Genomic DNA, 54,816 nt, shown 5'->3' on the forward strand with positions numbered 1-54,816 from the left:
GACAGCATCTCACTCTACATCGCGAACGCCAACTGCCTTTATAGCGCTTGATACATAACGAAGGCGTCAACGTAGCCATGCGTCGGGTGCCTGAACGCGCCGGGCAATGTGCCCACGACTTCAAAACCCATTTTCTGCCATAGCGAAATGGCCCGCAGGTTGGTGCTCACGACGAAGTTGAATTGCATCGCCCGATACCCGTGGCCGCGGGCGGTTGCCATTGAGTGTTCGCACAAACTACGTGCGACGCCTTTACCGGTCGCATTAGGTGCTGTGACGTATCCACAGTTGCAAACATGCTGACCACCGCCCGCCTGATTGGAACGCATGTAATAGGTGCCGAGGATGGCGCCCGCTTGCTCGGCAACGAAGACTTCCTTGTCTGCTCCCATCCAGTACGCGAGAGCCTCTGCCCGGCTCAGGTTGGGATCAAGCGCATAGGTTTCTCCCGCTCGGATTATGGGTTCAATAATTGACCAAACGGCGGGAGCGTCTGCGGATGAGGCGGGGCGAATATACATGGCGGCATCATTAGCCTTGGCGGTAGGCGCTGAGAAGCGGGTCATGGTGTTTTATCCTTTGCGCACTGGCAAATGGCGGCTCCGCCTCGGCGCTTCGAGGTTGCATCACCCTCCCCGCGAAATCGAAAGAGCCAACCTGACCTTTCGTCCCGAGTTTGTGCTGATGGGCCGAGGAATCCGGCCGGTACGCGGCTGAGGCTCTGCGGCTTGAGCGTCATCCGCACCGTCATGGCATCGACCAGCATCTTGTCCTAGCCGGAGAGGAAGCACCCGAGATGGTGCTTGCTCCGCGTCGAACCGGCGGCGCCGGCATCCACAGCGTCGCCTTATGGGCGCGGAGCGCTGGTCAGCGTTGATCAAGCAATTTGATCTGGAGATCTTCCCAGTGCTCCTGGAACGCCTCCCGCGCCGTATCGTAGTGGCGGCTTTTCAAGCTGTTGATGAGCCGCTCGTGTTCTTCCGCCATTTCTTCGGCAGTGGCGTAGAAATCCTGCCGCTGTGCGAGGAGAAGCTCGATCTCGCCCTCGAGGTCTGAATAGGTTCGCTTCAGCCGAGCGCTGCCGCTAGCGGCGATAATCGCGCGGTGGAAGTCACGGTCCGCGCCAACCAACAGGGATCTGTCGGTGGATAGAGTCGACCTGTGCATAACCTCAACCGCCTCCAGCGCCTGAGATGGGATGACGCCGGTCAGCACGATCAGACGAATGGCCTCGCCTTCGATGGCACCGCGCACGCGTGTGATATCGACGATATCGTCGGGCCCGAATTCAGGCACCACAAAGCCTCTGTTCGGTATCTGCCGCAGTAGGCCCTGCGTGACGAGCACCTGGGCTGCTGTACGGAATGTGTGCCGCGAGGTCGAATGCTCCTCGCACATCTTCACGTCGCGAAGGAACTCGCCCGGATGGAAATCTCCCGACAAGATGCGCCGTCGCAAGGCGTGTGTCAGGGTTTCCACCGCGCTAGCCGGCATGGGCTCGACTTTCATCTCAAGATCTTCGGCTTGATTCGTGGCGTGCAGCGTCGGCATGGCTGTGGCTTTGCTCGTTGATTTTGTTTTCATACCTACGCCACATGCGGCGGCATAGGGCAAGGGAGATGATATTGTGCCCTCCGGCTGCATGGGGGTGAGTCCTAGATCTGCACGGACCGAAGCGCCCCGTCGACGCCCTCGAGGAGACGCGCCGCGTTGGCCGATGTGAAGACGAGCGGGGGCCTGATCTTCAGGATATGAGCGTCCGCTCCCGTCGCGGAAATGAGGATGCGCCGGTCGCGCAATGCATTGACGGCAGCAAGCGCACGGTCCATGTCCGGCGTTTTCCGGTCTCTATCCCTGACGAGTTCGACGGCGAAATAGAGGCCGGCCCCGCGAACATCGCCGACGAATTCATATTTCTTCTGCAGGTCCCGCAGGCCGTCGAGGATTTCGCCGCCGACCTTGGCGGCGTTGTCCAACAGGCCCTCTTCGAGGATCGTGTCGAGCACGGCCCTTGCAGCGGCGATAGCGACGGAGTTGCCGCCAAACGTGTTGAAGTAGCGCATGCTGGAACCGAATTCGGCGATGAGTTCGGGGCGCAGGACTACGCCGGCAACGGGATAGCCGTTGCCCATGGGCTTGCCCATTGTCACGATGTCCGGATCGACCTTGTGCCGGGAGTGACCCCAAAAATGGGTGCCGGTCCGCCCGAATCCGGACTGCACCTCGTCGGCGATGAACAGGCCGCCTGCCTTGCGCACCACTTCCGCCACCGGCGCCAATACGTCCGTCGGATCGACATAGAGACCATCGGACGAGAAGACGGAGTCGGCGATGAAGGCCGCCAGGCCGCCGCCATGCCGCTCCATGTCGGCGATCTGCCGTGCGACGTCCTCCGCCATCCGCCGGCCGATTTCCTCGACGGGTAGGCGGTAGGAATCGGGCGCGGCGACCGTGCGGACATAGGGATCCAGAGCCGACTTCTTGCCGAGCGACGGCGAGATTGCCGCCACCGCGCCGCTGTTGCCGTGATAGGCTTCGGCCGTGACGATGACGCCGGTCTTGCGTGTGTGGTAACGCGCGATACGCAAGGCGAGATCGTTAGCTTCCGAGCCGGTGCATGTGAACATCGCGCATCCGGTTCGGCCGAGTTCGCCACCGAACGTATTGATCAGGGCTTCGGCATAGTCCAGCAGGGGCTCCTGCATGTAACGCGTGTGGGTACAGAGTACCTCGAGCTGCTTCTGGATCGCCTCGATGACGCGTGGATGAGAGTGACCCAGCGATACCACGTTGTTATAGGCGTCGAGATATTCGTCGCCGTGCCTGTCATAGAGGAAGACGCCCTTGGCACGGGAGATCTCAACCGGCGACTTGTAGAAGAGCCGATAAGCGGGCCCGAGCAGCCTTTGCCGCCTGGCGATATGCGCCAAATCTTCGCTTGTGAGATGAGACGTGTCCTGGGGGTTGAAGCCATTTGGCATGTCGCCACGGAAGCCCTTGGGCAGGGTAGTCGATTGCTGGGACATCACGGTTCCTATCGTGTCAGAAGATCGGAAATCTGTGCGGTCGAAATCGAGTGGAACCACTCGAGGTGGGCCCAGCCGGCTTCGGTATGGCGCAGAATATAGCGGCTATTCTCCGGGAAGATTTCGGCGCGCCAGCACGTCAACAGCGCACGGACCGCAAGACGGCCCATCGACAGGAAGGGGATGAGCCGGAGTTCCTCGTCCGTCAGTTCGGCGTGGCGGAGATAGCCGCGCAGAACGTCGCGCGGTTCGTCGAACAGGTCACGCCGGTTCCCATGGTCGAACGTTTTTGGCATTTGATTCATCAACGCCGTGGAGACATCAACGGCGACAGCGGTACGGACCGCATCGCCGAAGTCGATGACGCCGGTCAGGAACTGCGGGCTGGCGTGATTGACGACTAGGTTCGACGTATTGAAGTCGTTGTGGAGCACCTGCCGCCGGCACAGGTCGAGGCTCGGCTTGACTTCGGCAAACCGCTCGAGCGCGCGGACGGTCCAGGCCCGCTTGCCGCCCCTGGGGATGAAACTCAACAGATCGGCGAGATCCAGCAGATGGGTGACGTCCCATGCCAGCGCCCGGCCGTCTGCGGGATGCGAGAAATCGGCCATGGAATGACGCAGCTTTGCCAGGATTTCACCGATCCGCTCGCGCTGTGGGGCTGTGGCAGATGTCCGGTCGAGCGGCGTACCGGGGAGGAAGGTGATGAGCCGCACCACCCGCCGCTCGCCGGCCCTGGTGGTGACGCTGGGCAAATCCACACCGTCGGCGTCGCGAAGTGCACGGGGGACGGGTAGATCTGGCGCCCGCTGTTCGAGATGACGCAGCAGGGCGACCTGAAAATCGAGCTCTTCCATCCGCTCGGAAGGATGAGCGATCTTCAGCACAAACTTCCCCCTGGCCGCGCAGTTGAGGAGGAACGTGTCGTCTTTCTCGGTTTCAAAGCGCGTGGCCGAGCCTCGCGCGCCATATAGCCGTTCGGCGATTTCTTCGGCTTCCGCAGCGCCCACGGGGTGGCACACCTCGGAAAGCTCAGGGACGCGGGCTGGCCCGCACTGATGCTTGTGACCCATCTTTAACTCATTCAGATCCTGCCTCGGGAATGGGCAGCTCGAGGCCTTAGTATCTCACTTCCCAATTTTTGTACAACAATTTATTTTTTGATTGAAATTTCTTGCCGTTTGAATGGTCTTTCTCTGCCCAAGGAAGATTAACGAATTCGCGAGATTTTCTGGTGAATGCGTGCACCAAAATGAGCGAATACCAGGGAGTTGCGTCGCATCACCGCGCAATTTGTGTTGTGTGAATAACGACGCACTCAAGCTGCCGGAAAGCAGCAGGACGATCAGTCTCGAAAATTGTTGGACAATTTAATTGCCATTGCCACAAAGTTATGCCAATGTCCTCCCCACTGGCCGGAGTGCAGCAAGCAAGTTGGAGTGCTCCGCTGGGTGAATTGGCCCGATACCAAAAGAGGCGAAGGCAATGAAACTGATCAGATACGCTGCCGCATTGCGGTCTATCGGCACCGCGACTCTTTAGACGAGGCGGCATGCCCAGCAACCTGACCTTGTATAGGCACACTGTGCCGTGAAAATTGGAAGGAATACACGCCATGACTCGATTTCGACCGAAGTACGTCACCTTCGACTGCTACGGCACACTCACCAATTTCGATATGGCCGGCGCTGCGCGACGCGTCTACGCCGAGCGCCTCTCCCCAGAAACGATGGCCCGCTTTGTCGAGGCTTTTAGAGGCTATCGCCTTGACGAGGTGCTAGGGCCATGGAAACCCTTCCTCGAAGTGGTGCACAATTCCATCGAACGCAGTTGCAAACGCATCGGTATCCCGTTCAAACCGGAAGACGCGCAACGCATCTATGACGAAGTGCCAACCTGGGGTCCGCACCCGGACGTCCCGGCTGGCCTGTCCAGGGTGGCCGAGGAAATTCCGCTGGTCATCCTGTCGAACTCCATGAACAGCCTGATCATGTCGAACGTGGAAAAGCTGGGCGCGCCCATCCATATGGTCATCACGGCGGAAGAAGTCGGGGCATACAAACCTCTGATGAAGGGCTTCGAATACATGCTCGACAAGCTCGGCTGCGGGCCCGAAGACATTACTCATGTGTCCTCATCCTTCCGTTACGACCTGATGACCGCCTATGACCTGGGAATCAAGAGCAAGGTCTGGGTCAACCGCGGCCATGAGCCAGCCAATCCCTATTACGAATATACCGAGATCGAGGATATCGGCGGGTTAGCCGCCGCCGTTGGCCTGGAGCCCGCACTCAAGCGCGCCTGAAAAAATAGCGCTCAGGCACTGTTGCTACGATGAGACCGGGGCGGTTCATTCGCCCCTTCTCTTTATCGTTCGAAGGGGAGCAAAGCACGGCCTTTCCGGGGACCCCTTCCGCACGAGTGACCTGCTGGCGTTAGAGGATGGTGTGATCCGAACGTGACGCAACGGCACGTCGCTCTCGGGATGCGTTCGTTGCGCGGCCGCTATCGAGTCCGCTTCGAATGACAGGGGCTGTTCCTCGACGACTGGGGCGTACAGCGGTCGTCCGCGAGGCGTGCGGGAATGACTGGACCGGGTGGCAAGCAGTCGCTCGCAGCGATTAGCATGAAGGGGCGCGATTCGAGACGAGCCGCCGTTCAGCGTGACCTGCTTCATTTCGGATCTGCGAGGATCCTTGGGGCGACGGCAAAGATCAGAGATTTGCCAAGGTGGAATTCTGGGAACCTATGACTGCAGAAGGAAGCGAGCGGGCGCTAAACCAAAGTTTTTCCAGGCCCGGACGCACCTCTTGGAACGCGATGTCGATGCCCGTTTGCTCGAGAAACTGGCACGCAAATTGCCACTGTCATACTCCAGTTAAGGCACCCGGTCAGGTGCAACTATACCGCCTTCATTCTCAAGAATGTCGATGCGTTTAGCTTCTGATCCAGTAAATTTCAGGCGCACACCAATGCCGGCCCCATTGTCAGGAATGAAGACGGCGCCGGCTCTTTCCAGAGCCGATTGCAAGGCAAACATTTCATCATCACCCGGTTTGTCGAGCTTGCGCTCAAAACGAAGCACGGTTTCCACGCCCACGCCGGCAGATATTGCGAGACGCTCGGGCGAGAGGTCGGTAAGTGCACGTGCCGCACGACATTGGGAGCCAGTGATCATGGTTATTCTCCTTTTCTACAAACAAGACCGCCCCAGCATCGGGGCGATCAATCGTAGCCATTCGGCGAGCAAGGTGGCGAATTTGCCACGCTCGAGCTGATCGGGGAAAGGATCCCGACGCCAGCGATAATCGTTCTCTACTTTATGCAAGAAGGCTTGACGTCTCGGAGGAACGGAGGACTTCGCTTTCCGCCCGATGTTGAGTAACCGCAAACACCGTCAGCTTGTGCCCCTATCATCCCGTCCGCTCCAATCCATGGTCTGACCGGCGGACAAGCCGAGAAGGCCAGTTCCGATGGGGGTCAGGATGGATATCCTGCCTTCGGAAATATCTGCGTCTATCGGGAACACGAGTGTCACTGTTCGCCCATCAACGGTGTCAGCTTCATACTCAACCGTCGATCCCATTCGAACGACATTCGGAGGCCCCGAGGTGCCCGCAACCACGAGTGCGCGTTCGAGCTCAATCAAGAGACCATCGGAAACCTCGGGAAGGCGATCAGCCGCAGCAAGAGCAAGTTTATTCAATCGCTGGTGATCCGTCTCGCCAATCACGATCGAAGGCTTTTGTGAGTTCTGGAGGTGCTTCTTCATTTCCGTTCCTCAGTGTTCATCTTAGTGCCACCGAGTGCGCGACATTGGTCCGCCATGGGATACCGTTGACCTGCCTTGCCTCGATCATAAAAATCGCCATCACCTCCTCGGGGGATTGGGCCAGCCGGAGCCCCTCCCTGATCAGCGGCGCGCGCACCATACGGAATAGTCGCGACAGCGCAGGCAAGAAGGTACGAGCCTCAGAGCGGGGCCAAAGCACGGTAAAGACGAGATCGACGGGATCGCTGTCGGGGGTGTTAAAATCTATCGGAGGAGCCAGTCGCGTAAATGACGCTACAGGCGACGAGATTGAGCGCAGCAATGCGTGCGGGACGGCGATGCCACGGCCGATGGCGGTTGAGCCGAGCCGCTCCCGCCTCCAAATGCTCCGAAGAATCGCTTGGTCATCAAGCCCAGTTCCTCGCGCAAGTTTGACAGCGATCCTGGACAGCGCCGAGTGCTTTCCCTTTGTCGCAAGGTCAAGAGTAATATTTTCTTCTGACAGGTTGCCGAACGTCATCATGGTTGCCTCTAAGCCGATACGCGCGAGCGCAAACGAACTGCGTTTGGCACGCCGTCTGCTGCGCTTATTGATTGAATCGAGGATGTGGCTGACCCGGACGCGAAGCCGGTAGAGTTCACGTCCGGGCTAGAGGCCTGCTTTGAGGCGTTGTGGCTCTCTCTGTGGTGCGAAAGTATTCATAGTAACTAAAACATGGGGACGGAATTCTCGAAATCAAGCGCGCGGCTAGGACGTGGATCGCTCTGAATTCGTGGATATCTCGCGTTCAGTAGACTTCCGGCCATCAGAGGGCGGTGAGGCCGAAAATTCGGAGGGATGCAGAAATACTGCACTGAAATGCCAGTTTATTTCATTGGACTAATATTACCGCCTGGTTCTTGAATGGCTGCACGCGACAGGTCGTACGAGCAGCCATTAGCCGCCGGAATTTCCGCGATCTCGGCTTTGAACGGAGAAAAGGATCTCCCCGATGAAAAAACTCTTCCTCGTTCCTGTTCTGACACTGGCCAGCACGCTTGGTGCCATGGCTGCGGATGAAGCCGCAAAGGCGCCGCCGGCCGCCCCTTATCAGCAGGTCAGCAAGCTGGTGAAGTTACCCGATTTCCTCCCCGGCATTGGCCAGCTCTTCGTCGATCCGGCGACACTGCCGGCTGGTCCGTTCCTCGCATATAATCATGACGGAAAGCTTGTCAGCACGATCTACATGCTGCCGACCAAGGATCTCAATCCGGACAGGTCGTTCGATAATCTTGCAGCGCCCGGAGGCAGCGTCGACCATGTCGACGTCTACTACAATGCCGGCCATCCAGGCGTGGAAGAGCCGCATGTCCATGTCGTCCTGTGGCATGTTGCAACTGCCGGCGAAGCGAGCGTCGCCAAATGAGTGTCGCGCGGCGTGAAGTGCTGGGTCTCGGTGGCGGGCTCGTCGCCGTCCTTTCCCTGTCCGGGCGGGACGTATGGGCCGAGGAGGTAGTGGAGATCCGGATGCAAGGGCGCGCCTATGGCTCACATGCCTGGTTTGACCCGATCGGTCTCCTGATCAAGCCGGGTCAGATGGTCCGCTGGACCAACACCAACCCCGGCAATTCGCATACGACGACCGCCTATCATCCAGCAAACTTCGGGAGGCCGCGGCGCATTCCTGAAAGGGCTAAGTCCTGGGATTCGGACTATCTCCTGCCCGACGCGAGCTTCTCGGTAACCTTCACCGAGCAAGGAGTTTATGACTACTATTGCGTTCCACATGAGCTGGCGGGAATGGTCGGACGCATCATAGTCGGCGAACCAGAACCGCATGGCGGCTGGATGGAGGCGATCGCTTCAGGGAGCGGCCTACCGGATCAGACCCTCAAGGCGTTTCCAACGGTCGAAGAAATAATGGCAAAGCGGATAGTCCGGCGGGTTTAGAGCCCCCGCGTTTCGACGCTGGCCAGCCAACGAGCGAACAAATGAGTCCGATGGCGAAGGGACCGTAGTCCGCGCACCGGCAACCACGAGGGGCTACCATGACAGACACTGCGTTTCGGGCAGACCTGCAGCCGCAGGCGGGAAGCAGCGGCGGGACAGTGGCAGCCAAACAGCGCGAAGGCGCAATGCGTCGGCTTCACTCCTTGGGCGAGATGACCGGCGGTATTGCCCATGATCTCAGAAACATCCTGGCGATCGTTGACTCCGGCCTGAGGCTCGCCGCACGAAGAGCCGACCAGCCGGAGAGCGTGCGCGCCTATATTGCCGCGGCGCAGGAAGGCGTCGACCGGGGTGTCGCATTGATTACGCAGTTGCTCGCTTTTGCAGACCATAGGGAACTCGAGCTCAGAGTGCGCGACCTGAACGCGTGCGTCAGCGCTGCCGCGCCATTCCTTAGATATGGTGCGGGACCCGACGTCCGCGTCAGGTTCGAGCTGGGTTGCGACGTACCAAGCTGCCAGATCGAACCAACGCTTTTCGACGCCGCGGTTCTTAATCTTGTCCTCAACGCTCGCGATGCCATGCCAGGCGGCGGCGAGATTTGCATCGGAACGGAGCGGCTGGTTGAGCCCGACAGTGCGCCTGGCCTGCCGGCGCCGGGAACCTATGCCCGGCTTCGCGTCTACGACCACGGCTGCGGCATACTACCGGACGTTCTGCAAAAGGTGCTGGACCCGTTCTTCACGACCAAGGGCGAGAACGGCACCGGAATGGGATTAGCGCAGGTGCGCGCCTTCATGCAGATGGTCGGGGGTCATCTCCGAATTGCCAGCGAGCGAGGCACCGGAACCACAGTCGATCTGCTATTTCCATCGACCGACGCGGCCGCTTAGGCCTCGATGTTGCCTTCGGAGATCGCGCGCAAGCCGGCAAGCGCCGGTCCCACAACACTCTCGTCGGCATTTGCCGACCTCACCGAGTAAATCGGATAGGAGAATTGCGGCATGTCGGGTACGAGATGGAGCTCACCCGCCGCTAAATGGGGCTCCACCGCGCTCATCCTGAAGTAACCTGAGCCGCCGCTCGCAAGGACATAGCTAAGTGCCAGCGGACCGAGATCGAAGGCGAGGTCCGGTGCGACATCCGGGAAATTCATGTCGTGTTGTCGCCCGAAATCCGGCCCCCAATCCATGTAGACGTAACTCGTCTCCTCAAGGCGCTTCGCTTCCGGATCGGTTGTCATAAGCACGAGCTTTTCTTCCATCAGCAAATCGATCTGGAGGCCGGGGCGAATTTGGGGCGCATACATGATCGCCACATCGACCATCCCCGAGGCGACCTGATTATTCAAATCCTGGGGCACGTCGACATGGACGCGAAGCGAGATATCCGGAAGGGATTGACGAATCCATCTGACCCAGTTCAGCAGGAGTGGTTGCGCAAGCGTGACTTCGCTGCCGACCGTCAGCACTGCTCGGCGCCCTGCCGGCACTTTGACCTGTTGACGAGTGCGCTGCCATAACTGGACGAAAGTCGGCGCGTGGCGCAGGAACTGCTCGCCCGCCGGGGTAAGAGACGCGCCACCCTTGTTCCGAACGAACAGCGGCTGGCCAAGCAGTTGTTCGAGGTGGCGAATCCGCGCGCTGACCGTGGTCTGAGCAACATTCAAGCGCTCCGCGGCGCGAATAAAACTTCCCGTTGAAACTATTTCCAGGAAAGTACGGGCGAGCTCAATATCCATTTTGATATAGCATAAACGTTGCTCTTAAATGTCAATCAAATTCGTTTGCTATATATTAGCTCGTCCGTAAGAGTGGGTGGAAGCCGCCAGGCGAGCGCGGAATGCGTAACCAGTCTCATGAGCTCGGCGTGGCTAGGCAGGCAGTGAGCACTGCGCCGAGGTGTTGCCGCACAAGCCGGTTGGCTTGGCAGACAACACGTACTAACCGCACAGCCATGACCGACGGCCAAGTCGATCCTCGGCGACCTCGACACCTCTCGGTAGGCATTTTATCGATGTGCCAGCAAGATCTCCTTGATGACAACAGCATCGTTGTGCTTCTCGTCGCGCGCCGCGTAGACAAGTGTGATCGGACCGTTGAGCGCCAGGTTGCGCAACCGATCAAATTCCTCGCGATGCTCCTTGATCTCCTCGGCATACCGCCGGCGGAATTCCTCCCATCGGGAGGGATCGTGAGCGAACCATTTCCGCAGCTCGGTGCTTGGCGCCAGTTCCTTCGCCCAATAGTCAATTGCCGCATCGGTCTTGCTCACTCCGCGCGGCCACAGCCGGTCAACCAGGACACGCTTGCCGTCACCGTCCGTCGGACTCTCATAGGCACGCTTCAGTTTGACGTTCTTCTCGGAGATTTTGGCGCTCATGCACGTCGCTCCTGCCCTGCCTTCACGGAGATAGGGCGCGCAATCACATCTGCTACGGCCCAATCGACTTGAAGACGGCGTTGCCCACGGATCACGCGACTATGACAGGAGAAAAGTGATGAAGTTCTTTGTCGACACCGCCGATATTGCCGAAATCCGCGGGCTAGCCGCGGTAGGTGTTGTAGACGGAGTGACCACGAACCCCTCGTTGGTTGCAAAGACCGATCGACCGATCCGGGAGGTTGTCAAGGAGATCTGCGAGGCGATCGAGGGCCCCGTCTCAGCGGAGGTCACCGCGACTGATTTCGACGGCATGGTCACCGAGGGGGAGCGCTTGGCCAGCATAGCTGCGAATGTGGCCATCAAGGTGCCCTCCACCTGGGATGGGTTCAGGGCTTGCCGGGCACTCTGCGAACGCGGGCTGAAGGTCAATGTTACCCTCTGCTTTTCAGCCAACCAGGCATTACTCGCGGCAAAAGCCGGTGCGGCCTATATTTCCCCTTTCGTCGGCAGGCTCGAAGATATCGGCCTCGATGGCATAGACGTCGTCCGGGAAATTCGGGCGATCTACGACAACGACAAATCCTTCAATACGCAAGTTCTGGCTTCCTCAATTCGCACGCCGCGGCATGTCACGCAGGCTGCAATGGCGGGCGCCGATATCGCGACGGTGCCACCGGGAGTGCTTAGGAAGCTGGCCAACCACCCACTCACGGAACAGGGGCTGGCTTCCTTCCTTGCCGACTGGGGCAGGACGGGTCAAGCCATTCGTTAGTTATCCTGTTGCCGTTTGTCCTGACCGGTCCAGCAGAAAAACTGCACACAACAGGCGACTAAATTCGTTTGCTTCATAGGCGCAGCGGTAACAAGCTGCCGTGTGAGATCAAAAGACCCGACCTGCAAAGGCGCTATCAGCAGTCACGGCGAAACCCCATCTCGATACCGAAAGGAGATACGAATGGCTCCTGGACACACAAGCATGAGTGGGCCTGATCTGGCGCGCGGTATCAGGCTTGCCGATCTTCCCGACGGCAGCAAGCTCGTCGGCCATTGCGGCGATGCGCAGGTGTTGCTTGTGCGCCGCGGGGCCGAGATCTTCGCCGTCGACGCGCATTGTACTCACTACAATGGCCCGCTCGGCGACGGACTGGTTGATGGCGACAGCGTCCGATGCCCATGGCATCACGCATGTTTCAGCTTGAGGACCGGGGAGGCCCTGCGCGCGCCCGCCTTCAGGCCGCTGGCATGTTGGTGGGTGGAACAGCGCGACGGCCATATCTTCGTCGTTGGCAAGCGCAAGCGTGCAGAGGCGGCAACAAGCGAGCGTCCTGTCGAAGCAATGCCCGAGAAGATCGTCATCGTCGGTGGCGGAGCGGCCAGCTTTTCCGCCGCTGAAATGCTGCGGCGTGAGCAGTATGCCGGCAGCATTCTCATGCTCAGCGACGACGAAGCGCCGCCTGTCGACCGGCCGAACCTTTCCAAGGACTACCTTGCCGGCAAGGCGCCGGAGAGCTGGGTTCCGCTACGGGGGGAGAGCTATTACTCCAAGAACCAGATCGACCTGCGTCTCGCTACGAAAGCGGTTCGCATCGAGCCGCAGAACCGCGAGGTCATCCTCGCTGGCGGAGGCTCGATCCCCTATGACAGGTTGCTGCTTGCGACCGGTGCAGAGCCGGTTCGCCTGACGATTCCGGGTGCCGACCAGCCCCATGTTCATACGTTGCGCTCGCTCGCCGACTGCCGCGCCATAATCGAGCGGGCCGCGACGGCCCGCCGGGTGGTCGTGCTTGGAGCGAGCTTTATCGGTCTCGAAGTCGCCGCGGCCCTGCGCGCTCACGGTATCGAAGTCCATGTCGTCGCCCCCGACAAGCACCCGATGGGGCGGGTCCTGGGTCCGCAGATGGGCGACTTCATCCGGACCCTTCATGAAAAGAATGGCGTCGTTTTCCACCTCGAGGAGACTGCTAGCAGCATTAATGGGAGCGAGGTGAAACTGCGCAGTGGCGAAACGCTGGCCGCGGACCTCGTGGTCGCCGGCATCGGCGTGCGGCCACGCACGGAGCTCGCCGAAACGGCAGGGTTGGCAACGGACCGCGGCGTCGTCGTGAATGGTTTTCTGGAAACCAGCGAACCGGGGATCTTCGCGGCCGGTGACATCGCGCGCTGGCCGGATCCCCATAGCCGAGAGAACATCCGCGTCGAACATTGGGTGGTGGCCGAGAGGCAAGGGCAGACCGCGGCGCTGAATATGCTCGGCCGGAGCGAGAAGTTTGCAGCCGTGCCGTTCTTCTGGAGCCAGCACTACGACGTCAGGATCAATTATGTCGGCCATGCGGAGCGATGGGACGAGATCATGGTCGAAGGCGACATCTCGGGCAGGGACTGTCTGCTGCGGTTCAAGCGCGACGGACGCGTACTGGCTGCCGCCTCGATATCCCGCGACATCGAAAATCTGATGACCGAGGTGGCGATGGAGCACGAAACGGCCTTCTGATGACGAGGCGGGCGCCGAACGCTCGCACGCCACAGCGATGAAGAGGAGTTGAACTATGTCAACGTCGCCCGACCGCAACCCGCCTCCCGGCGTGCACACGCCCACGCCCGCCAGGCATTACTCGAGGTCAATCATTTTCATAGACGAGATCGCCAAGCATGAGCCGCACCCCACCTCGGTCGAAATTTTCTCACACTATGGCAACAAATGGTATTGCCAGGTCCGCTGCGGCGAACAGAAAACTCAGCCAATGGGACCCTTTACCGAGCGACAAGCGGAGCGAGTTCAGGAGGCCCGCAGGTCGAGGATCGCAGAAAAGGGCACCGCGTGGCTCGTCTTCGAGCGAACCGGAGAGGATTGGTGATGAGGCAAGTTACGCGAGTTGCAGTGAAAAAAATCCTGGCCCGAACGGAAACGCCATGTCCAGAAAGCCTTGCGTTGAGTGTGACCAGCGTTCGTCTAGGGAAGCGACGCAGCGCGGATAGCGCATCGGCTGTCTATCGTCTGCTGGCTGCAGAAGACCCGGATTTCGTCCGACATTCGCGACGACTCCATCGTTTTCTGGCTGAAGGCGGTAGCTCCGTTTCAGGAGCGTGAGCCCTGGCGCCATACTGGCGGCCAGGGAAATCGAACGGAGATCCAGTTGATTTTGCCGGGGCGGATCTGCTCCGGGGAGTTATGACATGAGCAATCGGCTTCAATGCTATCTAACGCCAAACGATCATGCAATCCTTAGGGAAATACTTGATCGGGGGCCTCGCGACACTGCTTATAGCCGATTGCTTGAGAGAAAGCTGGTACAGGCTGAAACTTGCGCCTTCAGGAATGTCCCCGATGACGTCGTGACGATAAACAGTCGCGTGACCTTCTGCGTTGATGCAGGTGTCCCGAGAACAGCTAATCTGGTCCGCAATGAGAGCCTGGACTTTCCTAATTACACTGTCTCGGTAGGGTCGCTTTTGGGGTTAGGGCTGCTCGGCTTGAGAGCGGGTCGGGCAATTGCCGTGGACACAGAAAAGGGTAGCTTACAGAAGATCAACGTGATCCGGATTGATTTTCAAGCTCTTGCGTTTCCAGGTACCCCAATGGTGATCACCTCGACGTTATGCCAAGGATCCCGTTGGGATCGCAGTCAGGATGTCCTCCAAGGATGAGGAGGCCCGTGTCCGGAAATGCAGGACCTGCAGTGGGCCGATTGATTCCAAGCCATATCATCCTGGCAACCGACTTCAGCGCAAGATGCGACCGAACGCAGGACCGCGCGTTCAGCTAGCGACGATCGGCATCCGCACCGCAAGCCCGATCTATTTCGAGGCCGCCTTGATCATCGGAGTCCTGGGGTTCGTCTCGAGCGTCGCGCTGGCAAAGTTCCTTATGCGCGCGAGATGATCGAATGACGCATGGCGAGATTTTGCCCGCGTGGGCGCCGTTGCTAACGGCTTTCCTCGTGCTTCTCGGCGCCGGGCTGACGCTGATCGGAGCTATCGGAACCCTGCGGTTCGGCGCCTTTTTCGAGCGCGTGCATGCACCGACCCTCGGCACAAGCTGGGGAACCGGAGCCATCGCGCTCGCGTCGATCGTCTGTTTTTCTGCGTTGGGTTCGAGGTCTGTGGCGCGAGATCCTGATCGGCGTCTTCATCGCCATTACCGCGCCAGTCACCCTCATCCTCCCGCGCGGCCCTCTATCGGGACCGGACCGAAGGGATCAAGGGCATTCCGGCACGATCAGTCATGCGGCCTCCGCAAGGAAACGACCGGCCGGGCGGGGTTGGAACCGGCGGTGACGAGCCGCCGCCGTCTGCGCCAGAGAGTGACGGCTAGCGCCCGTCAAGCAAGTCCGGCCCGCGAGCGCCGTGTCGGCTCGAGCTGCGGATTCGCGCGAATTGCAATTGTCTGACCAGCGTCCAAAGGCCGCATCTCGACGGATGGAATCCTATACCTCAAGTGACCATATCGAAGTCATGACTACTTCACGTCGACACAAGAAATACCTGGTCCTCTCAGCGTCTCTTCTGACGCGACCGTAACCCCGAGCGGCTCGAACGCAAGCGTTCGCCGCCTCGGGGATCCCCTCTCACATAGACAGTCTGGCACGCGGCTACGCGCGTGCGGCGCTCAAGCGGGGCGCCGCCGCGTCTGCAGGCCGCTGATGCTTCCCGAACGCCCGTTCGCCGCGTCGCTTCTGCGGACCACGCGACCGGGCCAATCAATACTGCTCATGGAGGGCAACAATGTCCGCACACGAACACTCACCAACCGAAGTCCGCCAGGATCCGACGCTGCGCAGTCCCAGGATAACTGTCACGGGATTTTTTCTACGTGCGCTGCAACGCCGGCAGCGCAGGCGGGCGGCCGCCGCGCTTCAAAACCTCGACGACAGGCTGCTCGAGGACATTGGTATAACGAGAAATGACATCCCGCGGATTGTCGAAGGACTCTTCCGGCCGTCGGGACAGGTACATGCGGAATCTCCGGCAACTGTCTCGCAGCCCGTCGGCCTAGTATCGAAAAGCGGCCTGAATGGCTGCCGTGCGTCAAGGCCAGCGAGGCATCGCGCCGTCCGGTGGCCTGCTGGAGGCAACGAGGGATAGGACAACGAAAGCGATCATCGCGGTGGGCATCTTTGGCTTGATGATCGTCGCTTTCGCGATGCTCTGAGACTGGGCCCAATTTTCGGGCGAAATTTCGTCGGCTGTAAACGATAGGTCCATAGGCCAGGTGGATGTCATGTGCATGGAGACTTTCGCCAGGATTTCTCGGCTTGCCGGGGAGGGACGAGTCCTTTCCCGGAGCAGGCTCCCTAGCCTCGAATTCCGTTCCCGAGGCGCCTCGCGGCGCCGCACGAAATGGAGCAAAGCATGAGAAGATTCCGTTCAAGGCGCTCCTGCCTTTCCTGCAGCCGTTAGGTAGCAAGAGCGGCCGTCCGGTGCCCTTGGTGGATGGCCTCGGTTGTCGTGCCTGCGGCGTTTACGGACCCACCGGGACCGCGCCCTCGTCCATCGGGCCGTGCGACCTAGTCATTGTTAAAGGGTGGTCCGGTCCGCGTTTCCCGAGCCTTGCATTTCGCCCGGACACGAAATCTGCTGCTGCGGACAGAGTTTCTGAAGAAAACATAGCCAGTCCGGATCAGGCCCGATGGCTAAATGTGCAGAATGATGAAGACCAGTATCGCTATGGGGAGCGCAACGCACAGGGTGAGAAGCGTATCGCGGCCAACGGCTTCGCTGCGGCTGCGCGCATTCGGGTCAGGACGACGCATGCTCGTGTCCTCCGTTTTATTTGTTGTATTTTACCGCCGTTCTCGATGAAAATCACGGAGACATGTATCCCGTCAGCCGCCGCGGTTGACTTTGACGGAAGGACAGAGTGGTGACCGGATCATTCCCGACACATTGCTCGATGCGCTGACAACGCCGAAAGGGATGACGAGAAGGCCGAACAACAGCACCATCCAAGGCATGGTGCGATCGTCCAGGCCGCGGTTACAGTGGTGCTCGTGCCCTATTCGCACAGTGTTAGCGGCCTGCCAGTATCTCTACCGCTCAACAAAAGCAGGTGAGCCGTTGTGGCGAACCTTCTGGACCGGCGGTCCGGCACATCACGGCTTCCTGCCCACGACAAGGCAGGTCGACGTGCCATGCGCGTAGATCCGACCTTGAGCGTCCTCGATGCAGCCTTCCAGCGTGATGACGGTCCGGCCGCCGGACACCACGTGGCCGGTCACACGCATTTCGCCGGAGTCGGCGAAGATCGGGGACAAACTTGGCGGTGGTTTCGTGCGACGGGCAGGTTTCGCCGACCGAGAGCGTCGTCTGGGCGGCAAGCGCCATGACGGTGTCGAGCATCATCATGATCCAGCCGCCGTGAACCGTATTCGTCAGGGTAGAAAAGCGCGGCTCGGGCGGCCAGCAGCCCGACCTTGCCTTCTTCCGGAGGGAGCAAGGTGAACGGAAGTATTTCCGCCATCGGTGGTCGGCGGATGCTCCCGTCCGCCAGTTTCGCAATGAGCTCCAGCCCGGAGCAGGGCTCCTGGTCGGCAGTTGCGCTGTGCGCTTCGGCCGGACGCATCGTCATTGGCGAGCTCCCGGTGCTGTATCCCCCGCAGACGACATCAGCACGCTCTCGGCGGCCGCCTCCAGGAACCGCTTCGACATCTGCTCGTCGTTGACAGCGCGCGAGAGGAGCACCGCACCGACCATCGTCGACAGAATGGCCATCGCTTTGCCGTCCGCCTCCTCGCTGTCGGTCGCGCCAATCCAATTACCGAGCATTTCAAGGTATTCCCTGATCCCGGCTTCGAATGACGCTTTCACGCCGACGCATTGCCTGGCAGCATCCGAGCCGAGCGCAACGACGGGGCAGCCGTCCATCTTCTCTTCTCGATGTGCCATGCTGAGGTAGAATGCGACCACCGCGCCAAAGGGATCCTGCGGATTGGCCGCGGCAGCAGCGGACCATCGACGAAAGGCGCTCTCCAGCGCCCGCCTGGACGCCTGTGCCGCCAGATCATCCTTGGATTCGAACTGCTTGTAGAATCCGCCTTGGGTCAGGCCGGCTCCCTTCATCAGATCCTTGAGCCCGATGCCATCAAAACCGTGCTTTCGAAAAAGCCGGCTCGCCACATCGATGACCGCTTCGCGATTTGCCTCCGCCTGGGCGCGACTAACTCTCATGTTCGACCTCGCAATTAGATTTCACTTGACATCTATACCACCTTTAGATTTAGATCGCAATCCAAATAGAGGCAGCACCCGCCAACAAGGGTCATCGGACATGAACCGCAAACTTCTTCTCACAACGATCGGCCTTGTGGCTGCCGCCGGGGGCGCGGCGTTCGCCTTCGTTTTCGAAACGCCAGCACGGTATGTGGAGGCCGCCGATCCCCGCCTCGCGCCACCGCTTGTAAGAATGGCTGAAGCCACCAGACCGGGAAGCGCCGAGCGGGCCTTCACAGGTACGATCGCCGCCCGAGTGCAGAGCAACCTTGGCTTTCGCGTATCTGGCAAGATCATTGAGCGAATGATCGACGTCGGTCAGCAGGTCAAGGCGGGTCAGGCTCTGATGCGCATCGACGAAACCGATTTGCGTCTTGCGCTGACTGCCAAGCGCAATGCGGTCGCCGCGGCCCGCGCGGTCCTCGTTCAGGCAAGCGCGGACGAGAGGCGCTATGCCGCTCTTGTCAAAGGCGGAGTCGCTGCTACTCCCCAGCGTTACGAGCAGGCCAAGGCGGCGCGCGACACCGCCGCGGCGCAACTCGCCGTCGCGGAAGCGGAAGCCAAAGTTGCAGAGAATGAAGCGACGTACTCGATCCTTGTGGCGGATGCGGACGGAATGGTGGTCGCGACGCTCGGCGAACCCGGACAGGTCATCGCGGCGGGACAGACGGTAGTCCAACTCGCGCATGCAGGCCCGCGCGAGGCCCTGGTCGCGCTACCCGAAACCGTTCGTCCCGCGATCGGATCGGACGCCGAAGCAAGTGTCTATGGAAGTGATGGGCGACGCGGAAGAGCGCGTCTGCGGCAGATCTCCGATGCCGCTGATCCTCAGACCCGCACATACGAAGCGCGTTACGTGCTCGATGGCGACGCCGCCTCGGCGCCGCTTGGTGCGACGGTTACGATCAGCATCCTAAACGGAGAAGGGCATTCGGAGGTCGCGGTGCCGGTCGGCGCCGTGTTGAATGACGGCAGCCGAACCGGGGTTTGGGTTGTCGACCAATCCTCTGCCACCGTGCACTTCGCTCCTGTCGAGGTCAAACGGCTTGGTGAAGAAACAGCATTTGTCACCGGGATCGAGTCTGGGGAGCAGGTCGTCGCCCTCGGGGCGCATCTCCTCAAAGATGGTGCGCCCGTCCGGACCGAGCTCAAGGCGGAGGTGTCCAACCGATGAGCTTCAATCTTTCCGCGCTCGCGGTTCGCGAGCGAGCCGTCACCTTGTTCTTCATTGTTCTGCTGGCCGTTGGCGGCGTCTATGCGTTCATCAGTCTTGGGCGCGCGGAGGATCCCTCTTTCACCATCAAGACCCTGACGGTCACTACCGTATGGCCAGGCGCTACGGCGCGGGAAATGCAGGATCTTGTCGCGGAGCCGCTCGAAAAACGCATCCAGGAACTGACCTGGTACGACCGCGTCGAGACGACGACAAGGCCGGGCTACGCCTTTCTGACCGTCACGCTAAAAGACAGCACGCCGGCCACGGCTGTCGAAGAGGAGTTCTATCAGGCGCGCAAGAAGTTGGGGGACGAAGCCCGCAACCTGCCTTCTGGCGTCTTCGGCCCTTTCGTCAATGATGAATATTCGGACGTGAGCTTCGCGCTTTATGCGCTAAAGGCCAAGGGTATGCCCATGCGCGAGCTTGTGCGGCAGGCAGAGATGATCCGCCAGGATCTTCTGCACGTGCCGGGCGTCAAAAAGATCAACATTTTGGGGGAGCGGCCGGAACAGATCTTTGTCGAGTTCTCGTATGCTAAGCTCGCGACCCTTGGCATTTCAGCACAGGACATCGCTGCGGCTTTGCAAAGGCAAAACACCGTGACGCCGGCAGGCTCGATCGATACACGTGGGCCGCAGGTCTTTATCCGGTTCGATGGCGCCTACAACAGTGTGCAGGCAATTGCCGACACGCCGATCGTCGTTGCCGGACGCACGTTGAAACTCTCTGATTTCGCGGAGGTGCGGCGCGGCTATCAAGACCCCGCGACCTACATCATCCGCCATGAAGGCGAGCCCGCCATCATGTTAGGCGCGGTGATGCAGCAGGGCTGGAACGGTCTGGAACTCGGAAAGGCGCTCGAAGAAAGATCTGCCGCGATTACACAGACGCTGCCGCTCGGTATGACGCTCGCCAAGGTCAGCGACCAGGCCGTCAACATCGACGCCGCGGTCGGCGAGTTCATGCTGAAGTTTGCGATGGCGCTCGGGGTTGTATTGCTCGTGAGCCTGCTCAGCCTCGGTTGGCGTGTCGGGATCGTCGTGGCACTGGCCGTTCCGCTGACGCTTGCCGTCGTCTTCCTCATCATGCTGGAAACCGGCCGGTTCTTCGATCGCATCACACTCGGCGCTCTTATCCTGGCGCTCGGCCTTCTCGTCGACGACGCCATCATCGCCATTGAGGTGATGGTGGTGAAGATGGAAGAGGGCATGGACCGCATCAAGGCGGCCGCCTATGCCTGGAGCCATACGGCAGCGCCGATGCTCTCCGGTACACTCGTGACCATCATCGGACTAATGCCCGTTGGTTTCGCCAGATCAACCGCCGGCGAGTACGCCGGCAACATCTTCTGGGTCGTGGGCTTCGCGCTCATCGTTTCCTGGATCGTCGCGGTGATCTTCACGCCCTACCTCGGCGTCAAGATGATGCCGGCGATCAAACCAGTCGAGGGCGGCCACCACGCTATCTACGACACGCCGAATTACCGGCGCCTGCGGGGGGTCATCAAGTTTGCCGTGCGCCACAAGTTCGTCACGTGCGCGGTCGTCGGCGTCGTCATGGCTCTTTCGGTTGTTGGAATGGGAGGGGTGAAACAGCAGTTCTTCCCGACGTCAGATCGTCCCGAGGTGCTGGTCGAAGTCCGCATGCCCGAAGGTACGAGCATCGAGACGACGACAGCCGCGGTCGAGAAGGTCGAAAGCTGGCTGCAAAACCAGCCCGAGGCAAAGATCGTCACCAGCTATGTCGGGCAGGGCGCTCCCCGCTTCTTCTTTGCGATGGCACCGGAATTGCCGGACCCGGCTTTCGGCAAGATCGTTGTGCTCACCCCTGACTCTCACGCGCGCGAGGCTTTGAAGCTGCGCCTTCGGGCTGCCGTTTCAGACGGGCTGGTTCCCGAAGCCTACGTCCGTGTCACCCAGCTTGTGTTTGGTCCGTATACGCCGTTTCCGGTCGAGTTCCGCATCATGGGGCCGGATCCTGCGCAATTGTACCAGATCTCCGAGAAAGCCCTCGAAATCATGAAAGGTGTACCGGACGTCCGTCAGGCAAACCGCGACTGGGGCAATCGTACGCCCGTGCTTCGCTTTGTCCCCGACCAGGACCGGCTCAATCTGATTGGCCTTTCGCCGGCTGAGGCAGCCCAGCAGATGCAGTTGCTGCTGAGTGGCATTCCGGTGACGCAGGTTCGCGAGAACATCCGCAACGTGCCCGTCGTCGCACGCAGTGCTGGCCAGAGCCGTCTCGATCCGGCGAGGCTCGCCGACTTTTCGCTGATGAGCAGGGACGGCCGTCAGGTTCCGCTCGATCAGATCGGCCATTCCGAAATCCGGTTTGAGGAACCGATCATGAAGCGTCGCGATCGAACGCCGGTCATCACGATCCGAGCGGACATCAACGAGGCGACGCAGCCCCCGGAGGTCTCACAGCAGATCATAAAAGCACTTCAGCCGTTGATCGCCTCGCTCCCCGTCGGATATCGCATTGAGATGGGTGGAAACATCGAGGAATCGCTCAAGGCCAATGTCGCGCTGGTCAAAATCTTCCCGGCCATGATTGCCGCCATGCTGATCGTCATCATCCTCCAGGTTCGCAGCCTCTCAACGATGACTATGGTCATGCTGACGGCGCCGCTCGGTCTTGCCGGGGTGGTTCCGGTTTTGCTCCTCTTCAATCAGCCTTTCGGCTTCAATGCCATTCTCGGATTGATAGGACTGGCGGGAATCCTGATGCGCAACACCTTGATTCTGACCGAACAGATTAAAGAGAACCAAAAGGCGGGCCTCGACGACTATCACGCCGTTATCGAGGCGACGGTACAGCGGACACGCCCGGTTATCCTGACCGCACTTGCCGCCGTCCTTGCCTTCATTCCGCTTACCCATTCGGTGTTTTGGGGATCGATGGCCTATACGCTGATCGGCGGCACGGCGGTCGGCACGGTGATGATCCTGCTCTTCCTTCCGGCACTGTACGCGGCGTGGTTCAGGATCAGGCCGACTGCAGATGACATCCATGAGGAGCCGACTGGGGAGCCGGAATTGCGAATAGCAATGGCTGCCGAGTAGCGTCTGTCGCGGGCTCGATGGGCTTGCCCGAACGCGAGCTGGGCCAGCCTCGCGACTCTACCGCTCGCAGAGGCGTCACGGCCGGACCGTTTCGTTCATCCAATCTGGGGACATCTATGGATTATCCAGTTCGACTGGGGGCAGATACCGAGCGCATGCGGGCGCGCATCCTGGAGGTGGCGGAGGAGCACTTCCGCCGCATAGGCCATCATAAGACTTCGGTAGCCGACATTGCCTCCGAACTCGCCATGAGCCGGGCGAACGTCTACCGTTTCTTTCCCTCGAGGGATGCAATCAAGGAATCCATCTGCAGGCAAGTCTTGAACGGCACCGCCGAGGTCGCCCTTACCATCGCACGCAGGAGCGCGCCGCCCTCGGTGAAACTCGAGGAACTGCTGACCGCCGTTCACCACCACAACAAGACGAAACTGCTCAACGACAAGCGCATGCACGACCTGATTGTAGCGGCCATGCAGGAGAACCGGCCGGTCACCAAGGCGCATGCTGAGCAGATGGTGACGATCTTCGAGACAATCATCCGCGAGGGCATCGAAACGGGCGAGTTCGAGATCGAAGATCCCGCCGAAGCGGCGCGCGCAGTAAAGACCGCATTCATGCCGTTCTTCCATCCGGTTCTGATCGAGCACCGCCTTCGGCACGGAGAAGATACCGAAGCGGGCCCGCGTGAGCAAATTCGGTTCATCCTAAAGGCCCTCGGAAGGTCCGACCATGCCCGCTGACCAGCCCGATGCGGACCTAGCCGCCTCAGGATCCGACAGTCGGCTTAGGGTCGAACTTTCGCCTCAGCAGACCAGCGAGCGGCGATTCGAAGCGAAGCGCCGCCCTTGAGTGCTACAACTCAACCTGCTCAGAAATGGCTAAGGCGTCGTCGACCTCTATCCCGAGGTATTGCACGGTGCTCTCCAGCTTTTTGTGGCCGAGCAAGAGCTGGACGGCGCGCAGGTTCCCTGTCTTCTTGTATATATGAGCCGCTTTCGTCCTCCTCATCGAATGCGTGCCGTAACGCTTCGGATCAAGCCCGATGCTCGACACCCACCGCTCGACGATACGGCCATACTGCCGCGTCGAAAGATGCGGCTTGCGTGCACTGGGAAACAGATAATCCCTTTCACCGAGCCGGCCATGTCCAATCCAGGCACCGACAGCATCCCGCGTTTGGTCGGCAGTTCGAACTGCACTGGTCGGCCTGCTTTTCGTTGCACGATGATTGCCCGCTCGCGAACCCTTCCGGAAATTGCAACATCGGCAACGGAGATCGCGACGAGATCACAAGCTCGCAATTTGCTGTCAATCGCGAGATTGAACAGTGCCAGGTCGCGTACCGCACCCGACATCTGCAGGCGGGTTCGAATGGCCCAGACCTCCTTTGGCTTCAATGGAGGCTTCCTGACCGATAATGCGGCCAGAGTTCCAGCTAGACATAGCCTCTCTCCCAAGAGCCCCCGCAGCGCTCAACCTTCAAGCAGGTTGAGAGTACTTCGAGAAGCGACTATTCGGATGGATAGCGGCCCTTTGCCTTGCTCATTTGAACGAGCAAGTTGCGCCACAGTGGGGTGACCGGGTTGGCTTCCGGTCGCGGCGTGCTCGCGTGATCGATGTCTACTCGTGCTTCTGCTGGCCACTCCGAAGCGGAAATGTGCGGAACCCTGTGCACATTAGCCTCGGAAGAAGGCGTTTTAGGACACGTTTCGTCGCTCGACGGTGAAATGTGCGCGACGTCTGATGGTAGTGTCCATGCCATCGCTCATGGGCGCATGTCACGGCATAAGACGCAGGGAGGCACATGTCGCAGGACGGTGGAGGCCGAGTTTTGGTCGCGGAGCGCAACCCGTTGGTGATTGCCGCTCTTCGTGGACTTTTTTCCGAAAATGCCAGGTTTTCCATGGTTGATACGGCGCGGACATCGGCCGAACTTTGCGAGAAGCTTGCCTGCATCGAGGCGGACTGCGTGCTGCTCAGTTGGCAGCTCGACGATGCAGAGGCGCCCGAGGTGCTCGCCGATCTCGGCCGGCTCGGGCTCGACCCCCGGATCGTTCTCTTCGCCGACACCAGCAATCCTTCGGTCATCAACGAGACGATCCGGCTTGGTGTCAACGGTCTCTGCTACCAGTTCGAAGATCCTGAAATCCTGTTCGCGACGCTCACCGCCGTAATGCAGGGTCGGATCTGCATTCCCTATACGGTGCTCTCGAAAATCTCGAACACGCCGTTCCAACAGCTCACCTCTCGCGAAAGCGAGCTGCTCGGCATGCTGGCCAATGGTTGGACCAATATTCAAATCGCCGCCAGAACAGGCATTTCCGAGAATACCGTGAAATACCACCTCAAAAATCTGTACGACAAGCTCGAGGTGCGCAATCGCGCCATGGCAGTCGCCCTTTACGCCAAGGAGCGCCGGCGCAATCAGGAGTGAGTACCTGCGGGTAGTCTTCTCCTACCCATCTCCTCCAGGCGACCACCCGTCAGGGCCGCGCTCGCGCTGCCCGTCCGGCATTCTTTTCTGCCTGAGCGAGTGTTGTGCGGGCATGCCCCGAAAGGCAGCTTTGGACCCGAGGAAACGCCGTCCGCGGACGCAGCCATTGGAGGAACGATGTCAGGCTACAATCATCTCTTCATTCCGGGCCCCACCAACATTCCCGAGCAGGTGCGCCAGGCGATGAACCTGCCGATGGAGGACATGCGCTCTCCACGCTTTCCGGAGCTCACGCTGCCGCTCTTTGCCGACATCAAGAAGGTCTTCAAGAACCAGACCGGTCGCGTTTTCATCTATCCGTCGTCCGGCACCGGCGCCTGGGAAGCGGCAATGACCAATGTGCTCTCCCCCGGCGACAGGGTACTGATGAGCCGCTTCGGCCAGTTCTCGCATCTCTGGGTCGATATGGCCGAACGCCTCCGTTTCGAGGTCGATTGCCTCGACCGGGAGTGGGGAACAGGCGTGCCGGTGGAGCTCTATGCCGAGCGGCTCGCCGCCGACAAGGCGCACCGGATCAAGGCCGTCTTCGTAACGCATAACGAAACCGCGACCGGCGTCACCTCGGATGTCGCCGCGGTGCGCGCCGCGCTCGACGCCTGCGGCCATCCGGCACTGCTCTTTGTCGATGGCGTCTCCTCGATCGGCTCGATCGATTTCCGCCAGGACGAATGGGGCGTCGACTGTGCTGTCTCCGGTTCGCAGAAGGGCTTCATGATGCCCGCCGGCCTCGGCTTCCTGTCTGTCAGCCAGAAGGCGCTCGAGGCGGCCAAGACCGCGCGCCACATGCGCTGCTACTTCTCCTTCGAGGACATGATCAAGACCAACGACACCGGCTACTTCCCCTACACGCCGCCGACGCAGCTGCTGCGCGGCCTCAGGGCCGCGCTGGACCTGATTTTCGAAGAAGGCCTGGGGGCTATCTTCGTCCGCCATCATCACCTCGCCAACGGTGTCCGCGCCGCAGTCTCCGCCTGGGGCCTCAAGCTTTGCGCGACCGAGCCGAAATGGCATTCGGATACCGTTTCGGCGGTCCGGCTGCCGGAAGGGATCGATGGCGCCGAGGTCATCCGCCACGCCTATCGCACTTACAATACGTCGCTCGGCAGCGGGCTCAGCAAGGTGGCGGGCAAGGTCTTCCGCATTGGCCATCTCGGCTCGCTGAACGAGGTCATGGTCCTGGGCGCGCTTTCCGCCGCCGAACTGACGCTGCTCGATTGCGGCGTGAAGATCGAAGCGGGCGCGGGCGTGGGTGCGGCGATCAGCCAGTTCCGTTCTGCCGCCGCCGCGTCGCCCGCCAAGGCAGCCTGAAAGGGAAGGAGAGGAAATCATGAGCCATACGATAAACCATCTCCGCCGCCTGCGGCTCCAGCGCAGCGAACTCGCAGTACCGGGCTCGAACCCTGAAATGATCGGGAAGGCCGTCAATTCCGACGCCGACTACATCTTCCTCGACATCGAGGATGCGGTGGCGCCGCCGGACAAGGAGCGGGCCCGCGCCAATATCGTCGCAGCGCTGAACGAGATCGACTGGCGCGGCCGCGGCAAGACCATTTCGGTACGCATCAACGGGCTGGACACGCATTACATGTACCGCGACGTCGTCGACCTGATGGAGCAGGCCGGGGACCGGATCGACACCCTGCTGGTGCCGAAGGTCGGCGTGCCCGCCGACCTCTACATGGTCGAAGCCATGGTCAACCAGATCGAGATCGCCAAGGGCTACAAGACCCGCGTCGGCCTCGAGGCGCTGATCGAGACCGCGCTCGGCATGGCCAATGTCGAATCCATCGCATCCTTCGGCGGACGCCTCGAAGCGCTGCATTTCGGTGTCGCCGACTACGCCGCGAGCCTGAAGGCCCGTACGGTTAATATCGGCGGGCTCAACCCGGATTATCCCGGCGACCAGTGGCATTTCGGCCTTTCGCGCATGACGGTCGCCTGCCGAGCCTATGGTTTGCGCGCCATCGATGGCCCCTTCGGAGATTTCTCCGATCCCGACGGCTACAAGGCGGCTGCGCGCCGTGCCGCAGCCCTCGGCATCGAAGGCAAGTGGGCGATCCATCCGAGCCAGATCGCGCTCGCCAACGATATCTTCTCTCCACCGGAAAAGGAGGTCGACCGCGCCCGCCGCATTATTGAGGCGCTGAAGCTCGCCGAGAGCCAAGGCAAGGGTGCCGCTTCGCTCGACGGCAAGATGATCGACGCCGCATCCGAGCGCATGGCCCGCAACGTGCTCGCCACCCACGAAGCAATCATCGCCAGCCGCTGAGGGAGACAGAGATGGACATTCACGAATATCAGGCCAAGGAACTTCTCGCCCGCTACCAGATCCATATCCCGCGCGGCGGCCTTGCCTATAGTCCCGAGCAGGCGGCTTATCGTGCCAGGGAGATCGGCGGTGACCGATGGGTAGTGAAGGCGCAGGTCCACTCCGGTGCGCGCGGCAAGGCGGGCGGTGTCAAGCTCTGCTCGTCCGACCACGAGCTCGTCGAGGCCGCCGATTCCATGCTCGGCCGCACGCTTGTGACGCACCAGACCGGCCCGCAGGGAAAACTGGTCAGCCGCCTCTATGTCGAGGAGGCCATGGATATCGCACGCGAGATTTATATCGGCTTCGTGCTCGACCGCAAATCCGAGCGCATCATGATCGTCGCCTCGTCTTCGGGCGGCATGGAGATCGAGGAGATCGCCGAGGCCGAGCCGGACTCGATCATCCGCGCGACCGTCGATCCCGGTGTCGGCATGCAGGACTTCCAGGCCCGCGAGATCGCATTCGGGCTCGGCATCGACAATGCCCTGATCGGCCGCGCAACGCAGACCCTGCTCGGCTGCTATCGCGCCTTCGTCGACTATGACGCCTCGATGCTGGAGATCAATCCGCTGGTCGTGACCCATCGGGGTGACCTCGTGGCGCTCGACGCGAAAATGAGCTTCGACGAGAACGCGCTCTTTCGCCGGCCGCATATCTCCGAGATGCGCGACAAGAGCCAAGAGGATTCGCGCGAAACCTACGCGTCCGACCGTGGGCTCTCCTATGTCGGTCTCGACGGCAATATCGGCTGCATCATCAACGGTGCGGGGCTGGCGATGGCGACCATGGACATGATCAAGATCGCCGGCGGCGAGCCCGCGAATTTTCTCGACATCGGCGGCGGCGCCTCGCCCGATCGCGTGGCGAAATCCTTCCGCGCCGTGTTGAACGACAGACAAGTCGAGACGGTCCTCGTCAACATCTTCGCCGGCATCAACCGCTGCGACTGGGTGGCCGAAGGCGTGATCAAGGCTTTGCGCGAAGTCGGCGTGCCGGTTCCACTCGTCGTCCGCCTCTCCGGCACCAACATGGAAGAGGGCCGGCGCATCCTCGCCGAATCCGGCGAAAACATCATCGTCGCGGAAACGCTGGCCGAAGCTGCCGACAAGGCAGTCGCCGCATGGCGTTCGTTCACTGCCGGCAAGGCTGCTTGAGGAGCCCAGACATGTCCATTCTGCTCGACAAGAATACCCGCGTCATCGTCCAGGGCTTCACCGGCAAGATCGGCAGCTTCCACGCCGAAGATATGAAGCGCTACGGCACCAACGTGGTCGGCGGCGTCACCCCGGGCAAGGGTGGCCAGACCCATCTCAGCATGCCGGTCTTCAACACGGTGAAGGGCGCCGTGCAGGAAACCGGCGCGGATGCCTCAATCGTCTTCGTTCCGCCGCCCTTTGCGGCCGACTCGATCATGGAAGCGGCCGACGCCGGCATCCGGCTCTGCGTCTGCATCACAGACGGGATCCCGTCCCAGGACATGATCAGGGTCAAGCGCTACATGCGGCGCTACCGCTATGAGGACCGCATGACGCTGATCGGGCCGAATTGCGCCGGCATGATCACGCCCGGCGAGGCGCTGATGGGGATTATGCCCGGATCGATCTATCTGTCCGGCCGCATCGGCATCGTCGGCCGCTCGGGCACGCTCGGCTATGAGGCCGCAAGCCAAATGAAGGCACTCGGCATCGGCGTGTCGACCTCGGTTGGTATCGGCGGCGACCCAGTCAACGGCTCGTCCTTCAAGGACATGCTGGAGCTCTTCGAGCAAGATCCAAACACCGATGCGGTCTTGATGATCGGCGAGATCGGCGGCCCGCAGGAGGCTGAAGCCGCACTATGGGCGCGCGACCACATGAAGAAGCCGCTGATCGCCTATATCGCAGGCCTTTCGGCGCCGAAGGGCCGCCGCATGGGCCATGCTGGCGCGATCATCTCCGCCTTCGGCGAATCGGCGCAGGAAAAGGTCGAAATCCTGAAGAGTGCGGGTGTCGCAATCGTTCCGACCCCGTCGTCCTTCGGCGACACAGTGGCGGACGTGCTGTCCGCCATGGGCAAGGCTGCCTGATTGGGAAAGCCTGTCGGGAGCGCGACAAAACAGACGCGGACGGCGATGGGGATGAAGGTGGTCGAGAATACCACGCCTTTATCGACGGCCGCGATCCGCCGGATAGGGGCGCATGAAGATGGGCCGCGGTAGCACCGGGCCGCCGAGGGACTAACTAGGAGGAGGAAAAATGCAGCAATCACGACCTAGTCGGATCGATCCGGCCGTATTCTGGCCCGCCATGTTCATCATCCTCGGATTCGTCGGCTGGGGGACGGTGTTTCCTGAAAGCCTGTCCTCTATCTCCAAGGTGGTTCTCAACAGCATCATCGACGGCTTCGGCTGGGGGTTCGTCGTTTCTTCGGCCGGCTTCCTGATCTTCGCACTCTTCCTGGCCGTGAGCCGCTTCGGCAAGATCCGGCTCGGACAGGATGACGAGCGGCCGGAATTCCGTACCGCCTCGTGGATCTGCATGATGTTCAGCGTCGGCATGGGCATCGGCCTAATGTTCTGGGGCGTCGCCGAACCCATCTATCATTTCGACAGCCCGCCGCATGGGCAGGCCGCTCCGAGGAGTCTCGAAGCGGCCCTCGTCGCGATGAAGTATTCCTACTTCCACTGGGCGCTTCACCCCTGGGCCATCTACGCGGTGGTTGGTCTCGCAATCGCCTATTTCACCTTCCGCAAAGGAAAGTCGAACCTGATTTCCGCTGCCTTCACGCCGATCCTCGGCGAGGCCGCAAGCGGGCCGATCGGCAAGGCAATCGACGTGCTTGCGCTCATCGCGACACTGTTCGGAACCGCTACCTCGCTCGGCCTCGGCGCGCAGCAGATCAACAGCGGCATGAACTTCCTCTGGGGCACCGGCGTTTCCAAAGGCATCGCGCTGACCATCATCGGCGTCATGACCGTGCTGTTCATTCTTTCGGCGGTATCCGGCGTGGGCAAGGGGATCCAGTTCCTCTCCAACATGAACATGATCATCGCGATGGTGCTGTTGGTCTTCCTGGTGTGCATCGGACCGACAATTTTCATCTTTAACACCTTCACAGAATCGCTGGGCTTCTATTTGAGCGACCTGGTGACCATGTCGTTCCGCACGGCTGCCTTCAGTGACGGCAAGTGGCTCGGCAGCTGGACCATCTTCTACTGGGCCTGGTGGGTCTCCTGGGCGCCGTTCGTCGGCGTGTTCATCGCCCGCATCTCGCGCGGTCGCACGATTCGCGAATTCATCATCGGCGTGCTGCTGATCCCGAGCGGGGTCACCTTCATCTGGTTCACGATCATGGGTGGCACTGCGCTCCATTCTGAACTCTTCGGCGCCGGCGGCATCGTCGATGCTGTCAACAACCAGGGCGCGGCAGTCTCGCTCTTTGCGCTTCTGGCGCAGTATCCATTCGCCTGGCTGACATCGTTGATCGCCATTTTTCTGGTCGCGATCTTCTTCATCTCTGGCGCGGATGCAGGCGCGGTCGTGATGGGAATGCTTTCATCACGCGGGGCACTGGACCCCAAGCCCGGCGTTGTCATCCTTTGGGGCGTGCTTGCCGGTGCTTCGGCCGCGGTACTCCTCGTCATGGGCGGGCTTCAGGGCCTCCAGACCGCGTCGATAATCGCGGCTGCACCGTTCCTGCTGGTGATGGTCGGGCTTTGCGTTTCGCTATGGCATGCCCTTCTCGATGAGCTCGAAGAAAGAAGGGAGCGTCGACCGGTGGCAGCATCCGCTACGGCGGAAACGGCAAATGTCGAAGCTTCCGTGCTGGTGCCTGACGCAGTGTCGATCTGAGATCTTGCAACTGCACGGCCGGTCCCACGAGACCGGCCATGCAGTTGTGGACTCCAACTGTTGCGCCAAAGGATCGCCGGTGGCAGTGCCTGTCGCCGCCCAGTTCTTTGTCGGGCCGTTGCTACGAAGACGCGCTGCTTCCTGCGCATTGTCGCACTGTCCTTCGGCCCTTCGGGCGTGACGATGATGTTGTACTTGCCCTGGGGCGAGAAGATCGGCGTCGAAGCCGTCGATGGCGCCGAAGATCGTCAAGTCGGTGCCGCGAAATTCGAAGGTGATGGAGATCTCGTCCGTCGAAATGCTATCTCTTTTTCTCGGTGAAGTCGAAGGTCTACCACTTCAGAGGCTGTGCCGCTGCCGGACGGGCGACCGCCAGAGCAAGACCAATTGCAACCGGGTACTGCCGCGCTGCGGTGAGATTTTGGCGCGTCTACTTGCGCCCGCGCTAGTTGCGACCGCTACTTCGAGAGGCGCTGCGCTCGCTTGCCATGCTCGGCTTTCCTGGACATCCGCCACGGTAGGGCGCCGGCGTCGAACTCGCGTGCGCCACCAGGGCCTGGCCACAGCCCCGGTAGGCTAGGGCGAGACTGTGACAGCGGCTCGGTGACAATTCACGACACAGTTTGCATTACCTATAAAGTGCCAAGCGGCATCAGGCACCGCCCATATAGATGTCCATGATCTGTCGGTCGTTGCGGACATCTCCGGGCGTGCCTTCGAAGCGCTTTTCTCCGGCGGCCAGGATATAGAGCCGGTCGGCAATCGGCATGGCCTCGCGAATGTTCTGCTCGACCATGAGAATTCCGATGCCGCGCGCGGTCAGCACCTTGATGCGCTCCAGCGTCTCGCTCACCATGGCCGGCGAAAGGCCGGCGGACGGTTCGTCGAGCAGGATGAAACGCGGTTCCGACACCAGCGCGCGCGCCAGCGCCAGCATCGCCTGTTCGCCGCCCGAAAGGGCTCCGGCCGTGGTCTTGCGCCGCCGCGCCAGCGATGGATATTGGTCGACCAGAGCCTCGATGCGCCTGTCCACGAGCTTCCGGTCGGCAATGGCGTAGCCGCCCATGCGCAGATTTTCCATCACCGTCAGCCGTGGAAACACGCCGCCGCCCTGCGGCATCAGCACCAGGCCCTGGCGCACGACTTCATGGACCGGCAAATTGCTGATCGTTTCGCCGCCAAGCCCGATTGCGCCGCCCCATACCGGCAGCGCGCCGGCGATCGCTTTCAGCAAGGTCGACTTGCCGCAGCCATTGGGGCCGAAGATGCAGGTGATCTTACCGGCTTCCGCGACAAGGGAGACGCCATGGACGATCTCCTGCTTGCCGTAGCCCGCAACGACGCTGTCTGCGACCAACGTGTTCATGTCGGACGCCCTAGATAGGTCTGCATGACTTCGGAATTTTGCACGACGTCCTCGAATGCGCCGCTAGTCACCACCCGCCCGGAATCCATGACGATGATGCGATCGCAGACATTGCGCACCATTTCCATGTCATGCTCGATGACGAAGAAGCTTGTTCCCTGCTCGCGCAGCCTGGCGATCGCTTCCAAGATGATCTTGCGGATGCTGGGGTGGACGCCGGCCGTCACCTCGTCGAGCAGGATGAGGGACGCCTGGCGCATGATCACGCGGCCGAATTCGAGCAGCTTTTGCTGACCGCCGGACAAGTCGGACGCGCGGTTGTTGGCGACCTGTTCGAGATGCAGCAGCGCCAGCGTCTCGTCCGCCCGCTGTTGCGCGCCACGCCAATGACCCTCGGCAGCCGCTGCCAGGAGGTTCTCGCTGACTGTCATGTTCTCGAACAACGCCGGGATCTGAAAGGTGCGCGCGAGGCCGAGGCGGGCGATCGTATAGGCCTTTTTGCCGCCGATCTCATGGCCGTCGAACAGGATCTGCCCCCGATCGGGCGTCTCCATGCCGGCCACGAGGTTGAACAGGGTCGATTTGCCCGAGCCGTTGGGGCCGATGAGGCCTGCGATCTCACCGCGTCCGACCTCCAGGTCGACGCCGGCGGCTGCCTGGATGCCGCCGAAATGCTTGTGCACGTCGCGCACGAAGAGGATGGGCTGGTCGCTTGGCGCTTGCGCTTGCGCGGTCATGCTCACGAGCGCCCTCCCTGGCGGGAGCCGAGAAGGCGTCCGAGCACCGTGTCGAGCACGCTGCCTGATTTCCCACTTCGCCGCGCAAACAGGCCGGCGATGCCGTTGGGCAGGAACAGCACCACCAGGATGATGGCGGCACCGAGAATAGCGATATAGAAGGCGGTATCGCCATAGTACATCCAGACAAGCCGGTTGACGAAGAATAGCGCGACGCCGCCGATGGCCGGCCCCCACAGGCTGCCGAGCCCGCCGAGCAGGACCATGACGACCATCTGGTCGGTGATGTCGCCGCCGAAAACGCTCTTTGGATTGATGAAGGTCACCCAGTAGGCGAAGATACTGCCGAAGACGGAGGCGACGACGGCGCTGAGCACGAAGGTCTGCAACTTGACCAGCGAGGTGTTGATGCCCATCGCTTCGGCCGCCGGTTCGTGATCCCGTAAGGCCTTGACCTTCAAGCCGAAGCGGGAGCGCTCAAACAGCAACCAGGTGAGGAAATAGGTTAGGACGGCGGCTGCGAACATAGCGAAATAGAAGAAGCGCTCGTTGAGGAAGGGAGGCAGGCCGATACCGCCGGTTCCGCCGGTGAAATCGACGACGGTGGCGAACTGCATGAGCACTTCGGCGAAGGCCCAGGTGGCGATGGCGAAATAAGCGCCGCGCAGCCGCAATGTCGGTGCGCCGATGACGAACGCGAACAAGGCTGTGACGATCATGCCGATGGGAATGGTGGGGAGGAACGGCACAGGGAAATCCGCCCCCATCAGGATGGCGGTTGCGTAGGCGCCGATGCCGAAGAAGGCCGAATGGCCGAAATTGATGTAGCCGGCATAGCCGCCTAGCATGTTCCAGGAACAGGCGAGCCCCGCCCACATCAGCGCGCCGGTGGCGATGCGCAGCCAGTAATTGTTGACCAGCACCGGCAGCAACGCCAGCACGACGAGGATGACGACGAGGAGAAGCAGGCCGGCCCAACGGTTTTTCATGGTCTGGGCCATCTCACAGTCCGCGCCGGAGGATGCCGCGCGGGGAAACCAACAGGACAAGGAAGAGCGTTGCGAAGATCGCGAGATGCGAATAGCTGGATCCGCCATAAGTCGCGACAAAGGCTTCGATGACGCCCAGAAGCAGGGCCGCCACAAGCGCGCCACCCAGCGAGCCCAGCCCTGCCAGCACGGCGACGAAGAAGGCGAACAGCGTATAGCGCAGGCCGATCTCCGGATTGACCGAATAGATGGCTCCCATCAGAACGCCCGATATCGCCGTGATCCCCGCGTAGAGCCCGTAAACATTGGCGCTGAGACGCCGGATGTTGACCCCCATCAAGGCGGCGTTCTGGCGGTTTTCGGCCGTCGCCCGGATCGCCAGCCCGTAGCGCGTGCGAAAGAGAAAGAAAAACAGCCCGCCGGCGATGAGCACCGCGAACGCCGCCGCCGCCACCCGGATTAGGGGCACCGTGACCGGGCCGATCATGATGCTGTGACCGCTGAGCGCCGTCGGTACGCTATGCGTATTGAAACCCCAGACGGTCAGCATTCCGCCGCGCAGCAAGGTGAAGATGCCGAAGGTCAGCGCGAGCGCCATCAGTTCGGGACGCGCCGTGCGGCTGTTTCGAACATTGTAGATCATCGGTCCCATGACATAGCCGATCGCGCCGAACAGGAAGAAGGCCATCGGCATGGCGAGGAACCCGTCTATGCCGAGAAAGGCCGCCATGTAGTAGGCGAAGTAGCCGCCGAGCACGACCCACGCGCCGACCGCAAAGTCGATGACATGGAGCACGCCGAAGGTCAGTTGGAAGGCGATCGAAAACGTGGCGATGACGCCGCCTATCAGCAGGCCGTTGAGCAGGGTTTGAAGAAAAAGATCCAATGGCAAACCTGTCCGTCAGTCCAAGAAGTCGGCAACATGCTTTTGGCGCGAGTGCGAATTGACGCCTGCAGTATAAAGCCCAATCTGGCCTTTGGAAGAGCCGGCCGTCATGATGCTGCCCGCTGGCATAGCCTGTGAGGGGGCGACGGCGGATAGCGCCTCCGCCCGCCTCAAATCGCGATCATTTCCAGCCTGGCAACGGGTAGATGAACTCGGCCGCGGCCGCTTCCTTCGGGCCGACAGCGACGGTCTTTCCATCCTGGATCTGGATCACGACTGGCACCGGCTGGACGTTGTCGTGATAGTGGTCACCTTCCTTCTCGAACTTGATCGGTCCGTAGAAAGTCGTGATGTCGGTGTCGGCGATGGCGTCCTTGAGGGCGACGCGGTCCTCGGGGGTGAGCGAAGGCTTCTTGCCCAGTCGCTTGGCGGCGTCGGCGAAGACGAGGCCGCTGGCCGAGCAGGCGGCTTCCGTGTAGTCGGGCTCATGGCCGAACTTTGCCTGGGCCCGCGCGACATAGTCCTGTGCGGTGCCGAACAGGTCGTCCTTGTAGGGCACCGTAGGCAGCCATACGGCGACGCCGGAGGTGCCGTTCGCATCGGCGCCGAGCGCTTTGGCGAAGGCCGGATTGGTCACGCCGTAATGCATGATCAGGGCTTTCGGCCGATAATTCAGCGATTTCGACGTCTTGATCACATTTATTAGCGGCTCTTCATGCCCGCCCACCGCGACGATGTCAGGGTTGAGGGCGGCGATCTTGGACATTACGGGGGTGAGATCGCCGGAAGCCGGAACGAGCTCGTAGGCGACGACTTCGAGACCCGCTTCCTTGGCGCCGCGCTGGAAGCCTTCGCCGGTCTCCTTCGAAAAGGGTTCGTTGACCCCGATCACCGCGATCGTCTTCGCCTTCGGGTTTGATAGCGCCACCAGCACGCCCAGCGACTGGCCGGAGGTCGTGTCGACGGAAGGGATGATGCCGAAATTGAATTCCGGCTTTGCCAACCAGACATTGGGCGACTCGGCCGAACCCGAAATCATCGGAACCTGGTATTTTTGGCAGATCGGCTGAACGGCGATTGTCGAGCCACTGGTGTAGGGGCCGAGCAGGAAATCGACCTCGTTCTGCACGATCAGCCGTTCGGCGGCGTCGGCGCCGGTGGCCGGATTGCTCTGGTCGTCGCCATAGAACATCTCGACCATGAAACGCTCACCGCCGACCTCGACACCGCCCTTCTCGTTGGCGGCCTCGGCCCAGAGCTCGTATCCGTTCTTGGTCAAATTGCCGCCCGAAATATTCTCGCCCGACAGAGACGTGATGACGCCGGCCTTGAAAGTCGGCGCCTGGGCGCGCGCGGTCCGCACGAACGGCATGGCAATCGTGCCGCTGGCAAGCGCCAGAGCGCTGCCGCCGAGAAATGTGCGTCGAGAAAAGCTTACGTCTTTCTTTGGCATGATGTTCCTCCCTGCATTCGTTCCTCAAGTTGCAGGATAGGTCCGCACACCACACAAATCTACCGGAAACGCTCACTGCAGCTCTATGGAAATCCGTATTTGCAGCGCATCACAGCACTTCGTGCTGGTCGCCCCTATGGCGACCCGCGCGACAGAAGCCATGTTGGTCCTCCCTTTCGAATGCCGTCGAATCGCATTCCGTTGACGTTGGCGTAATATTACGCTCATGCACCAAGTTGACCAAGAATTCGGCATTCTCTTTTCTGAGATCGCGCCTGCGAATCTGAGACAATGCTCCCCGCGGAAGCGCCAAATCCCGTCGTATGCCCCAAGGCGAAACGCCTTTGGGATTAGCTCCCAGGCCGAGATCCGACTTCGAGCGCCCCCTGCCTCTGCTGAGGGACCGCTATTGGGCGAAGGAGACCTGGACGTCTCCGATGGATGGGAGAGCGACCGCCGAGAAGCGGGGTGCGACGGCTGCGATGCGCCGAAATTCCTCGTCGCGGAGACCCGCATTTCCCTTGCCTTTGTGAAAGCGCTATACCGCCAAGGATGAGGGCGATACCGGTTGTGGAGGGAAGGCAACCAACGCCTGGAAACAGTCGACTGCGGGACAGGAGAGGCGCAGGCAAGGCATGCTGACGTTCGTGACGCTCACCTAGCCGCGGCGCGAACGTCGCGCCGGAAATCCGAAAGCGGCATGCCGGCGATCTGCCGGAAAGCCTTGTTGAAGGCGCTCGCCGAACCGAAGCCGCTATCCATCGCCACCTGCAGAATGCTGTCGTTGCCATTAATAGAACAGGCAGGAGCAGAGGGTCAGTTGCAACCTTCGCCGACGGAAACCGGCACCAAACCAAATCCCATCGCCCCAAGAATTCCGTAGATTGCTTTTTCACACGTGCCGAAGAGTTCTCAACTCCCTGAATGCAACGATGCTCGCGCGTTCGCCACCGAGTCATGATAAAGCGGGACCTGGTGAGGTTGCGCGCCGATAGCCGGTCGCGCAATCCACGCCTTGAGAAGCACCTCTCTTCCGTATTCTCTGGGAAGTGGTTTCAGCGGAGTTGGAGTGCTTGCCACAGAGGGCGCAGTTTGCTTTCGTTCCTGCGTTTCAATTTGGGAAGAAACCAATGACGGTGCAGCGGCGGAGGCGGATCATAAAACGGCGGCGGAGTTCTGTTGGTCTTGCGCTTGTCGCTGCAATATCGTTCCTGGCGGGCATGACCGACGCCATAGGACTCATGTCCATCGGAGACTTCGTGTCCTTCATGAGCGGCAACACGACTCGTGCGTCCGTCGCCCTCGTCCAAGGCGAGGCCGCTCAAGGGTTGCTTCTCATCGGAGGGCTGGTCAGCTTCGTATTCGGGAACGCCGCGGGCGTGATCGTATCGATCCGGCTTAGACCGCAAGCCGCCTTGTTGTTTGTATCGGTTCTCCTCGCATGCGCCGCGTTGCAAGAAGGCCAACCAGAACTCCGTTTCGTTTTGCTCATTTTCGCCATGGGAGCGGTCAACGCCTCTGTCGAGCAGATCGAAGGTCTGCCGGTTGGTTTGACGTACGTCACGGGGGCACTCTCGCGCTTCGGCCGTGGACTCGGGCGGTGGGCGATGGGCGTCCGCAACACGCAGTGGATCATTCAGATCGTGCCGTGGCTCGGCATGTTTGCAGGAGCCATCATGGGCGCGGTCCTGGTGCGAGAAGCAGGGGATCTCGCTCTATGGGTGCCGTCGCTTGCTGCCCTGTTGCTTACTGCCGCAGCGTTCCAGATACCCCGCCGCTGGCAAAGTAGGTTCATCCAAAATCGTTAAGGCGAATGTGCCCGTGCTGTCCCTCTGCCACCGCATCCAAGTCAGGGTTGCCAGCCAGGTCGAGCGGCCCTGGTTTGTGCGGGCCACCGTCTCGCTTCTGAGACAGCTTCCTCGTGGAAATGCCCTTCTTTGATACCCGTCAAGGAACGGTGGCTCGCCCAGCGGCTAAGCTCTTGCTCGTTAGCGCTGCTCGAAGGAGGTGCGCAATGCCGGCTCCGCCGGCGCCAACATCGAGCTTTGGAGGATATCGACATGACGATGACAGCCGCTGTGGTCCGAGAGTTCGGCAAGCCGCTTGTGATTGAGGAAGTTCCGGTTCCGCAGCCAGGACCCGGACAGGTCCTGATCAAATACGAGGCCACGGGCGTGTGCCACACCGACCTGCATGCCGCCAAGGGCGACTGGCCGGTGAGACCCAGTCCGCCTTTCATTCCCGGTCACGAGGGCGTCGGCTACGTTGCCAAGCTCGGCGCCGGCGTCACGCGCCTGAAGGAAGGGGACCGGGTCGGCGTGCCGTGGTTGCACACCGCCTGCGGCTGCTGCACGCCGTGCCGCACCGGATGGGAGACGCTCTGCGGCAGCCAGCAGAATACCGGCTACTCGGTCGACGGCACTTTTGCCCAATATGGCCTAGCTGATCCCGATTACGTCGGGCGGCTGCCCACGACGTTGGAATTCGGACCGGCCGCTCCGGTGCTCTGTGCCGGCGTGACAGTCTACAAAGGCCTAAAGGAGACGGAGGTCAGACCCGGAGAATGGGTTCTCATCTCCGGCATCGGCGGCCTCGGCCACATGGCCGTCCAGTACGCCAAGGCCATGGGCATGCATGTCGCCGCAGCCGACATATTCTCCGACAAGCTCGCCCTTGCCGAGAACCTCGGCGCCGATCTTGTTGTCGACGCGCGGGAGCCCGACGTCGTCAAAGAGGTGCAGAGGCGAACAGGCGGCCTGCACGGCGCGCTGGTCACGGCAGTCTCGCCTAAGGCCATGGAACAGGCCTACAGCATGCTGCGTTCGAAAGGTACGATGGCACTGGTCGGTCTGCCGCCCGGCCAGATCTGCCTGCCGGTGTTCGACACGGTGCTGAAGCGTATCACGGTGCGCGGTTCGATCGTCGGCACCCGCCAGGATCTCGAGGAGGCATTAGAATTTGCCGGCGAGGGCAAGGTCGCGGCCCACTTCTCATGGGACAAGATCGAGAACATCAACGCCATCTTCGAGAGGATGGAAGAAGGCAAGATAGACGGCCGTATCGTTCTCGATCTGAACGGTTGAGTCTTCGATTACAGACCGCGGTGTCGACGAGACTACCGCCTGGCGACCTATCCGGTAGACAGACGGTAGTCTCACTCTTGGTCTAAGCGGCAGCGAGGTGAGTCGCGCGGGAGCGCCTGGGAAGGCCGATGTCAATCTAATTCACTCTCACGCCATGTATGTAACTGGGGAGGGCGCAAAGCTTATTTTTTGGATTCAGCGAGTTCCCCGAAGAGCAGACCAATTATCAAAGCTTGCGCTCCCAACAGTCGGCTATCGCGGCTTCATTTTCTTACCGGCCGTCAGGGTCGGATAAGGAGAGGACGGCACGTGTCACGAAAAGCACGCCGATCTGTACCGCCGGCGTGCTTTTGCTCCTCCTGGAGCGCTTCGAAAAGAGAACTCATCTCCCCAAGAGCGATGGTCTGAGACATGACGATGTCCAGTGCCGCTTCTCGCCACGGGGTTCGCTTCAAGGCGTTCATACAGTCCATCCCTTCATTATACTGAGTGGCTTTCATCGATGCCAGCAGACGCGCAACTGGCGCTTTCGGAAACCTCCTTCACCATGTCGCTTGCAAACCGAAGCTGGCGCGATTGTCTCAACAGACTTGAACCCAGTTCTGCGGTCGCGGCGATGTCGCCGAAGAGCAGGCCGGCTTCAACAATCATGCCGTCGTCCAGCGCCGCGGGTTCGTTCGAGTCGAAATCAGCAAGCAGCACGAGCAGCGCCTCGATCCTTCGCCGTTGCTCATCGGCAGCGCCCCGTCCACTCGGTCGCGGCATTCACAATCGATGGCGCTGCTCAGGACCGCGCCACGCATGCGCCCGACTGCGCTTCTGATCTCCTCGTTTGCTTGTGCGAAGGTCGAGGCGATTTCCAATGCGGAATCGTTCGCTTTCATGCGTTTGCTCCGTGTGCAATGTTGCGTGCGCGGGCGACCCAGGCGGCGCCTTCCTGTCCGTGGTGAAACCCGTTGGAGAACGGGGCGGCGGGATAGATCTGCCGCAGCCGGACGAGACCGTCTTCAGCATCCACGCGGCCCTGCAGGACCTCGTCGTAGAGACGGGCGACCGCCACCATGTCGCAATCCTGTGGCGAAAGGCGAAAGCGCCTCACTCCGGAACCGATGAGGTCCGACAGATCGGCTAGGAGCGCCTGACAGGTGAAGGAAACCGTCTGCACGCCGTTGAGCGCCAGAAAGGACTGCCCGTCGAGCGTGTTCACGGCCAGTCCGTCAGGATCGTCCTTGCAGACGAACTGGCAGTTGTCCTTGATGTGCCCCTTGGCGCGCGCATGAGCGCAGCGGGCCGAAATTGCAAGTGGCATGCGGCCGAAGGCGAGCATTTCGAAGGCGACGCCGGGCGTTTGCGAAACGATCTCGGCGATTGAACTTGCCGGAAGTTCGGGGGGCAGGCATATGCTCCTTGCGCCCCGCCTCGCAAGCACACGGGCCGTCGCAGCGTTGTAGACGTTGACAAGCGGCCCGATCCAGTGCGGCTCGCCTTCAAGCAGGGCCAGAGCGGAGAGATCGTTCGCCTCGACGGGGTAGGGGCTGCCGGCAACCAGACTGCGCACATACTGGCTCTCGCGCTCGAGCGTCACGAGGGCGAGGGTGGAAAAGACGATGCGTTTTCCCGCCGCCAGGAGCCGCTCGATCACCGGCGGGAAATGGGGATCGGTAAAGTGCAGCCGCTTCGAGCAGACGGTCTCTCCGATGACGACGTCGGCCACCGGAGCCTCGTCTGCGATGCGAAAGTAGAAGTCCCGCCATTTTTCCCCCTCCCAGAGATAGAGGACCGGACCGAGCGTCAGCGTGGGTTTGCCGGCATTCATGCCTGTTTACCTCCAGCGTTTTTCGTAGGCGCCGGACGTCGTCCGCTGCCCCTCGCTCAACAGTCTGAGGCGGGCCAGAAGCGTACGGCGCTCTTCCGGGCGAGCATCGAGTGCCTTGCGTAGGGTTGCGACGACTTCGGCGACATAGGCCTTGCCTCGCTGCCGCCCTTCGATCTTGAGTGCACTGACGCCCGCCTCCCGGAGGGCGTCGATCTGTTCCATGACGTCGAGCGAGACCGGATCCTCGAAGGCGTAGCCGCGGGCATTCGCAATGTCGAACCTCCCCTTGCAGAGCGTCGGATAGCCGGCCGCCTCGTCACGGGGAAAGCGGTTGATGGTGTAGGCGCCAAGCTCGGAGACGAGATCACCCCGGTCCTGCCGATAGCGCACGTGGCTTGCGGGGGAGCACACGCCGTTCATGTTGGGCGACTTGCCGGTGGCGTAGGATGACAGCGAGCAGCGACCTTCCGCCATAACGCAGAGCCCGCCGAAGACGAAGACCTCGATCTCGCAGCGGATCTGGCGGGCGAGCCGCGCGATGTCGGAGATCGTCAGCGTGCGCGGGAGCACGACCCGCTTTGCGCCGAAGGCCCCCACCAGGAAATTCACCGCATCCGGATTGGACGCGGATGCCTGCACCGACACGTGCAGCCGCTGCTCGGGATAGGTCTCCGCGACATGGGCCATTAGGCCGAAGTCCGCAAGGATGAGCGCGTCTGCGCCGAGCCGGACCGCGTCCGCCGCTGCCTGGTACCACAAGCCTTCATGTCCGGCGCGCATGAAGGTGTTGAGCGCGACGAAGGTCTGAGCGCCTCTCCGATGGGCATAAGCGATGGCTTCGCCGAGTTCCTCGCGCGAGAAGTTGAGGCCGGGGAAATTCCGCGCATTGGTCTCGTCGCGGAAGCCGCAATAGACGGCTTCAGCACCGGCATCGACGGCCTCGCGGAAAGCGGCAGGCGTCCCCGCCGGGCAGATCAGTTCCATGCGGCATTCTCCCCGGCAAGTGCGCGGCGGCGGATTGCTGCCGCGGTGCGGCTGACGAGCGGTCCGAGCGGCCCGGCGGAAGCGCCAAGGTCGCGCGGCAGGTCGATCTCGCAGCCGTCGAGTGCGTTGCGGAGGGCCAGCATCGCCTCCATGTCTCCGCCGACGGTGAGCGCCCGCGAGAAGAACAGGGCGTCTGCGTCGCAGCGGCCTTCCAGAAGCGCCAGTAGCAGGAATAGGGGGCCCTCCACGAGAGCATCTGCAGCGCATTCGGTTGGCTTGCGGGTTACCGACACCGCCGCGCGTGACGGCTCCACCACAAAGACGAGCGGCACGTCGAGCGGACAAAAGGCATAGCGCTTCCCCCTGTGCTCCCCGAGGCGGTCGAAGAGGGCGGGATGCCTGTCGAGCAGGCTTTTGAACATCAACTTCACCGCCCCGTCGATCAAAGCGATCGGCACGACGGCAAGAGGTGCTGTCAGCGGGCGTGGGAATTCCATATCTCTCGCCTTTGCAAATGACGACTCGGCTACTTCTGCGGAGAACCTAGCGGCAACCTCCGTGGGCAATTTGCGCTGGAGCAAAGACAGAAGGGTTTTCGCGGGCGAGACACCTCGCATGTATCGCAGCGATCAAGTCATCCGCCGCTTTTCCGACCTCCAGGACTTCGCCGCCATGCTCGAGCGGCGTGGCCGCTTGCGCCGTATATCGCGACCCGTTTCGCTCGTGCATGAGGTCACCGAGATCCACCGGCGGGTGCTCCTCGCGGACGGGCCAGCCCTGCTGTTCGAGAAGCCGGTCGACGCTTCCGGCCGCATTTGCGACATTCCGCTGCTCGCCAATCTGTTCGGTACGATCGAGCGGATAGAGTGGGGTTTCGGGCTGCCCGCAGGGGGTCTTCCGGGCCTTGCGGAAATGCTGGCGGAACTGCGGGAACCGAGATCGCCGCGGTCGCTGCCGGACGCCTGGGGAAAGCTGCCCCTGCTGAAGGCCGCCCTTGCGATGCGGCCGCGAAGCGTCGCACGACCGCCGGCGCAGGAGACGGTGTGGCGCGGCGCGGAGGCCGACCTTTCGCGGCTGCCGATCCAATGGTGCTGGCCGGGAGAGCCGGCGCCGCTCGTCACCTGGCCACTGGTGATCACCCGTGCGCCGGACGATCCGAGCGACGTCAATGTCGGCATCTATCGCATGCAGGTGCTCGGACCGAACCGACTCATCCTGCGCTGGCTTGCGCATCGCGGCGGCGCCCGACACCATCGCATGTGGCAACAGCGCGGCGAAGCCATGCCGGTGGCGGTCGCCATCGGCGCCGACCCGGCAACGATCCTCGCCGCGGTGATGCCGCTGCCGGAAGGCATGAGCGAGCTTGCCTTCGCCGGGCTGCTGAAGGCGGAGCGGCCACCAGTCGCGGCGGCGGTCACGGTACCGCTGTCTGTTCCGGCCAAATCCGAGATCGTCCTCGAGGGGGTCGTCGCGGCGGACGACACCGCCGAGGAGGGTCCCTATGGCGATCACACGGGATACTACAACTCCGTCGAACGTTTTCCGGTGATGTCGTTGTCGGCGATCACAATGCGCCGCAGGCCATTCTATCTCTCGACCTTTACCGGCCGCCCGCCCGACGAGCCGTCGAAGCTCGGCGAGGCTATGATGGAGCTTTTCCTGCCGCTGGTGAAGCGGCAGTTCCCGGAGATCGTCGATCTTTACCTGCCTCCGGAGGCCTGCTCGTATCGTGCGATGGTCGTCTCCATCGACAAGCGCTACCCCGGTCAGGCGAAGCGTATCATGATGGGGCTCTGGTCGATGCTGCCGCAGTTCAACTATACGAAGCTCATCGTCGCGGTCGACCCCGATATCCACGTCAGGAACTGGAGCGACGTCATCTGGGCGCTGTCGACCCGGTTCGACGCCAGCCGCGACGTGACCATCCTCCACGACACGCCGATCGACTACCTCGATTTCGCGTCTCCGAAGCCGGGGCTCGGTGGCAAGCTCGGACTCGACGCGACGCGCAAGCTCGAGCCGGAGACAACCCGCGAATGGGGACGCGTGCTTGAGATGTCGGCGGAAGTTGTCGGGAAGGTCGATCAAGTTTGGACTGAACTGGGCCTGGGAGCAACGCCATGAGTAAGAAACGGGTCGTGGTCGGCGTCTCGGGGGCATCGGGTGCCGCGCTGGCGCTCCGGGTCGTCCAGCGCCTTGCGGAAATCCCTTCCGTCGAGACGCATCTGATCGTCTCGGATTCCGCAAGGCGCACGCTGCTCCACGAGGTCGGCCCGCACGCGCTGCATCAATTGCTGACGATCGCTGATCGTAGCTATCAAATACGGGACATTGGAGCGGCAACGGCCAGCGGCTCGTTTAGGACTGCCGGTATGATTGTCGTTCCCTGTTCGATGCGGACTCTGGCGGCGATCGCTGCCGGTCTTGCGGACAATCTCATCGTGCGAGCGGCGGACGTGCACCTCAAGGAGCGGCGAAGGCTCGTGCTGATGACGCGCGAGACGCCGCTGCATCTCGGTCACCTGCGCAACATGACGGCAGTTACCGAAATGGGAGCGGTCGTGATGCCGCCGGTGCCGGCCTTCTATCAACGGCCGCAAAGCGTCGAAGAGATCATCGACCATCTTGCAGCGCGCGCGATCGATCTGGTCGGCCTGCCGGGGGAGCCACTTGCAACCGAATGGGATCCGCAGTCCCACCGTCAGCACACTGCGGCGAGATAGGGTTCCGGGACAAGCGCCGCATTACCGCTGGTGGCGAGCGGCATGAAGCCAAGCAAGGCGGTTGAATCCGCTACGTCCGAGGTTCGGGTCGGGAGGCCAGTGAGATGGACTGAGGCATGGCTAACTATTGTGCTGTCGCGAGGAGGAGAGGGTCGGCATAGAACAGGGCGGCATGGCCTCCGGCAAGCAGCCATAGGGTCAATACTGCCGTTGCCACGGTGGCGATGGCGATTGGCGTGTCGCCGGACAAAAGGGTGCGCCCGGAGAAGAGGGCGGCGAACGGCAGAATGGAGGTCTTCGCAGACTGGTGCTGCCATTGATCTCCAAGTCGGCGCCGGGCGCGCTTTTCGATCATAGGTATGGTGCCGAGAGCAAAAAGCACAAAGCCGCCGAAGAGGATCAGCGAGCGAACGTCGCCGTTGGCGACGAGATGGCCGATCGCCCAGATGGCGAACCCCCAGAGAACCGGATGGCGAGTAACCGAGACGATTGAGCCCGGGCTCTGTCCTTGGCGGATCGAGACCGATAGCGGATTGCTACTGAAGAGACCGGCAAGCACGAGAAACACGCCGACCGGAGCGGCGATCAAGGTCACCCAAGCCTGCCAAGCCGCAGGCTGCCAGAGCGGGATGTAGTCGACGTCAAGCGCCGCGTAGAGCACCCAAGCGAGTGCGAGTATGGAAGCGAGCGAATAGATCGAGAAATAGGCCGCCCTGCCGAGCAGGATTAACAGCCGCTCGCGGATGGCGGGGATCGCCGGAACCGAGTGAAGGATGAGAAAGACGAACAGTGCCAGAAGGAACTCGGCCATAGTCGTCTTCCTCAGTGCGCTGTGTTCGACCGCTTTATCGCGGCGATGATTGCCTGTTCCGCTGCAACATGGTGGCGGAGCCCCTCGAGGAAAGCGTGTAGCATCAAAGCGACTGTCTCCCAAGAAACTGCGCATCGATCTGATGCGGCCGATCGGAGCGTGTCTGCGACGTGGCTACCGTCTAAGGCGACTGCTCGACCCGCACGGGTCGTACGTACATCAAGCGGCAAAGGCTGCGGCTCATTGGACGTTTGTCCAAGGCTCAATGATCGGATCTTTGCCGCGGTCGCTATGCAGAGGTCCCGGTCCATGGGGCCCCCAAGCGAATCGATGATGGACTCGACCGCATCGCAAAGCGCGAGCAACTCGCCATACTTCGCCTCAAGTCGATGGAGCGGAGATGAGATAGCCACGTTGTTTCTCCCGCATTCAGCGTTCAATGAACAAGACGGCGGCGCAGGCGAGCGACGCCAGCACGGCGGCGGCCGTTCCAGTCCGTTGCAGGACACCCATGCGATAGAGCACGAGTGCGAAGATGATGATGATCGGGGTGGCTACCGAGAGGCCGATCTGCGCATCAGACATGGTGATCTCCTTTTCGTCGGAACATAGCGGGTCGGCTGGACCGGTCTTTGATCGAGAGCAAAGAACCGGGCGCTCCTTTCTCCTATTCCGCTTCGGCAACCGATGCGGAGATGCGGCATGGAAAACGCGATGACGGCCGGCGCGGCCGACGAAGAGGAAGCCGATACGTTCATCCTCTGGGTCCTGATCTGGAGCGAGCTCACCGCCTTCGGGATCCTTATCGCCGCCTTCCTGGTCGCCTCGCTGATTGCTGCCGACGATTTCGCCGTCGCACGGCTGCACCTCAAACCGGCTATAGCCGCCTTCAACACGCTCATCCTGCTGACGAGCGGCTGGCAGGCGGCGGTTGCGGCAGGAAAGGGCGCGTCAGTCGCCAGGCGGCGCCGGGCACTTGTGCTGGCGGCGCTTCTCGGCTTCGCCTTCGTTGCCATAAAGATCTACGAGTACGGCACGGAGATCCGTTTTGCTGGCGAGGTCGCGTTTCACTCCTTCTTTGAACTCTATTTCCTCCTGACCGGCTTTCATCTCGTCCATGTCGGCTTCGTCGCCATCGTGCTGCTCGTCGTGGCCTGGAAGCCGCGCCGCGCCAATGTCGACCTCGTTACCACCATCTGGCATGTGATCGATCTCGTCTGGATCGTCATGTTCCCTATTCTCTATCTGGTTTGAGCACCATGACCGACCGAGACCCCCGACAGTTGCAGAAGACCTGGATGGTCCTTGTCCTGATGGTTCTCGCCGGCATGCTGCTCTCTCTCAAGGTCCAGGAGCCAGCAGTACCCCTGGTGTTCACGCTCACCTTGCTGACGCTCGCGGTATTGAAGGCCCGTCTCGTCGTGCTGGACTTTCTGGGCTTGCGTTCGGGACCGCGGGTCTTGCGGGTCGGCCTTATCGCCTGGCCGCTCTTCTTTGCTCTTGCGGCTGCGGCAAAAGCGCTCATCGCAGCCGTTTCGCCCGTCGGTTGAAGGGCTCTTCGTCACTTGTTTGCCGAAACGCAAAGAACGCCCGCGCACGCACAGTAGAAGAGATCGCGTACCGGTGGACGGGGGGACTCCGCGGCCGACCGGCGGGAATTGCTCATGCCGGCCCGCGCAAGCGGCCTGCAGGAATCGAAAGGACCACGGGATGGCAGAACGCCTTACCAAGACAGGGGCACGCAACGTCTTCTACGGCGGCTCCATCTTCTTCTTCGCGATCTTTGTCGGCCTCACAGCCCACAGCCACTACTACATGAGAACCGTATCCACCGACGAGTCGACGCTGACGGACTCCGTGGCGCGCGGCAAGCACGTCTGGGAGAAGAACTCCTGCATCAACTGCCACACCCTGCTCGGCGAAGGCGCCTATTTCGCGCCGGAACTCGGCAATGTCTGGAAGCGGTGGGGCGGCGAGTCCGACCCGGAAGGCGCGCGCGAGACGCTCAAATCCTGGATGGCGGCGCAGCCCTCCGGCGCCGAGGGGCGGCGGCAGATGCCGCAGTTCGATCTCACCGAGCAGGAACTGAACGACCTTGCCGATTTCCTCGAATGGACGAGCCGCATCAAGACGCAGAAGTGGCCCCCGAACGAGGCCGGCTGAGACGACGGGACAAGGAGAAAAGACATGAAATATCAAACCCAAAAGGTCGCGATGCTGTATTTCTACGGTGCGCTCGGCCTGTTTCTTGCCCAGATCCTCTTCGGTGTGCTCGCCGGCACCATCTACGTGCTTCCCAACACGCTCTCCGAACTGCTGCCGTTCAACATCGTCCGCATGGTGCACACCAACGCGCTGATCGTCTGGCTGCTGATGGGGTTCATGGGCGCCACCTATTACCTGCTCCCGGAAGAGGCGGAGACGGAGCTCTATAGCCCCAAGATCGCGGTCGCACAGTTCTGGATCTTCCTGGTGGCCGCGGCCGTTGCGGTCGTCGGGTATCTCCTCCATATCCACGAAGGCCGCGAATTTCTTGAGCAGCCCTTCGCGATCAAGGTCGGCATCGTCGTCGTCGCCCTGATGTTTCTCTTCAACATCACCCTGACCGTACTGAAGGGACGCAAGACCACGGTTACAAACATCCTGATTTTCGGCCTCTGGGGCGTAGCCATCTTCTTCCTCTTCGCCTTCTACAACCCGGTCAATCTCGCGCTCGACAAGATGTACTGGTGGTACGTCGTCCATCTGTGGGTCGAAGGCGTCTGGGAGCTGATCATGGCCTCGGTTCTGGCCTTCCTGATGATCAAGCTCAACGGCATCGACCGCGAGGTGGTCGAAAAGTGGCTCTATGTCATCGTCGGCCTCGCGCTCTTCTCCGGGATTCTCGGCACCGGCCACCATTATTACTGGATTGGCGCACCGGGCTACTGGCAGTGGATCGGCTCGCTCTTCTCCACGCTCGAGGTCGCCCCTTTCTTCACCATGGTGGCCTTCACCTTCGTCATGACCTGGAAGGCCGGCCGCAAGCATCCGAACAAGGCCGCGCTCCTGTGGTCGATCGGCTGCTCGGTGATGGCCTTCTTCGGCGCCGGCGTCTGGGGCTTCCTGCACACGCTTTCGTCGGTCAACTATTACACCCATGGCACCCAAGTCACCGCTGCGCACGGGCATCTCGCCTTCTTCGGCGCCTATGTGATGCTCAACCTCGCCGTGATGGCCTATGCCATTCCGGAGATCAAGGGACGGGCGCCCTACAACCAGTGGCTGTCGATTGCGAGCTTCTGGGCCATGTGCAGCGCCATGTCCGTCATGACCTTCGCGCTCACCTTCGCCGGTGTCCTCCAGGTCCACCTGCAGCGCGTCCTCGGCGAGAGCTTCATGGCCGTGCAGGAGCAACTGGCTCTCTTCTACTGGATCCGCCTCGGCTCGGGCGTCGTCGTACTCATCTCGGCGCTGATGTTCTTCTGGGCAGTCCTTGTTCCCGGCAGGAGCGCTAGCCCGGCCCTCAACCAAGCCGTCCAACCGGCGGAATGAAGGGAAGCGGNCCGGCCCACGTGGCCGGCCGCCTCGCCTGAAGTTCGAAACTCGGAGATTACCATGAACATCGCCCTCAAGGCTCAGCCCATGCCGGATCCGGCCATCCCGGCCTATTCCCCTTCAGGACGGGAATGCGAGCTCTTCCAAAGCGCCTGGACGCGCCAGCTTCCGCTTCTGCTGAAAGGCCCGACCGGTTGTGGAAAGACGCGCTTCGTAGCCCATATGGCGGCGAAGCTCGGCTTGCCGCTTTCGACCGTGTCGTGTCACGACGATCTCGCCGCCGCGGACCTGACCGGCCGCTATCTCCTCAAAGGAGGCGACACCGTCTGGGTAGATGGTCCCCTGACCAGGGCCGTGCGCGAGGGCGGCATCTGCTACCTCGACGAGATCGTCGAGGCCCGCAAGGATGTCGCGGTGGTGCTGCATCCGCTCACCGACGACCGGCGCATCCTGCCGCTCGAACGCACCGGTGAGCTCCTGGAGGCTCCGCCCGGCTTCATGCTGGTGGTCTCCTACAATCCGGGCTACCAGAACCTGCTCAAGACCCTCAAGCCGAGCACGCGCCAGCGCTTCGTCGCCATCGAGTTCGACTTCCTGCCGAGGGCGAGCGAGACTGCTGTCGTTTGCAAGGAGAGCGGGCTCGACGAGAGCCGGGTCGCGCCGCTTGTCGATCTCGCGCATCGACTACGGAGTCTAAAAGGGCATGATCTTGAGGAGGGTGTCTCGACGCGCCTGCTCGTCTATTGCGCCAGTCTTGTCGACAACGGAGTGCCGCTGCGCGACGCCGTCCTGGCGACGATGATCGAACCGCTCACCGACGAGCCGGACGTCAAGGCCGCACTGATCGAGATCGCAGACGCGGTGGTCCGCCAAGGATAAGAAAATGCTGGACTTCCTCGAACTCGAAGAAACGGTCGGCCGCGCCTGGCATCGCTTGATCGGCAACACGCGCACCTGGCCGCGCTTTCCGCACGAGGCGGTCCGACTCGAGGACGTCCAGGCCGTGCTCGCCGTGTACTTCCGCGGTCTTGGCGGCGAGCGGGCGGTGCAGATCGCGCCAGCCCGCGGCCGGACCTCCGCGCACCGGCTGCGTTTCCGCCAGCGCATAGGCCTTGGCGAGGAGAAGCTCGTCCAGCCGGCGCGCGACCATGCGACGCTGATGCTGCCGGCCGAGGTCGATCTCTTTCCCTCGCGGCGTCTCAACCGCGACCTGTATTTCTGGCTCGCGGCGATGATGGCCGCCATGCCGCTCAAGCCTGTCGGCGCCGCAGACCCGCTGTCGCGCGATCTGGCACTCCTTTCACGTGCCGGTGTGACAGTAAGGTCGGTGCTCGCCACCTATCCCGCAATGCGGCAACGCTATCGTCGCCTCTGCAGGGCGGTGCTCAACGTCCGGCAGCGGCGCTCGCTTCCTTCCGTCGAGCAGCACGTCGAAAACCGGATACTCTACATGCTCAGGGCCGGTGCCGGCCTCGACGACGACGTGCCGCCGCTCATCATTCCCAAGCACGCGCCACCCGGCTATCTGCCGATGCTTCCGGTGCCGCTCTGGCCCGACGCGATCCTGCGCGAAGAAACGGAGAGGCGAAACGGCGAAGACGAGCCCGCTCGCGGTGGCGACAGAGCGGGAGGGCCGGAGACGACGCGCCATGTGGCGACACGCGAGGCACAGCGCCAGTCCGAGCGGAGCCCGTTCATCCTCAACCGCTTCGAAAAGATCCTCGCCATGACGGAAATGGTCAATGTCGACCGTCCGGCGGACGACACCGATGACCACGACGCTAGCGCCGCGGACGAACTCGACGACATGACACTCGGCGAACGCAAGGGACGCCCGGCCGCGCGCTTTCGTTTCGACCTCGACCTGCCCCCGGAAGCGCTGGACCGCACGCCGCTTATGGCGGAACTCACCTATTCCGAATGGGACTATCGCAGCGGCGGCTACCTCAAGGACCATTGCCGGGTGCTTGCCGCGCCCGCCTCGGCAGAAAACCTGCCGGGAGAGGCGGATCCGACGACGAAGAACCTGATCCGGCGTGTGCGACGTCAGTTCGAGGTGTTGCGACCGCGTCACGAGATGCTGAGGGCGCAGATCGATGGCGCAGATCTCGACCTCGACGCGGTTGTGCGGGCTCGCACAGACCTGAGGGCCGGGGGGCAGGGCAGCGACCGCATCCACATGATGAGCCGTCCGCAGACGCACGACCTTGCGGTGACGATCCTCGTGGACGTGTCGCTCTCGACCGACGCCTGGTTCGACGATCTTCGCGTGCTCGATGTCGAGAAGCAAGCGCTTCAGATCCTGGCGCATGGGCTTTCCGCCTGTGGCGACGCCCATGAAATCCTCACCTTCACGTCCCGGCGGCGGGATTGGGTGCGCATCGAGACCGTGAAGGCTTTCGACGAGGCGATGAGCGCGACGATCGAAGCGCGCATCGCGGCACTGAAACCCGGCTACTACACCCGCATGGGCGCGGCCATCCGCCACGCCGCAGCGCGTCTTGTCGAACGGCCGAACCGCCGCAAGCTCCTCATCGTACTGACCGACGGCAAGCCGAACGACGTCGACCACTACGAGGGGCGTTTCGCGCTCGAGGACAGCCGCCGCGCCGTCGGCGAAGCGCGCCGCTCGGGCATAAGCGTGTTCGGGGTGACAGTGGATCGCGAGGCGAGATCCTATGTGCCGGTCATATTCGGTCAGAACGGCTACGCCGTCGTCAGCAATATCGGCAGGCTGCCTGCGGCCCTGCCGGCGATTTATCGCGGCCTTGTAAGATAGGCGGGGGCAGGCCGCGAGACGGAAGGCCCGGCATGCGCGTACATGCCGGGCCTTTCTGTTCTCAGCTTGAGGCGGCCTTCACGCCGCCTTGCTATGCGTCCGTCCTGATTGATCGATATAGGCGTCGAAGGCTGCAGCGGCGGCACGGATAAGGAAGCGTCCCCCCTCGCGCAGCCGTATGACGCCGTCGGCGATATCAAGGATGCCGTCGCTTTGCAGCATCGCGAGCCTCTTATTGCCGTGGAGCAGCAACTCCGGATCGAAGCCGTGCGCAGTGGCAAGGGCGGGAACATCGACGCCGAAGTCGCACATCAGCCGCTCTATGATGCTTGCCCGCAACCGATCCTCCGGCGTCATCCGGTAGCCTTTCACCGTTGCAAGACGACCCGAGGCTATGCGCTGAGCGTAAAGTCCCGGCGGCACCTCGTTCTGCACATACCCGTCCTTCATCCGCCCGATCGCCGAGGCGCCGAAGCCGATAAGCGTTTCGCAGGAATCCGTCGTGTAACCCTGGAAATTGCGGTGCAGTTGACCTCTTGCCTGCGCGATCGCTAGGTCGTCGTCGGGAAGGGCGAAATGGTCGAGACCGATGCGGCGGTAGCCGGCGGCGGCGAGCGTCGCCGCTATGGCTTCGGCCTGAGCGACGCGGCCTTCCGCATCAGCAAGCGCCTGTTCGTCGATCAGCTTCTGGTGCTTCTTGAACGACGGGATATGAGCGTACCCGAAGACGGCGAAGCGCTCGGGTCCCATCCGGATCGCCGCCTCAGCGGTCGCGATGCAAGATTCGATTGTCTGGTTCGGCAGGCCGTAGATGAGATCGAAATTTATGCTATCGACGCCGGACTGACGCAGGCGCGAAACGGCCTCCATCGTCTGCTCCTCGCTCTGGATCCGGTTGATCGCCTTCTGCACGACCGGATCGAAGCTCTGCACTCCGAGGCTCGCCCTACGGACACCGGCTTCACCGAGGGCCATCGCCATTTCCGGCTCGAGGGTTCGCGGGTCTATTTCCACGGCGATCTCAGCGGTGCTCGCGAAATCGAAATGCTTGCGCAGCAGCGATATAAGCGCCCGGAACTCCTCCGGCTGCATGATTGTCGGAGTGCCCCCGCCGAAATGCACGTGGTCGATGCTGAGCGGCGCACACGTGTTTGCCGAGACTAGACGGACCTCCTCGCGAAGCATGTCGAGATAATCCAGGATTGGCTGGTCGCGCTGGGTGATCGTCGTGTGACAGCCACAGTACCAACACATCGATCGACAGAACGGAATGTGCAGGTAGAGCGACGTGGGCTTTCCCGGCGCAATGGCTGCGAGCCAGTCGCCATAGGTGCTGGCGTCGACAGCGGGCGAAAAGCGGGGCGCCGTCGGATAACTCGTGTAACGGGGCAGGCGTGCCTCGCCATATTTTGCGACAAGAGCCGGTTGCATGGAGAGTCCTTCCGGTGAGCTGGCATTGCGATCGGATGCCATTCTAGGCGCGAACCGGACCTTCCTCTTTGAGCAAAGTCAAAGGATGTCGACGGCCTAGGGGTGTCGACCATGTCGACGCGGCCGCCGATGATTTCAGGCGAGCTACGCTAGGAAGCCGATCACTCCATGGAACTGGCAAAGCTCCCCGGCCAAATAAGTCGGGAGCAGGTAGAAAACGTCCCAGTGGGGAGAAGATGTCGATGGGGCTTCAGAGACTAAGGTTTGACCTCGGCCGCAGAAGAATCTCAAGTGCATTGCCCATAGAGCCTGCTGTTTGGCAAGGGAGAAGCATTGCCGTGCTTGTGCTTATTGCAAGAAATATAGTTTGAACATGATTAAGCCTGGATCGCTAGGATCCGGGCTTCTTTCAATCACTTTAGCAGAGCCCTGACGAAAGGGTTGGTCGAGGCAAACCTGAGGTCGAATTCAGCGTGCCCCTTCTTTCTCGTGTGTATGCCGGAGCCTATACAGCATTGAAGAACCAACGGTATCGAGTCTGGCAAGTTGCGAAGACCGCCTCCAATCCCGCAGTTGTCTCCATTTCTTCAGCACTCGGATGAGGATGGCTGGTGGTATTTTTCGGTGGTCGCCCACCGTCCCCTTCCGGGTGATCGGTGCGTCAGGATCAATCAAGAATGCGACGACCAGGCTCCGGGTCCTCGATTCTAGCAATAGCGCCCGATCGGAGAGCAGCAGACCTTGTTCGCCTTCGGCAAACGTCTGGTCCTCCGCAAGCAGCAAGCCGCTGAAAACATAGAAGTAGAGGTTGCGACCTCGCATTTGCGGGAATACTAGCCGCGCACCTGGCTCGAGCGCGATGTCAAACAGGTCGATTGTATTACGGACGTGGAATGGGGCGTCGCCTCCTTCAGGGCCGACCAGGTGTCGCCAGGTGTTTGGGCTCCGCGAGGGGATCGGCCCATGTTGTATCCTGGGATCGAGAT

General features: G+C 61.5%; 51 protein-coding genes and 6 pseudogenes (1 of these 57 only partly in view). 30 read left to right on the plus strand and 27 right to left on the minus strand.

The features are described from left to right. Nucleotides 1-38: 38 nt before the first annotated feature. The 4 genes from ACTJKL_RS22640 to ACTJKL_RS22655 all read right to left on the minus strand — a co-directional run bounded on the left by ACTJKL_RS22640 (nucleotide 39) and on the right by ACTJKL_RS22655 (nucleotide 4,036). On the minus strand, nucleotides 39-521 hold the full coding sequence (locus ACTJKL_RS22640) for a GNAT family N-acetyltransferase (RefSeq protein WP_338280953.1): 483 nt from the start codon (nucleotides 519-521) through the stop codon (nucleotides 39-41). 346 nt (nucleotides 522-867) lie between these two features. Then, nucleotides 868-1,551, minus strand: a complete 684-nt coding sequence (locus tag ACTJKL_RS22645) for a GntR family transcriptional regulator (RefSeq protein WP_275598698.1) — start codon at nucleotides 1,549-1,551, stop codon at nucleotides 868-870. A 104-nt stretch (nucleotides 1,552-1,655) separates the two neighbouring features. Beyond that, nucleotides 1,656-3,026 carry an aspartate aminotransferase family protein gene (locus tag ACTJKL_RS22650; RefSeq protein ID WP_411933449.1) on the minus strand — a complete coding sequence of 457 codons (1,371 nt, stop codon included), beginning with the start codon at nucleotides 3,024-3,026 and terminating at the stop codon, nucleotides 1,656-1,658. An 8-nt stretch (nucleotides 3,027-3,034) separates the two neighbouring features. Next, nucleotides 3,035-4,036, minus strand: coding sequence for a phosphotransferase (locus tag ACTJKL_RS22655; protein WP_338280957.1), 1,002 nt, complete (start codon nucleotides 4,034-4,036; stop codon nucleotides 3,035-3,037). 605 nt (nucleotides 4,037-4,641) lie between these two features. Between ACTJKL_RS22655 and ACTJKL_RS22660 the strand changes: the two genes are divergently transcribed. Beyond that, complete coding sequence (locus ACTJKL_RS22660) at nucleotides 4,642-5,331, plus strand: haloacid dehalogenase type II (RefSeq protein WP_127712384.1); 690 nt, start codon at nucleotides 4,642-4,644, stop codon at nucleotides 5,329-5,331. A 573-nt stretch (nucleotides 5,332-5,904) separates the two neighbouring features. On the opposite strand, the gene ACTJKL_RS22665 is transcribed toward ACTJKL_RS22660, so the two are convergent. The 3 genes from ACTJKL_RS22665 to ACTJKL_RS22675 form a co-directional block, all read right to left on the minus strand. Further along, complete coding sequence (locus ACTJKL_RS22665) at nucleotides 5,905-6,204, minus strand: helix-turn-helix domain-containing protein (protein ID WP_324765209.1); 300 nt, start codon at nucleotides 6,202-6,204, stop codon at nucleotides 5,905-5,907. Nucleotides 6,205-6,423: 219 nt separating this feature from the next. Then, nucleotides 6,424-6,798 (minus strand): nucleoside diphosphate kinase regulator, encoded by a 375-nt coding sequence (gene rnk, locus ACTJKL_RS22670; RefSeq protein ID WP_411933448.1) that lies wholly within the window; start codon nucleotides 6,796-6,798, stop codon nucleotides 6,424-6,426. A 16-nt stretch (nucleotides 6,799-6,814) separates the two neighbouring features. Beyond that, the gene (locus ACTJKL_RS22675) at nucleotides 6,815-7,321 is read right to left on the minus strand and encodes a PTS sugar transporter subunit IIA (protein WP_411933447.1); all 507 of its coding nucleotides are present in this window, start codon (nucleotides 7,319-7,321) and stop codon (nucleotides 6,815-6,817) included. 469 nt (nucleotides 7,322-7,790) lie between these two features. Between ACTJKL_RS22675 and ACTJKL_RS22680 the strand changes: the two genes are divergently transcribed. The 3 genes from ACTJKL_RS22680 to ACTJKL_RS22690 all read left to right on the plus strand — a co-directional run bounded on the left by ACTJKL_RS22680 (nucleotide 7,791) and on the right by ACTJKL_RS22690 (nucleotide 9,621). Further along, the gene (locus tag ACTJKL_RS22680) at nucleotides 7,791-8,204 is read left to right on the plus strand and encodes a DUF5602 domain-containing protein (RefSeq protein ID WP_324765212.1); all 414 of its coding nucleotides are present in this window, start codon (nucleotides 7,791-7,793) and stop codon (nucleotides 8,202-8,204) included. Further along, on the plus strand, nucleotides 8,201-8,728 hold the full coding sequence (locus ACTJKL_RS22685; protein ID WP_440853857.1) for a plastocyanin/azurin family copper-binding protein: 528 nt from the start codon (nucleotides 8,201-8,203) through the stop codon (nucleotides 8,726-8,728). The genes ACTJKL_RS22680 and ACTJKL_RS22685 overlap by 4 nt, the downstream gene beginning before the upstream one ends. 98 nt (nucleotides 8,729-8,826) lie before the next feature. Continuing rightward, complete coding sequence (locus ACTJKL_RS22690) at nucleotides 8,827-9,621, plus strand: ATP-binding protein (protein WP_411933445.1); 795 nt, start codon at nucleotides 8,827-8,829, stop codon at nucleotides 9,619-9,621. On the opposite strand, the gene ACTJKL_RS22695 is transcribed toward ACTJKL_RS22690, so the two are convergent. Continuing rightward, the gene (locus ACTJKL_RS22695; protein ID WP_411933444.1) at nucleotides 9,618-10,469 is read right to left on the minus strand and encodes a LysR family transcriptional regulator; all 852 of its coding nucleotides are present in this window, start codon (nucleotides 10,467-10,469) and stop codon (nucleotides 9,618-9,620) included. The two genes, ACTJKL_RS22690 and ACTJKL_RS22695, sit on opposite strands and share 4 nt — an antisense overlap. 269 nt (nucleotides 10,470-10,738) lie before the next feature. Further along, nucleotides 10,739-11,110 carry a DUF488 domain-containing protein gene (locus ACTJKL_RS22700; protein ID WP_379939624.1) on the minus strand — a complete coding sequence of 124 codons (372 nt, stop codon included), beginning with the start codon at nucleotides 11,108-11,110 and terminating at the stop codon, nucleotides 10,739-10,741. A gap of 118 nt (nucleotides 11,111-11,228) precedes the next feature. On the opposite strand from ACTJKL_RS22700, the gene fsa reads away from it, so the two are divergent. The 6 genes and pseudogenes from fsa to ACTJKL_RS22730 all read left to right on the plus strand — a co-directional run bounded on the left by fsa (nucleotide 11,229) and on the right by ACTJKL_RS22730 (nucleotide 16,195). After that, the gene (gene fsa / locus ACTJKL_RS22705; RefSeq protein ID WP_338280708.1) at nucleotides 11,229-11,885 is read left to right on the plus strand and encodes a fructose-6-phosphate aldolase; all 657 of its coding nucleotides are present in this window, start codon (nucleotides 11,229-11,231) and stop codon (nucleotides 11,883-11,885) included. A 183-nt stretch (nucleotides 11,886-12,068) separates the two neighbouring features. Further along, the gene (locus ACTJKL_RS22710) at nucleotides 12,069-13,604 is read left to right on the plus strand and encodes an FAD-dependent oxidoreductase (RefSeq protein WP_411933443.1); all 1,536 of its coding nucleotides are present in this window, start codon (nucleotides 12,069-12,071) and stop codon (nucleotides 13,602-13,604) included. Nucleotides 13,605-14,287: 683 nt separating this feature from the next. Then, complete coding sequence (locus ACTJKL_RS22715; RefSeq protein WP_379939618.1) at nucleotides 14,288-14,758, plus strand: GreA/GreB family elongation factor; 471 nt, start codon at nucleotides 14,288-14,290, stop codon at nucleotides 14,756-14,758. Between the two features lie 115 nt (nucleotides 14,759-14,873). Next, nucleotides 14,874-14,993, plus strand: a pseudogene (locus tag ACTJKL_RS22720) (monovalent cation/H+ antiporter complex subunit F); the annotation flags it as partial. Between the two features lie 4 nt (nucleotides 14,994-14,997). Next, nucleotides 14,998-15,425: pseudogene (mnhG, locus tag ACTJKL_RS22725) on the plus strand (monovalent cation/H(+) antiporter subunit G). 410 nt (nucleotides 15,426-15,835) lie between these two features. Then, nucleotides 15,836-16,195, plus strand: a complete 360-nt coding sequence (locus ACTJKL_RS22730; protein WP_440853858.1) for a DUF1127 domain-containing protein — start codon at nucleotides 15,836-15,838, stop codon at nucleotides 16,193-16,195. A gap of 1,007 nt (nucleotides 16,196-17,202) precedes the next feature. Here ACTJKL_RS22730 and ACTJKL_RS22735 read toward each other — a convergent pair. Together ACTJKL_RS22735 and ACTJKL_RS22740 are read right to left on the minus strand one after the other, a co-directional pair. After that, on the minus strand, nucleotides 17,203-17,364 hold the full coding sequence (locus ACTJKL_RS22735) for a hotdog fold domain-containing protein (RefSeq protein WP_411933441.1): 162 nt from the start codon (nucleotides 17,362-17,364) through the stop codon (nucleotides 17,203-17,205). 310 nt (nucleotides 17,365-17,674) lie between these two features. Next, a complete protein-coding gene (locus ACTJKL_RS22740) occupies nucleotides 17,675-18,277 on the minus strand; it encodes a TetR/AcrR family transcriptional regulator (RefSeq protein WP_411933440.1) in 603 nt (200 codons plus the stop codon). A 100-nt stretch (nucleotides 18,278-18,377) separates the two neighbouring features. Here ACTJKL_RS22740 and ACTJKL_RS22745 point away from each other — a divergent pair, with 100 nt between their 5' ends. From ACTJKL_RS22745 to ACTJKL_RS22755, 3 genes are all read left to right on the plus strand, one after another. Beyond that, complete coding sequence (locus ACTJKL_RS22745; protein ID WP_411933493.1) at nucleotides 18,378-19,493, plus strand: efflux RND transporter periplasmic adaptor subunit; 1,116 nt, start codon at nucleotides 18,378-18,380, stop codon at nucleotides 19,491-19,493. Continuing rightward, nucleotides 19,490-22,600: an efflux RND transporter permease subunit gene (locus ACTJKL_RS22750; protein WP_411933439.1), complete on the plus strand. Its 3,111-nt coding sequence runs from the start codon at nucleotides 19,490-19,492 to the stop codon at nucleotides 22,598-22,600. Before ACTJKL_RS22745 ends, ACTJKL_RS22750 begins: the two co-directional genes overlap by 4 nt. A 116-nt stretch (nucleotides 22,601-22,716) precedes the next feature. After that, a complete protein-coding gene (locus ACTJKL_RS22755) occupies nucleotides 22,717-23,340 on the plus strand; it encodes a TetR/AcrR family transcriptional regulator (RefSeq protein WP_440853859.1) in 624 nt (207 codons plus the stop codon). A gap of 112 nt (nucleotides 23,341-23,452) precedes the next feature. On the opposite strand, the pseudogene ACTJKL_RS22760 reads toward ACTJKL_RS22755, so the two are convergent. Next, nucleotides 23,453-24,043, minus strand: a pseudogene (locus tag ACTJKL_RS22760) (tyrosine-type recombinase/integrase). A 361-nt stretch (nucleotides 24,044-24,404) separates the two neighbouring features. On the opposite strand from ACTJKL_RS22760, the gene ACTJKL_RS22765 reads away from it, so the two are divergent. The 7 genes and pseudogenes from ACTJKL_RS22765 (at nucleotide 24,405) to ACTJKL_RS22795 (ending at nucleotide 31,235) form a co-directional block, all read left to right on the plus strand. After that, a complete protein-coding gene (locus tag ACTJKL_RS22765) occupies nucleotides 24,405-25,034 on the plus strand; it encodes a LuxR C-terminal-related transcriptional regulator (RefSeq protein WP_411933437.1) in 630 nt (209 codons plus the stop codon). 177 nt (nucleotides 25,035-25,211) lie between these two features. Next, complete coding sequence (locus ACTJKL_RS22770; RefSeq protein WP_440853860.1) at nucleotides 25,212-26,402, plus strand: aminotransferase class V-fold PLP-dependent enzyme; 1,191 nt, start codon at nucleotides 25,212-25,214, stop codon at nucleotides 26,400-26,402. 19 nt (nucleotides 26,403-26,421) lie between these two features. Further along, nucleotides 26,422-27,363: an HpcH/HpaI aldolase/citrate lyase family protein gene (locus ACTJKL_RS22775; protein WP_411933435.1), complete on the plus strand. Its 942-nt coding sequence runs from the start codon at nucleotides 26,422-26,424 to the stop codon at nucleotides 27,361-27,363. An 11-nt stretch (nucleotides 27,364-27,374) separates the two neighbouring features. Continuing rightward, nucleotides 27,375-28,559: a malate--CoA ligase subunit beta gene (locus ACTJKL_RS22780; protein WP_411933434.1), complete on the plus strand. Its 1,185-nt coding sequence runs from the start codon at nucleotides 27,375-27,377 to the stop codon at nucleotides 28,557-28,559. 11 nt (nucleotides 28,560-28,570) lie between these two features. Next, nucleotides 28,571-29,470 carry a succinate--CoA ligase subunit alpha gene (gene sucD / locus ACTJKL_RS22785; RefSeq protein WP_411933433.1) on the plus strand — a complete coding sequence of 300 codons (900 nt, stop codon included), beginning with the start codon at nucleotides 28,571-28,573 and terminating at the stop codon, nucleotides 29,468-29,470. Between the two features lie 12 nt (nucleotides 29,471-29,482). Next, nucleotides 29,483-29,586, plus strand: a pseudogene (locus tag ACTJKL_RS22790) (D-glycerate dehydrogenase); the annotation flags it as partial. A 53-nt stretch (nucleotides 29,587-29,639) separates the two neighbouring features. Next, nucleotides 29,640-31,235, plus strand: coding sequence for a BCCT family transporter (locus ACTJKL_RS22795; protein WP_338280726.1), 1,596 nt, complete (start codon nucleotides 29,640-29,642; stop codon nucleotides 31,233-31,235). Nucleotides 31,236-31,360: 125 nt separating this feature from the next. Here ACTJKL_RS22795 and ACTJKL_RS22800 read toward each other — a convergent pair. The 7 genes and pseudogenes from ACTJKL_RS22800 to ACTJKL_RS22830 form a co-directional block, all read right to left on the minus strand. Next, nucleotides 31,361-31,623 (minus strand): annotated as a pseudogene (locus tag ACTJKL_RS22800) (TIGR02186 family protein); the annotation flags it as partial. A 264-nt stretch (nucleotides 31,624-31,887) separates the two neighbouring features. Continuing rightward, the gene (locus ACTJKL_RS22805; RefSeq protein WP_338280727.1) at nucleotides 31,888-32,601 is read right to left on the minus strand and encodes an ABC transporter ATP-binding protein; all 714 of its coding nucleotides are present in this window, start codon (nucleotides 32,599-32,601) and stop codon (nucleotides 31,888-31,890) included. Continuing rightward, nucleotides 32,598-33,338, minus strand: a complete 741-nt coding sequence (locus tag ACTJKL_RS22810; RefSeq protein ID WP_338280959.1) for an ABC transporter ATP-binding protein — start codon at nucleotides 33,336-33,338, stop codon at nucleotides 32,598-32,600. Before ACTJKL_RS22810 ends, ACTJKL_RS22805 begins: the two co-directional genes overlap by 4 nt. Before the next feature lie 2 nt (nucleotides 33,339-33,340). Further along, nucleotides 33,341-34,339, minus strand: a complete 999-nt coding sequence (locus tag ACTJKL_RS22815) for a branched-chain amino acid ABC transporter permease (RefSeq protein ID WP_440853861.1) — start codon at nucleotides 34,337-34,339, stop codon at nucleotides 33,341-33,343. Between the two features lies 1 nt (nucleotide 34,340). Further along, nucleotides 34,341-35,213 carry a branched-chain amino acid ABC transporter permease gene (locus ACTJKL_RS22820; protein ID WP_338280731.1) on the minus strand — a complete coding sequence of 291 codons (873 nt, stop codon included), beginning with the start codon at nucleotides 35,211-35,213 and terminating at the stop codon, nucleotides 34,341-34,343. Between the two features lie 181 nt (nucleotides 35,214-35,394). After that, nucleotides 35,395-36,666 (minus strand): amino acid ABC transporter substrate-binding protein, encoded by a 1,272-nt coding sequence (locus tag ACTJKL_RS22825; protein WP_411933432.1) that lies wholly within the window; start codon nucleotides 36,664-36,666, stop codon nucleotides 35,395-35,397. Nucleotides 36,667-37,320: 654 nt separating this feature from the next. Continuing rightward, nucleotides 37,321-37,458 (minus strand): annotated as a pseudogene (locus ACTJKL_RS22830) (helix-turn-helix domain-containing protein); the annotation flags it as partial. A gap of 338 nt (nucleotides 37,459-37,796) precedes the next feature. Between ACTJKL_RS22830 and ACTJKL_RS22835 the strand changes: the two are divergent. Beyond that, a complete protein-coding gene (locus ACTJKL_RS22835; RefSeq protein WP_411933431.1) occupies nucleotides 37,797-38,474 on the plus strand; it encodes a YoaK family protein in 678 nt (225 codons plus the stop codon). A gap of 252 nt (nucleotides 38,475-38,726) precedes the next feature. Further along, entirely contained in the window at nucleotides 38,727-39,749 is a 1,023-nt protein-coding gene (gene adhP / locus ACTJKL_RS22840; protein WP_324765240.1) for an alcohol dehydrogenase AdhP, read from the plus strand. A 480-nt stretch (nucleotides 39,750-40,229) separates the two neighbouring features. Here adhP and ACTJKL_RS22845 read toward each other — a convergent pair whose 3' ends face one another. From ACTJKL_RS22845 to ubiT, 4 genes are all read right to left on the minus strand, one after another. Then, nucleotides 40,230-40,451: a hypothetical protein gene (locus ACTJKL_RS22845; RefSeq protein WP_411933430.1), complete on the minus strand. Its 222-nt coding sequence runs from the start codon at nucleotides 40,449-40,451 to the stop codon at nucleotides 40,230-40,232. A 178-nt stretch (nucleotides 40,452-40,629) separates the two neighbouring features. Next, complete coding sequence (ubiV, locus tag ACTJKL_RS22850) at nucleotides 40,630-41,565, minus strand: ubiquinone anaerobic biosynthesis protein UbiV (RefSeq protein ID WP_440853862.1); 936 nt, start codon at nucleotides 41,563-41,565, stop codon at nucleotides 40,630-40,632. Between the two features lie 6 nt (nucleotides 41,566-41,571). Next, nucleotides 41,572-42,549 (minus strand): ubiquinone anaerobic biosynthesis protein UbiU, encoded by a 978-nt coding sequence (ubiU, locus tag ACTJKL_RS22855; RefSeq protein WP_338280739.1) that lies wholly within the window; start codon nucleotides 42,547-42,549, stop codon nucleotides 41,572-41,574. Beyond that, nucleotides 42,540-43,046: a ubiquinone anaerobic biosynthesis accessory factor UbiT gene (gene ubiT, locus ACTJKL_RS22860; RefSeq protein WP_324765244.1), complete on the minus strand. Its 507-nt coding sequence runs from the start codon at nucleotides 43,044-43,046 to the stop codon at nucleotides 42,540-42,542. Before ubiT ends, ubiU begins: the two co-directional genes overlap by 10 nt. A gap of 118 nt (nucleotides 43,047-43,164) precedes the next feature. Here ubiT and ACTJKL_RS22865 point away from each other — a divergent pair, with 118 nt between their 5' ends. Then, nucleotides 43,165-44,673: a UbiD family decarboxylase gene (locus tag ACTJKL_RS22865; RefSeq protein ID WP_440853863.1), complete on the plus strand. Its 1,509-nt coding sequence runs from the start codon at nucleotides 43,165-43,167 to the stop codon at nucleotides 44,671-44,673. Next, entirely contained in the window at nucleotides 44,670-45,272 is a 603-nt protein-coding gene (locus ACTJKL_RS22870) for a UbiX family flavin prenyltransferase (RefSeq protein WP_440853864.1), read from the plus strand. The genes ACTJKL_RS22865 and ACTJKL_RS22870 overlap by 4 nt, the downstream gene beginning before the upstream one ends. A 124-nt stretch (nucleotides 45,273-45,396) precedes the next feature. On the opposite strand, the gene ACTJKL_RS22875 is transcribed toward ACTJKL_RS22870, so the two are convergent. Next, nucleotides 45,397-46,083 (minus strand): NnrU family protein, encoded by a 687-nt coding sequence (locus tag ACTJKL_RS22875; protein ID WP_440853865.1) that lies wholly within the window; start codon nucleotides 46,081-46,083, stop codon nucleotides 45,397-45,399. A 429-nt stretch (nucleotides 46,084-46,512) separates the two neighbouring features. Next, nucleotides 46,513-46,668 carry a hypothetical protein gene (locus tag ACTJKL_RS22880; RefSeq protein WP_011970971.1) on the minus strand — a complete coding sequence of 52 codons (156 nt, stop codon included), beginning with the start codon at nucleotides 46,666-46,668 and terminating at the stop codon, nucleotides 46,513-46,515. Between the two features lie 117 nt (nucleotides 46,669-46,785). On the opposite strand from ACTJKL_RS22880, the gene ACTJKL_RS22885 reads away from it, so the two are divergent. The 6 genes from ACTJKL_RS22885 (at nucleotide 46,786) to ACTJKL_RS22910 (ending at nucleotide 52,399) form a co-directional block, all read left to right on the plus strand. Beyond that, nucleotides 46,786-47,337 carry a cytochrome c oxidase subunit 3 gene (locus ACTJKL_RS22885; RefSeq protein WP_440853866.1) on the plus strand — a complete coding sequence of 184 codons (552 nt, stop codon included), beginning with the start codon at nucleotides 46,786-46,788 and terminating at the stop codon, nucleotides 47,335-47,337. Nucleotides 47,338-47,342: 5 nt separating this feature from the next. Further along, nucleotides 47,343-47,633, plus strand: coding sequence for a cytochrome C oxidase subunit IV family protein (locus ACTJKL_RS22890; RefSeq protein WP_440853867.1), 291 nt, complete (start codon nucleotides 47,343-47,345; stop codon nucleotides 47,631-47,633). Between the two features lie 160 nt (nucleotides 47,634-47,793). Next, a complete protein-coding gene (locus ACTJKL_RS22895; protein ID WP_102763141.1) occupies nucleotides 47,794-48,246 on the plus strand; it encodes a c-type cytochrome in 453 nt (150 codons plus the stop codon). A 24-nt stretch (nucleotides 48,247-48,270) separates the two neighbouring features. Then, a complete protein-coding gene (locus tag ACTJKL_RS22900) occupies nucleotides 48,271-49,617 on the plus strand; it encodes a cbb3-type cytochrome c oxidase subunit I (protein WP_440853868.1) in 1,347 nt (448 codons plus the stop codon). Nucleotides 49,618-49,680: 63 nt separating this feature from the next. After that, nucleotides 49,681-50,499, plus strand: a complete 819-nt coding sequence (locus tag ACTJKL_RS22905) for a CbbQ/NirQ/NorQ/GpvN family protein (RefSeq protein ID WP_379939568.1) — start codon at nucleotides 49,681-49,683, stop codon at nucleotides 50,497-50,499. Between the two features lie 4 nt (nucleotides 50,500-50,503). After that, the gene (locus tag ACTJKL_RS22910) at nucleotides 50,504-52,399 is read left to right on the plus strand and encodes a nitric oxide reductase activation protein NorD (protein WP_440853869.1); all 1,896 of its coding nucleotides are present in this window, start codon (nucleotides 50,504-50,506) and stop codon (nucleotides 52,397-52,399) included. 78 nt (nucleotides 52,400-52,477) lie between these two features. Here the strand turns inward: ACTJKL_RS22910 and hemN are convergent, their stop codons facing one another. Together hemN and ACTJKL_RS22920 are read right to left on the minus strand one after the other, a co-directional pair. Then, complete coding sequence (gene hemN, locus ACTJKL_RS22915; protein WP_440853870.1) at nucleotides 52,478-53,830, minus strand: oxygen-independent coproporphyrinogen III oxidase; 1,353 nt, start codon at nucleotides 53,828-53,830, stop codon at nucleotides 52,478-52,480. A gap of 468 nt (nucleotides 53,831-54,298) precedes the next feature. Beyond that, nucleotides 54,299-54,816, minus strand: partial view of a pirin family protein gene (locus tag ACTJKL_RS22920; protein WP_440853880.1) — the 3' portion only. Its footprint extends 370 nt past the window's final position; the window shows 518 of its 888 coding nt (coding positions 371-888); its start codon lies off the right edge, out of view; the stop codon is at nucleotides 54,299-54,301.

Origin of the sequence: Sinorhizobium sp. 22678 (assembly GCF_052044265.1) — a bacterium.
Lineage (GTDB): Bacteria > Pseudomonadota > Alphaproteobacteria > Rhizobiales > Rhizobiaceae > Sinorhizobium > Sinorhizobium meliloti_A.

What these genes read in the sequence shown, in the direction of transcription:
- ACTJKL_RS22885 (WP_440853866.1), top strand. Translation starts at nt 46,786, where the DNA reads ATGGAAAACGCGATGACGGCCGGCGCGGCCGACGAAGAGGAAGCCGAT.
- ACTJKL_RS22750 (WP_411933439.1), top strand. Translation starts at nt 19,490, where the DNA reads ATGAGCTTCAATCTTTCCGCGCTCGCGGTTCGCGAGCGAGCCGTCACC.
- ACTJKL_RS22815 (WP_440853861.1), bottom strand. Translation starts at nt 34,339, where the DNA reads ATGGCCCAGACCATGAAAAACCGTTGGGCCGGCCTGCTTCTCCTCGTC.
- ACTJKL_RS22875 (WP_440853865.1), bottom strand. Translation starts at nt 46,083, where the DNA reads ATGGCCGAGTTCCTTCTGGCACTGTTCGTCTTTCTCATCCTTCACTCG.
- ACTJKL_RS22825 (WP_411933432.1), bottom strand. Translation starts at nt 36,666, where the DNA reads ATGCCAAAGAAAGACGTAAGCTTTTCTCGACGCACATTTCTCGGCGGC.
- ACTJKL_RS22710 (WP_411933443.1), top strand. Translation starts at nt 12,069, where the DNA reads ATGGCTCCTGGACACACAAGCATGAGTGGGCCTGATCTGGCGCGCGGT.
- ACTJKL_RS22690 (WP_411933445.1), top strand. Translation starts at nt 8,827, where the DNA reads ATGACAGACACTGCGTTTCGGGCAGACCTGCAGCCGCAGGCGGGAAGC.
- ACTJKL_RS22650 (WP_411933449.1), bottom strand. Translation starts at nt 3,026, where the DNA reads ATGTCCCAGCAATCGACTACCCTGCCCAAGGGCTTCCGTGGCGACATG.
- ACTJKL_RS22680 (WP_324765212.1), top strand. Translation starts at nt 7,791, where the DNA reads ATGAAAAAACTCTTCCTCGTTCCTGTTCTGACACTGGCCAGCACGCTT.
- ubiV (WP_440853862.1), bottom strand. Translation starts at nt 41,565, where the DNA reads ATGAATGCCGGCAAACCCACGCTGACGCTCGGTCCGGTCCTCTATCTC.
- fsa (WP_338280708.1), top strand. Translation starts at nt 11,229, where the DNA reads ATGAAGTTCTTTGTCGACACCGCCGATATTGCCGAAATCCGCGGGCTA.
- ACTJKL_RS22730 (WP_440853858.1), top strand. Translation starts at nt 15,836, where the DNA reads ATGTCCGCACACGAACACTCACCAACCGAAGTCCGCCAGGATCCGACG.
- ACTJKL_RS22660 (WP_127712384.1), top strand. Translation starts at nt 4,642, where the DNA reads ATGACTCGATTTCGACCGAAGTACGTCACCTTCGACTGCTACGGCACA.
- sucD (WP_411933433.1), top strand. Translation starts at nt 28,571, where the DNA reads ATGTCCATTCTGCTCGACAAGAATACCCGCGTCATCGTCCAGGGCTTC.
- ACTJKL_RS22770 (WP_440853860.1), top strand. Translation starts at nt 25,212, where the DNA reads ATGTCAGGCTACAATCATCTCTTCATTCCGGGCCCCACCAACATTCCC.
- ACTJKL_RS22775 (WP_411933435.1), top strand. Translation starts at nt 26,422, where the DNA reads ATGAGCCATACGATAAACCATCTCCGCCGCCTGCGGCTCCAGCGCAGC.
- ACTJKL_RS22810 (WP_338280959.1), bottom strand. Translation starts at nt 33,338, where the DNA reads ATGACCGCGCAAGCGCAAGCGCCAAGCGACCAGCCCATCCTCTTCGTG.
- ACTJKL_RS22905 (WP_379939568.1), top strand. Translation starts at nt 49,681, where the DNA reads ATGAACATCGCCCTCAAGGCTCAGCCCATGCCGGATCCGGCCATCCCG.
- ACTJKL_RS22745 (WP_411933493.1), top strand. Translation starts at nt 18,378, where the DNA reads ATGAACCGCAAACTTCTTCTCACAACGATCGGCCTTGTGGCTGCCGCC.
- ACTJKL_RS22755 (WP_440853859.1), top strand. Translation starts at nt 22,717, where the DNA reads ATGGATTATCCAGTTCGACTGGGGGCAGATACCGAGCGCATGCGGGCG.
- ACTJKL_RS22665 (WP_324765209.1), bottom strand. Translation starts at nt 6,204, where the DNA reads ATGATCACTGGCTCCCAATGTCGTGCGGCACGTGCACTTACCGACCTC.
- ACTJKL_RS22740 (WP_411933440.1), bottom strand. Translation starts at nt 18,277, where the DNA reads ATGAGAGTTAGTCGCGCCCAGGCGGAGGCAAATCGCGAAGCGGTCATC.
- adhP (WP_324765240.1), top strand. Translation starts at nt 38,727, where the DNA reads ATGACGATGACAGCCGCTGTGGTCCGAGAGTTCGGCAAGCCGCTTGTG.
- ACTJKL_RS22640 (WP_338280953.1), bottom strand. Translation starts at nt 521, where the DNA reads ATGTATATTCGCCCCGCCTCATCCGCAGACGCTCCCGCCGTTTGGTCA.
- ACTJKL_RS22795 (WP_338280726.1), top strand. Translation starts at nt 29,640, where the DNA reads ATGCAGCAATCACGACCTAGTCGGATCGATCCGGCCGTATTCTGGCCC.
- ubiU (WP_338280739.1), bottom strand. Translation starts at nt 42,549, where the DNA reads ATGGAACTGATCTGCCCGGCGGGGACGCCTGCCGCTTTCCGCGAGGCC.
- rnk (WP_411933448.1), bottom strand. Translation starts at nt 6,798, where the DNA reads ATGAAGAAGCACCTCCAGAACTCACAAAAGCCTTCGATCGTGATTGGC.
- ACTJKL_RS22865 (WP_440853863.1), top strand. Translation starts at nt 43,165, where the DNA reads ATGTATCGCAGCGATCAAGTCATCCGCCGCTTTTCCGACCTCCAGGAC.
- ACTJKL_RS22835 (WP_411933431.1), top strand. Translation starts at nt 37,797, where the DNA reads ATGACGGTGCAGCGGCGGAGGCGGATCATAAAACGGCGGCGGAGTTCT.
- ACTJKL_RS22910 (WP_440853869.1), top strand. Translation starts at nt 50,504, where the DNA reads ATGCTGGACTTCCTCGAACTCGAAGAAACGGTCGGCCGCGCCTGGCAT.
- ACTJKL_RS22805 (WP_338280727.1), bottom strand. Translation starts at nt 32,601, where the DNA reads ATGAACACGTTGGTCGCAGACAGCGTCGTTGCGGGCTACGGCAAGCAG.
- ACTJKL_RS22700 (WP_379939624.1), bottom strand. Translation starts at nt 11,110, where the DNA reads ATGAGCGCCAAAATCTCCGAGAAGAACGTCAAACTGAAGCGTGCCTAT.
- ACTJKL_RS22890 (WP_440853867.1), top strand. Translation starts at nt 47,343, where the DNA reads ATGACCGACCGAGACCCCCGACAGTTGCAGAAGACCTGGATGGTCCTT.
- ACTJKL_RS22900 (WP_440853868.1), top strand. Translation starts at nt 48,271, where the DNA reads ATGAAATATCAAACCCAAAAGGTCGCGATGCTGTATTTCTACGGTGCG.
- ACTJKL_RS22880 (WP_011970971.1), bottom strand. Translation starts at nt 46,668, where the DNA reads ATGTCTGATGCGCAGATCGGCCTCTCGGTAGCCACCCCGATCATCATC.
- ACTJKL_RS22645 (WP_275598698.1), bottom strand. Translation starts at nt 1,551, where the DNA reads ATGCCGACGCTGCACGCCACGAATCAAGCCGAAGATCTTGAGATGAAA.
- ACTJKL_RS22870 (WP_440853864.1), top strand. Translation starts at nt 44,670, where the DNA reads ATGAGTAAGAAACGGGTCGTGGTCGGCGTCTCGGGGGCATCGGGTGCC.
- ubiT (WP_324765244.1), bottom strand. Translation starts at nt 43,046, where the DNA reads ATGGAATTCCCACGCCCGCTGACAGCACCTCTTGCCGTCGTGCCGATC.
- ACTJKL_RS22685 (WP_440853857.1), top strand. Translation starts at nt 8,201, where the DNA reads ATGAGTGTCGCGCGGCGTGAAGTGCTGGGTCTCGGTGGCGGGCTCGTC.
- ACTJKL_RS22695 (WP_411933444.1), bottom strand. Translation starts at nt 10,469, where the DNA reads ATGGATATTGAGCTCGCCCGTACTTTCCTGGAAATAGTTTCAACGGGA.
- ACTJKL_RS22765 (WP_411933437.1), top strand. Translation starts at nt 24,405, where the DNA reads ATGTCGCAGGACGGTGGAGGCCGAGTTTTGGTCGCGGAGCGCAACCCG.
- hemN (WP_440853870.1), bottom strand. Translation starts at nt 53,830, where the DNA reads ATGCAACCGGCTCTTGTCGCAAAATATGGCGAGGCACGCCTGCCCCGT.
- ACTJKL_RS22895 (WP_102763141.1), top strand. Translation starts at nt 47,794, where the DNA reads ATGGCAGAACGCCTTACCAAGACAGGGGCACGCAACGTCTTCTACGGC.
- ACTJKL_RS22675 (WP_411933447.1), bottom strand. Translation starts at nt 7,321, where the DNA reads ATGATGACGTTCGGCAACCTGTCAGAAGAAAATATTACTCTTGACCTT.
- ACTJKL_RS22715 (WP_379939618.1), top strand. Translation starts at nt 14,288, where the DNA reads ATGAGCAATCGGCTTCAATGCTATCTAACGCCAAACGATCATGCAATC.
- ACTJKL_RS22780 (WP_411933434.1), top strand. Translation starts at nt 27,375, where the DNA reads ATGGACATTCACGAATATCAGGCCAAGGAACTTCTCGCCCGCTACCAG.